This is a genomic window from Streptomyces shaanxiensis, from assembly GCF_039537145.1.
Lineage (GTDB): Bacteria > Actinomycetota > Actinomycetes > Streptomycetales > Streptomycetaceae > Streptomyces > Streptomyces shaanxiensis.
In genome coordinates this window covers 334,528-381,175 of record NZ_BAAAZY010000001.1, presented here as the reverse complement: position 1 = coordinate 381,175, position 46,648 = coordinate 334,528, and the positions used below count along the sequence as shown (strand labels likewise).

39 protein-coding genes and 1 pseudogene (1 of these 40 cut by a window edge) are annotated in these 46,648 nt (G+C 71.0%); 19 read left to right on the top strand and 21 right to left on the bottom strand.

The window, feature by feature from the left end:
• Nucleotides 1–67 precede the first annotated feature (67 nt).
• Nucleotides 68–2,302 (bottom strand): helix-hairpin-helix domain-containing protein, encoded by a 2,235-nt coding sequence (locus ABD932_RS01720; RefSeq protein ID WP_345008257.1) that lies wholly within the window; start codon nucleotides 2,300–2,302, stop codon nucleotides 68–70.
• A complete protein-coding gene (locus ABD932_RS01715; protein WP_345008256.1) occupies nucleotides 2,299–3,282 on the bottom strand; it encodes an aldo/keto reductase in 984 nt (327 codons plus the stop codon). The genes ABD932_RS01720 and ABD932_RS01715 overlap by 4 nt, the downstream gene beginning before the upstream one ends.
• 186 nt (nucleotides 3,283–3,468) lie before the next feature.
• Between ABD932_RS01715 and ABD932_RS01710 the strand changes: the two genes are divergently transcribed.
• Both ABD932_RS01710 and ABD932_RS01705 read left to right on the top strand, forming a co-directional pair.
• Nucleotides 3,469–4,524 (top strand): LLM class F420-dependent oxidoreductase, encoded by a 1,056-nt coding sequence (locus ABD932_RS01710; protein ID WP_345008255.1) that lies wholly within the window; start codon nucleotides 3,469–3,471, stop codon nucleotides 4,522–4,524.
• A 255-nt stretch (nucleotides 4,525–4,779) separates the two neighbouring features.
• Entirely contained in the window at nucleotides 4,780–5,568 is a 789-nt protein-coding gene (locus ABD932_RS01705) for a ferritin-like domain-containing protein (RefSeq protein WP_345008254.1), read from the top strand.
• 37 nt (nucleotides 5,569–5,605) lie between these two features.
• Here the strand turns inward: ABD932_RS01705 and corA are convergent, their stop codons facing one another.
• Nucleotides 5,606–6,604 (bottom strand): magnesium/cobalt transporter CorA, encoded by a 999-nt coding sequence (gene corA / locus ABD932_RS01700; protein WP_345008253.1) that lies wholly within the window; start codon nucleotides 6,602–6,604, stop codon nucleotides 5,606–5,608.
• Between the two features lie 62 nt (nucleotides 6,605–6,666).
• Here corA and ABD932_RS01695 point away from each other — a divergent pair, with 62 nt between their 5' ends.
• The 4 genes from ABD932_RS01695 (at nucleotide 6,667) to mshC (ending at nucleotide 10,172) form a co-directional block, all read left to right on the top strand.
• Nucleotides 6,667–7,353: a histidine phosphatase family protein gene (locus ABD932_RS01695; protein ID WP_345008252.1), complete on the top strand. Its 687-nt coding sequence runs from the start codon at nucleotides 6,667–6,669 to the stop codon at nucleotides 7,351–7,353.
• A gap of 104 nt (nucleotides 7,354–7,457) precedes the next feature.
• Nucleotides 7,458–8,048: a DUF3090 domain-containing protein gene (locus ABD932_RS01690; RefSeq protein WP_126390499.1), complete on the top strand. Its 591-nt coding sequence runs from the start codon at nucleotides 7,458–7,460 to the stop codon at nucleotides 8,046–8,048.
• Nucleotides 8,012–8,830 carry an SCO1664 family protein gene (locus ABD932_RS01685; protein WP_345008251.1) on the top strand — a complete coding sequence of 273 codons (819 nt, stop codon included), beginning with the start codon at nucleotides 8,012–8,014 and terminating at the stop codon, nucleotides 8,828–8,830. Before ABD932_RS01690 ends, ABD932_RS01685 begins: the two co-directional genes overlap by 37 nt.
• A 112-nt stretch (nucleotides 8,831–8,942) precedes the next feature.
• Nucleotides 8,943–10,172, top strand: a complete 1,230-nt coding sequence (gene mshC, locus ABD932_RS01680) for a cysteine--1-D-myo-inosityl 2-amino-2-deoxy-alpha-D-glucopyranoside ligase (RefSeq protein WP_345008250.1) — start codon at nucleotides 8,943–8,945, stop codon at nucleotides 10,170–10,172.
• Nucleotides 10,173–10,310: 138 nt separating this feature from the next.
• On the opposite strand, the gene ABD932_RS01675 is transcribed toward mshC, so the two are convergent.
• Nucleotides 10,311–10,586 (bottom strand): hypothetical protein, encoded by a 276-nt coding sequence (locus tag ABD932_RS01675; RefSeq protein ID WP_345008249.1) that lies wholly within the window; start codon nucleotides 10,584–10,586, stop codon nucleotides 10,311–10,313.
• Here ABD932_RS01675 and ABD932_RS01670 point away from each other — a divergent pair.
• The gene (locus ABD932_RS01670) at nucleotides 10,542–10,985 is read left to right on the top strand and encodes a hypothetical protein (protein ID WP_345008248.1); all 444 of its coding nucleotides are present in this window, start codon (nucleotides 10,542–10,544) and stop codon (nucleotides 10,983–10,985) included. The genes ABD932_RS01675 and ABD932_RS01670 overlap by 45 nt on opposite strands.
• Before the next feature lie 14 nt (nucleotides 10,986–10,999).
• Here the strand turns inward: ABD932_RS01670 and ABD932_RS01665 are convergent, their stop codons facing one another.
• Nucleotides 11,000–12,721, bottom strand: a complete 1,722-nt coding sequence (locus tag ABD932_RS01665; protein WP_345008247.1) for a S8 family peptidase — start codon at nucleotides 12,719–12,721, stop codon at nucleotides 11,000–11,002.
• Between the two features lie 311 nt (nucleotides 12,722–13,032).
• Here ABD932_RS01665 and ABD932_RS01660 point away from each other — a divergent pair, with 311 nt between their 5' ends.
• Nucleotides 13,033–14,007 carry an SMP-30/gluconolactonase/LRE family protein gene (locus ABD932_RS01660; protein ID WP_345008246.1) on the top strand — a complete coding sequence of 325 codons (975 nt, stop codon included), beginning with the start codon at nucleotides 13,033–13,035 and terminating at the stop codon, nucleotides 14,005–14,007.
• Nucleotides 14,008–14,114: 107 nt separating this feature from the next.
• Here ABD932_RS01660 and ABD932_RS01655 read toward each other — a convergent pair whose 3' ends face one another.
• The 8 genes from ABD932_RS01655 to ABD932_RS01620 form a co-directional block, all read right to left on the bottom strand.
• Nucleotides 14,115–15,053, bottom strand: a complete 939-nt coding sequence (locus ABD932_RS01655; protein ID WP_345008245.1) for a PAC2 family protein — start codon at nucleotides 15,051–15,053, stop codon at nucleotides 14,115–14,117.
• Between the two features lie 154 nt (nucleotides 15,054–15,207).
• Nucleotides 15,208–15,879, bottom strand: a complete 672-nt coding sequence (locus ABD932_RS01650; protein ID WP_345008244.1) for a FadR/GntR family transcriptional regulator — start codon at nucleotides 15,877–15,879, stop codon at nucleotides 15,208–15,210.
• 93 nt (nucleotides 15,880–15,972) lie between these two features.
• A complete protein-coding gene (locus tag ABD932_RS01645; protein ID WP_345008243.1) occupies nucleotides 15,973–17,268 on the bottom strand; it encodes an amidohydrolase in 1,296 nt (431 codons plus the stop codon).
• A complete protein-coding gene (locus ABD932_RS01640; protein ID WP_345008242.1) occupies nucleotides 17,265–18,017 on the bottom strand; it encodes a nucleoside phosphorylase in 753 nt (250 codons plus the stop codon). The genes ABD932_RS01645 and ABD932_RS01640 overlap by 4 nt, the downstream gene beginning before the upstream one ends.
• The gene (locus ABD932_RS01635) at nucleotides 18,014–18,883 is read right to left on the bottom strand and encodes an ABC transporter permease (RefSeq protein WP_345008241.1); all 870 of its coding nucleotides are present in this window, start codon (nucleotides 18,881–18,883) and stop codon (nucleotides 18,014–18,016) included. Before ABD932_RS01635 ends, ABD932_RS01640 begins: the two co-directional genes overlap by 4 nt.
• The gene (locus tag ABD932_RS01630) at nucleotides 18,883–19,938 is read right to left on the bottom strand and encodes an ABC transporter permease (RefSeq protein WP_345008240.1); all 1,056 of its coding nucleotides are present in this window, start codon (nucleotides 19,936–19,938) and stop codon (nucleotides 18,883–18,885) included. The genes ABD932_RS01635 and ABD932_RS01630 overlap by 1 nt, the downstream gene beginning before the upstream one ends.
• 1 nt (nucleotide 19,939) lies before the next feature.
• Nucleotides 19,940–21,508 carry an ABC transporter ATP-binding protein gene (locus ABD932_RS01625; protein WP_345008239.1) on the bottom strand — a complete coding sequence of 523 codons (1,569 nt, stop codon included), beginning with the start codon at nucleotides 21,506–21,508 and terminating at the stop codon, nucleotides 19,940–19,942.
• Complete coding sequence (locus ABD932_RS01620) at nucleotides 21,489–22,541, bottom strand: BMP family ABC transporter substrate-binding protein (protein WP_345008238.1); 1,053 nt, start codon at nucleotides 22,539–22,541, stop codon at nucleotides 21,489–21,491. The genes ABD932_RS01625 and ABD932_RS01620 overlap by 20 nt, the downstream gene beginning before the upstream one ends.
• Nucleotides 22,542–22,868: 327 nt before the next feature.
• Between ABD932_RS01620 and mtnA the strand changes: the two genes are divergently transcribed.
• The 3 genes from mtnA to ABD932_RS01605 all read left to right on the top strand — a co-directional run bounded on the left by mtnA (nucleotide 22,869) and on the right by ABD932_RS01605 (nucleotide 25,291).
• Complete coding sequence (mtnA, locus tag ABD932_RS01615; protein ID WP_345008237.1) at nucleotides 22,869–23,900, top strand: S-methyl-5-thioribose-1-phosphate isomerase; 1,032 nt, start codon at nucleotides 22,869–22,871, stop codon at nucleotides 23,898–23,900.
• Nucleotides 23,901–23,983: 83 nt separating this feature from the next.
• Nucleotides 23,984–24,316 (top strand): ArsR/SmtB family transcription factor, encoded by a 333-nt coding sequence (locus tag ABD932_RS01610; protein ID WP_345008236.1) that lies wholly within the window; start codon nucleotides 23,984–23,986, stop codon nucleotides 24,314–24,316.
• Nucleotides 24,317–24,403: 87 nt separating this feature from the next.
• A complete protein-coding gene (locus ABD932_RS01605) occupies nucleotides 24,404–25,291 on the top strand; it encodes a TIGR03620 family F420-dependent LLM class oxidoreductase (RefSeq protein WP_345008235.1) in 888 nt (295 codons plus the stop codon).
• Between the two features lie 127 nt (nucleotides 25,292–25,418).
• Here the strand turns inward: ABD932_RS01605 and mtnB are convergent, their stop codons facing one another.
• The 3 genes from mtnB to ABD932_RS01590 are packed head-to-tail and all read right to left on the bottom strand — an operon-like array spanning nucleotide 25,419 to nucleotide 27,366.
• Nucleotides 25,419–26,039 (bottom strand): methylthioribulose 1-phosphate dehydratase, encoded by a 621-nt coding sequence (gene mtnB / locus ABD932_RS01600; RefSeq protein WP_345008234.1) that lies wholly within the window; start codon nucleotides 26,037–26,039, stop codon nucleotides 25,419–25,421.
• Nucleotides 26,036–26,770, bottom strand: a complete 735-nt coding sequence (gene mtnC / locus ABD932_RS01595; RefSeq protein ID WP_345008233.1) for an acireductone synthase — start codon at nucleotides 26,768–26,770, stop codon at nucleotides 26,036–26,038. The genes mtnB and mtnC overlap by 4 nt, the downstream gene beginning before the upstream one ends.
• Nucleotides 26,767–27,366 carry a 1,2-dihydroxy-3-keto-5-methylthiopentene dioxygenase gene (locus ABD932_RS01590; RefSeq protein ID WP_345008232.1) on the bottom strand — a complete coding sequence of 200 codons (600 nt, stop codon included), beginning with the start codon at nucleotides 27,364–27,366 and terminating at the stop codon, nucleotides 26,767–26,769. Before ABD932_RS01590 ends, mtnC begins: the two co-directional genes overlap by 4 nt.
• Before the next feature lie 577 nt (nucleotides 27,367–27,943).
• Between ABD932_RS01590 and ABD932_RS01585 the strand changes: the two genes are divergently transcribed.
• From ABD932_RS01585 to mtnK, 4 genes are read left to right on the top strand one after another with little or no spacing between them, the layout of a single operon-like run.
• A complete protein-coding gene (locus tag ABD932_RS01585; protein WP_345008231.1) occupies nucleotides 27,944–29,041 on the top strand; it encodes a substrate-binding domain-containing protein in 1,098 nt (365 codons plus the stop codon).
• Entirely contained in the window at nucleotides 29,028–30,587 is a 1,560-nt protein-coding gene (locus tag ABD932_RS01580; protein ID WP_345008230.1) for a sugar ABC transporter ATP-binding protein, read from the top strand. The genes ABD932_RS01585 and ABD932_RS01580 overlap by 14 nt, the downstream gene beginning before the upstream one ends.
• A gap of 38 nt (nucleotides 30,588–30,625) precedes the next feature.
• A complete protein-coding gene (locus ABD932_RS01575; protein WP_345008229.1) occupies nucleotides 30,626–31,672 on the top strand; it encodes an ABC transporter permease in 1,047 nt (348 codons plus the stop codon).
• A 22-nt stretch (nucleotides 31,673–31,694) separates the two neighbouring features.
• Nucleotides 31,695–32,867, top strand: a complete 1,173-nt coding sequence (mtnK, locus tag ABD932_RS01570) for an S-methyl-5-thioribose kinase (RefSeq protein ID WP_345008228.1) — start codon at nucleotides 31,695–31,697, stop codon at nucleotides 32,865–32,867.
• On the opposite strand, the pseudogene ABD932_RS01565 reads toward mtnK, so the two are convergent.
• The 5 genes and pseudogenes from ABD932_RS01565 to ABD932_RS01545 form a co-directional block, all read right to left on the bottom strand.
• A pseudogene (locus tag ABD932_RS01565) lies at nucleotides 32,856–33,180 on the bottom strand (SMI1/KNR4 family protein). The gene mtnK and the pseudogene ABD932_RS01565 overlap by 12 nt on opposite strands.
• A gap of 200 nt (nucleotides 33,181–33,380) precedes the next feature.
• Nucleotides 33,381–34,997, bottom strand: a complete 1,617-nt coding sequence (locus tag ABD932_RS01560; RefSeq protein ID WP_345008227.1) for a glycerol-3-phosphate dehydrogenase/oxidase — start codon at nucleotides 34,995–34,997, stop codon at nucleotides 33,381–33,383.
• A gap of 49 nt (nucleotides 34,998–35,046) precedes the next feature.
• Nucleotides 35,047–36,588 carry a glycerol kinase GlpK gene (glpK, locus tag ABD932_RS01555; protein WP_345008226.1) on the bottom strand — a complete coding sequence of 514 codons (1,542 nt, stop codon included), beginning with the start codon at nucleotides 36,586–36,588 and terminating at the stop codon, nucleotides 35,047–35,049.
• A 97-nt stretch (nucleotides 36,589–36,685) separates the two neighbouring features.
• Nucleotides 36,686–37,480, bottom strand: coding sequence for an MIP/aquaporin family protein (locus tag ABD932_RS01550; protein WP_345008225.1), 795 nt, complete (start codon nucleotides 37,478–37,480; stop codon nucleotides 36,686–36,688).
• Nucleotides 37,481–37,856: 376 nt separating this feature from the next.
• Nucleotides 37,857–38,621 carry an IclR family transcriptional regulator gene (locus ABD932_RS01545; RefSeq protein WP_345008224.1) on the bottom strand — a complete coding sequence of 255 codons (765 nt, stop codon included), beginning with the start codon at nucleotides 38,619–38,621 and terminating at the stop codon, nucleotides 37,857–37,859.
• 317 nt (nucleotides 38,622–38,938) lie between these two features.
• On the opposite strand from ABD932_RS01545, the gene metH reads away from it, so the two are divergent.
• The 4 genes from metH to ABD932_RS01525 all read left to right on the top strand — a co-directional run.
• Complete coding sequence (gene metH, locus ABD932_RS01540; protein ID WP_345008223.1) at nucleotides 38,939–42,454, top strand: methionine synthase; 3,516 nt, start codon at nucleotides 38,939–38,941, stop codon at nucleotides 42,452–42,454.
• Between the two features lie 193 nt (nucleotides 42,455–42,647).
• Entirely contained in the window at nucleotides 42,648–43,343 is a 696-nt protein-coding gene (locus ABD932_RS01535) for an HAD family hydrolase (RefSeq protein ID WP_345008222.1), read from the top strand.
• A gap of 424 nt (nucleotides 43,344–43,767) precedes the next feature.
• Nucleotides 43,768–45,369 (top strand): ABC transporter substrate-binding protein, encoded by a 1,602-nt coding sequence (locus ABD932_RS01530; protein ID WP_345008221.1) that lies wholly within the window; start codon nucleotides 43,768–43,770, stop codon nucleotides 45,367–45,369.
• Between the two features lie 99 nt (nucleotides 45,370–45,468).
• Nucleotides 45,469–46,648, top strand: partial view of an ABC transporter substrate-binding protein gene (locus tag ABD932_RS01525; RefSeq protein ID WP_345008220.1) — the 5' portion only. It continues 401 nt past the right edge of the window; only the first 1,180 of its 1,581 coding nucleotides appear in the window; it begins with the start codon at nucleotides 45,469–45,471; its stop codon lies beyond the right edge, outside the window.

The following is a 46,648-nucleotide window of genomic DNA, read 5'->3' as shown; positions in this document are numbered from 1 at the left end:
CGCCGCCGACGTGCTGCCCCGCGCCCCTTTGGGGTCGGCTGTCCTGCTGCTTCCTGGAGCGGATCGGTTAGTCCGCCGTCGGCACCTGTGGCCTGAGCAGGGCCGGGAGGCGGGTCGTCCGCGGCTTCGCCGGGATTTCTGCGACGGCTCGGGGAAGGGCCTGTTCCGCGCCGTGGACCACCGAGAGGTGGCGGTCGGCGCGGCTGAAGGCCGTGTAGACCCAGGGGCGGGTGAGGGTCTGGGCCGCGTCGCCGGGGAGGACGACGACCGCCGCGGGCCAGCGGGCGCCCACCGCCTGGTGTGCGGTCAGGGCCCAGCCGTGGCGTACGGACTGCTCCACCCGTTCCTTCGGTACGACCACGGACTCGCCCGCGCAGGACAGGTGCAGTCCCTCGGCGTCGGCCTTCACCACATGGCCCGGCACCATGCGGCCCGGTGCGGGGGAGTAGGCGACGCGGTCACCGGGGTCGAAGCCGCCGAAGCGGCCGGGGCCGGGGTTGAGCCGCTCCTTGAGGGCGGCGTTGAGGGCGCGGGTGCCGGCCGCACCGCCGTGGCCCGGCGTGATCACCTGCGTCTGCTCGGCGGGGACACCGATCGCACGCGGCACCGAGTCGGCGACGAGCTGCACGGTGCGGTGCACGGCCTCGCCGGCGTCCCGCACGGGCACGATCACGACCTCCTTGCCGGGGGCCTCGACCTGGTTCAGCTCGCCGATGCCGATACCGGACACCAGCTCGCCCAGCGGGCCGGGATCCGGCCGCCGCGAGGCGATCTGCGGGCAGATCCGTGCAGCCAGCAGATCGGCGAACACCCGCCCGGGCCCCGCCGACCACAGCACCGCCGGATCCCCGGCCAGCACCAGCCGCGCCCCGTCGGGCAGCGACTCCGTGAGCAGCGCCGCCGCCTCGACGTCCAGCTGCGGCGCGTCGAGCACGACGAGCAGATCGAGATCGAGCGCACCGTCCACGTCCCGCCCGGGCCCTTCCGCACCGGAGAGCAGACCGGCCACGGTGACGACGCCGGGCACCTCGGGCCGGTCGCCCTCGCCCAGCAGTGCCGAGAAGCGCCCCCGCCCCTGAGGGCTGTGGGTGGCCGCCCAGGCCCGCAGGCCGAGAGTCCGAGCCGCGTGCAGCAGCGCCGCCGGTTCGGCCAGCGACGCCTCGCCGCCGGTGTGCAGGACCAGGCCGTGTGCCGCGACCGCGCGGATCAGCTCGGCGGCGGAACCCGCGGCGGTCGCCGCACGCTCCCACTCCTCGGCCGAACCGTCCTGCTTCGGCGCCGAGTTGACCAGACGGGCCAGTCCGTCGGCGAGGCTCTCCTCCGCGAGGGCGTACCGCTCCAGGCCGACGAGCACGCGGACGGGCCGCTCCTCGCCCTCCACCTCCTCGTCGTCCCGCCGGGCCGGGGCGCCGGGCTCGTCCAGGGCGTCCTGGAAGACCAGGGCCTCGCCCTCGGCCAGGGTGTTCTGTACGGCCGTATCGGCGTCCGGCACGCCCCGCTGGGCCAGTGCCGCGGTGAGCGTCGGCAGTTCCAGGGCCGTGTGCCCGGCCAGGGCCGCCTGCTCCAGGAGCCAGACGGTGACCGCCCGGCCGCGCCGCTCGTCGTCCGGTGCGCACTCCGCGCCGAGCAGGGCCCGCGCGAACCCGTCGGCCTGCTCCGGCCGTACACCCCCGATACGCAGCAACTGCCAAGGGTCTGCCCGCAGTTGGTCGTCGGCGCCCTCACCGAGCGTCGCGGCGGCCTGCGGGGCGAGGGTCTCCGGTGCGCCGCCGTCGGTCAGCACCCGGCGTACGGAGTCGACGGTCTGCGGTGCGGGGGCGGCGGGCGCGTCGGCCGTCACCGCGGGCTGGGGCCGACGTACCGGCTCCGGGGCGGGGCCGCGCGGTGGCTCCGGCTCGCTGAAGACAGTGGCCGCGGGCTTCGCGCCGCCCTCCACGGCCCGTACGGCAGCGAGCAGGTCGGCGGCCTTTCCGCTGAGCTTGGTCCCGCTCTCGATGGGCCCGTTCCGCTCGGCCTTGCGCCGCTCGATGCGCTCCCGCTCCACCCGCTGAGCGGCCAGCTCGGCCTCGGCCTCGGACTTCTGGGACGCGGCGTCGCCGGTGCCGTCATCGGCCGCGGAGGTCGCGGCCGCGATCTCGCTGTCACCGGCGGGCGACTCGGCCGCAGGGGCCGTGCTCTCGTCGTCCCCGGCCTGGCCGGCCCCGCCCTCGTCGTACGACCGTGCAGCCCCGTCCGACGGCGCCCCGCTCTCCGGCGTCCCCGGCTCGGTTTCCTCCGTGGTCTCGGGCGGCTCCGTGGTCACAGCGTGCTCCAGTCGTGATCGGGATAGCGGTGCACGGGCGCTGACACGTCGTCGAGCGCCCGGCAGATCTCGTCAGGAAGACTAAGGGCCTCCACTGACAATGCCGCCGTGAGCTGCTGTGCGTTGCGCGCGCCTATCACCGGTGCGGCCACGCCGGGCCGGTCACGGACCCAGGCGAGAGCGACCTGGAGCGGGGTCACGGCCAGCCCATCGGCCGCCGTCTGCACGGCGTCCACGATGCGGCTCGCCGTGTCGTCCAGATACGGGGCGACGAAGGGCGCGAGGTGTTCCGAGGCGCCGCGTGAGTCCGGCGGCGTCGTACCCCGGTACTTGCCCGTCAGCACGCCCCGGCCGAGCGGCGAGGAGGGCAGCAGGCCTATGCCCAGGTCCAGGGCGGCCGGCAGCACCTCCCGCTCGACGCCGCGCTGGAGCAGCGAGTACTCCAGCTGGGTGCTGGCCAGCCGGGTCCGCGTGCCCGGGGCCGCCAGCTGCCACGTCGCCGCCTTGGCGAGCTGCCAGCCGCAGAAGTTGGAGACGCCGGCGTAGCGGGCACGGCCGCTGCTCACCGCCAGGTCGAGGGCCTGGAGGGTCTCCTCCAGTGGGGTGTACGGGTCGTAGGCGTGGACGTGCCAGACGTCGACGTAGTCCGTGCCGAGCCGGGCCAGCGAGGCGTCCAGCGCGGAGAGCAGATGGCCGCGCGAGCCGTCGAAGCGGCGGTCCGGGTCGGGCACGCTGCCCGCCTTCGTCGAGATGACCAGGTCCCGGCGCGGGACCAGGCCTTCTATGAGCCGGCCGAGCAGATACTCGGCCTCCCCGTCGCCGTACACGTCGGCCGTGTCGACGAGGCTGCCGCCCGCCTCCCAGAACGTCTTCAAGAGGTCCGCGGCGTCGTGCTCGTCGGTGTCCCTGCCCCACGTGAGGGTGCCGAGCCCGATCCGGGACACACGAAGGCCGGTGCGGCCGAGATGCCTCTGCTCCATGAACGCCGAGATTACTGGCCAGAACCTGCCATGTGGGGGCCTGTGGATGACCAGTTTGCAGGACGGATACCGGCGGCACCGACGGCCGGCCGGGCGATGCCCGCCACATCGACCTCCCCGTGGGCGGCCCCCCGCGCTATGGTCGGGCCCACAAGGGACGTTACTGATCGGTAAGGGGAATCCGCCATGCAGCTCGGGATCAACCTCGGCTACTGGGGCGCCGGAATGGACGCGGACAATCTCGCCGTCGCGAAGGAGGCCGACCGGCTGGGATACGCCGTGTGCTGGGCCGCCGAGGCGTACGGCTCGGACGCGGCCACCGTGCTCTCCTGGGTCGCCGCCCAGACCGAGCGCATCGATGTGGGCTCCGCCATCTTCCAGATCCCGGCCCGCCAGCCGGCGATGACCGCGATGACCGCCGCCACCCTGGACTCGCTCTCCGGTGGCCGCTTCCGCCTCGGCCTCGGCGTCTCCGGGCCGCAGGTCTCCGAGGGCTGGTACGGCGTCAAGTTCGACAAGCCGCTGGCACGCACGCGTGAGTACGTCGAGATCGTGCGCAAGGCGATGACGCGCGAGCGGCTGTCGTACGAAGGACAGCACTGGACGCTGCCGCTGCCCGGCGGCCCCGGCAAGCCGATCAAGCTGACCGTGCACCCGCAGCGCGAGCACATCCCGCTGTACATCGCCGCCATCGGCCCGAAGAACCTCGAGCAGACCGGCGAGATCGCCGACGGCGCCCTTGTGATCTTCCCCTCCGCCGAGCACCTGGAGGAGACCACGATCCGCCACCTGCGCGCGGGGCGCGAGAAGGCCGGCAAGACCCTCGACGGTTTCGACGTCTGCCCGACGCTCCCGCTGGCCGTCGGCGAGGACAAGGACGTGACCACGCTCGCCGACACCTTCCGCCCCTACACCGCGCTGTACGTCGGCGGCATGGGCAGCGCCAAGCAGAACTTCTACAACCAGCTCGCGCAGCGCATGGGATTCGAGGCGGCGGCCGCCGAGGTCCAGGAGAAGTACCTGTCCGGCGACAAGGAGGGCGCCGCGGCCGCCGTCCCGCACGAGCTGATCGACAAGACGACGCTGCTGGGTTCCGTGGACCGCATCGCGGACCGGATGAAGGAGTACGCGGCGGCCGGAGTCACCACCCTCAGCCTCGCTCCCGCCGGCTTCACGCTCGACGAGCGGCTCGCCTCGCTCCGCGCCGGCACCGAGGCCCTGGAGCGTGCCGGACTGGCGTGACGCGGGAGGGGGATTTTCTGCGGCCGTGGTGGGGGCTCGGGGGTCTTCCCCGCCACGGCCGTCACGCTGAACAACGCGCGCGTGCCCCGTGCGGTTACGCCCCTGTCGTGACCTCGATGGTCATTCTTTTGGCGGAGTTGCCCGTCATTACTGTTGCAGCACCACTCTCAGCGCATTTGACTCGTTCTTTGCGGAATCCCGCGGAGTCCCGTGAAGTGCTGCGGAGTCCTGCGTCCTGCAGAGAGGTGCCCAACGATGCTTTCGGCCAAGAGTCTGTTCCAGGAGATCCTCGACAACGACGAGTCCTTCCGCCTGTTCTGTTCGATCGCCGCCAGCGGCGAGTCCCAGGGCGGCTGGGAGAACGCCCGCATCGCCGCGCTCGTCCCGGAGAGCGAACGCTCACTCGCGCCCAAGATCACCCGGCACGGGGCGGACGAGGACAAGCACGGTCGGATCTTCAACGCCCTGCTGAAGAAACGCGGCCTCGAACCCGTCCCCGTCCCGCCCGAGACCGACTACACGATGCTCCTGGAGCAGCACGGCATCGGCCTCGCGCACGACAAGCTCAAGAGCGACGAACAGCTCACCGTCCAGGACATCGTCACCTACCTGTCGCACAGCAGGGTCACCGAACAGCGCGCCTCGGAGCAGATGGACCTGCTGCGCAAGCACTTCGCCGACCACCCCGACCTCGGCCGCGCCGTCAAGATGATCTCCAACGACGAGGACAACCACCTCGCCTACTGCCACGAGGAACTCCTGCGCTTCGCGGCCCAGGGGCACGGCCGGGCCATCCAGCGGACGCTGCGCGAGTGCGCCCTCGCCGAGATCCGGATCTACCGGGACGTGAGCCTCGCGGTCATGGGCCACATGGGCCGCATCCTCGGCTGGCCCCGGCCGAAGGCGGCCGTTCTCGCCGCGGGCATCCACGCCGTGTACGCCTGGGAGCGCTTCGCGGGCTGGCGGCGCATGGTGTCCCTGAAGATGCCGGAACGCCGCGACGCCCTGGGCGGACCCGCCACCTCGGCACCCGAGTTCGCCTGACGACACCTGCGACGGGCCCCTGCGACACCACGGGCCCCTACAACCAACCCCGGCTCTTGAACAGCCGGTACAGCAGCACCTCGACGGCGGCCATGCCCGCGATCAGCAGCGGATACGACCAGGTCCAGCGCAGCTCCGGCATGTGCTCGAAGTTCATCCCGTAGATCCCCGCGATCATCGTGGGGATCGCGGCCATGGCCGCCCACGCCGAGATCTTCCGAACGTCGTCGTTCTGCCGCACGCTCATCTGCGCCAGATGCGCCGCGAGGATGTCGGAGACCAGCCGGTCCAGGCCCTCCACCGCCTCGTTCACGCGCGTGAGGTGGTCGCTCACGTCCCGGAAGAACGGCTGCGCCTTCTCGTGCACGAAGGGCACGCGCGCACCGAACAGGCCCGTGCCCGCGAGCCGGGTCAGCGGCTGCGCCAGCGGCCCGGTGGACCTGCGGAACTCCAGGATCTGCCGCTTGAAGGCGTAGATGCGGGACGCCGTGTGCCGGGAGCTGCCGCCGGCCGGCGAGAACACGTCCGCCTCCAGCTCCTCCAGGTCGGTGCCCAACTCGTCGGCCACGTCCACGTAGTGGTCGACCACGGCGTCGGCGATCGTGTACAGCACCGCCGTAGGGCCGTGCCGGAGCATCTCGGGCTCGTGCTCCAGCCGGCGCCGCACCGCCCCGAGCGGCGCTTCCTCGCCGTGCCGGACGGTCACCACGAACGAGTCGCCGATGAAGACCATGACCTCGCCGGAGGAGACGATGTCGCTCTTCGGCTCGTAGCCGACCGGCTTGAGGACCATGAAGAGCGAGTCGTCGTACACCTCCAGCTTGGGCCGCTGGTGCGCCTTCAGGGCGTCCTCCACGGCCAGCGGGTGCAGCCCGAACTCCTCGGTGACCCGGTCGAACTCCTTCTCCGTGGGCTCGTACAGGCCGATCCAGACGAACGCGTCGTCCTGCAGACGGCACAGATCGAGGGCGTCGGAGAAGTCGTCCGGCCCTTCCGTCCGGCGCCCGTCGCGATAGATGGCGCAGTCGACGATCACGGAGCGTATTCTCCCGCCGCCCGGCCCCGAGCGCACCCCCTCGTACGCCTACGCTGGGCCGCATGCCCACGCTGATCCTGGTCCGGCACGGACGTTCCACCGCCAACACCGAGGGACTGCTCGCCGGGTGGACCCCCGGTGTCGCCCTCGACGAGCGCGGGGCCGCACAGGCCGCCGCACTGCCCGGCCGGCTCGCCGAGCTGCCGATCTCCGAGGTCGTCGCGAGCCCCTTGCAGCGCTGCCAGGAGACGATCCGGCCCCTGCTGGACGCCCGCCCCGGACTCACCGCGCACACCGACGAACGGATCGGGGAGTGCCACTACGGCGACTGGTCCGGCCGCAAGCTCGCCGAGCTCAAGGACGAGCCGCTGATGGAGGTGGTCCAGGCGCATCCGTCGGCGGCCGCGTTCCCCGGCGGGGAGTCGATGCGGGCGATGCAGACCCGGGCCGCCGAGGCCGTACGCGAGTGGAACGCGCGCGTGGAGCGCGATCACGGCGCCGACGCCGTGTACCTCATGTGCTCGCACGGCGACATCATCAAGTCCCTCGTCGCGGACGCACTCGGTCTTCATCTCGACCTCTTCCAGAGGATTTCCGTCGAACCGTGTTCCATCACCGTGATCCGCTACACACGCCTGAGGCCGTTCCTCGTACGCCTCGGTGACACCGGGGACTTCGCGTCGCTCGCCCCGCGCGAGGAGCCGCCGGCCGGCGACGCGACGGTCGGTGGCGGCGCGGGCGCACCGTGATCGTCGGGCGCAGTAGGGTGAAGCAGCGGTCGGAGTAGCGCCGTACCCAGCATTTCGCCGTACCCACGATTTCGCCGTACTCACGATTCCAATGGAGACAGGACGTGTCCCGTCAGGTGTTCCTCTACGACCCCCCGGACCGTTTCGTGGCCGGTACGGTCGGGCTGCCCGGACGCCGTACGTTCTTCCTCCAGGCCACCGCAGGCGCCCGGGTGACCAGCGTGGCCCTGGAGAAGACCCAGGTCGCCGCCCTTGCCGAGCGCATGGACGAGCTGCTCGACGAAGTCGTCCGGCGCAGCGGCGGCAGTGCCGCCGTCCCCGCCATGGCGCCCAGCGAGATTTCCGACACCGGCCCGCTGGACACCCCCATCGAGGAGGAGTTCCGCGTCGGCACCATGGCGCTCGCCTGGGACGGCGAGGAGCAGCGCATGATCGTCGAGGCGCAGGCCCTCGTGGAACTCGACGCGGACTCCGAGGAGGACCTCGCCGAGGCCGAGGAGCGGCTGCTCCAGGACGAGGAGAACGGCCCCCCGATGCTGCGGGTCCGGCTCACCGGCGCGCAGGCGCGGGCCTTCGCCAAGCGCGCCCTCGATGTCGTCAACGCCGGGCGGCCGCCGTGTCCGCTGTGCAGCCTCCCGCTCGACCCGGAAGGACATGTATGTCCGCGCCAGAACGGATACCGCCGCGGAGCGTGACCTCGGTGCAGCTGCTCGCCGAGGGCGAGCTGACCGTGCGCGGGCGCATCCGCGAGGCGTCCAACGCGGCGCTGTTCTGCACGGTCGTGTACGACGGCCGGGAGGCGTCCTGCGTGTACAAGCCGGTCGCCGGTGAGCGGCCGCTGTGGGACTTTCCCGACGGGACGCTCGCACAGCGCGAGGTCGCCGCGTACGAGGTCTCCGAGGCGACCGGCTGGGGGCTCGTCCCGCCGACCGTGCTGCGGGACGGGCCGTACGGCGAGGGCATGGTCCAGCTGTGGATCGAGGCGACGCCCGAGGCCGAACTGCTCGCCCTGGTGGACGGTGAGGAACCCGGTCCCGGCTGGAAGGCGATCGGTCTCGCCGAGGTCGGCGAGGGGAAGACCGCCCTGCTCGTGCACGCCGACGACGAGCGGCTGCGGCGGCTCGCCGTCCTGGACGCCGTGATCAACAACGCCGACCGCAAGGGCGGCCACCTGCTGCCCACCGAGGCCGGCCGGCTGTTCGGCATCGACCACGGCGTCACGTTCAACGTCGAGAACAAGCTCCGGACGCTGCTGTGGGGCTGGGCCGGAGAGCCGCTCACGGCGGAGGCGGTCGAGGCGCTCGGCACCCTGCGGGAGGGGCTGAAGGAGGGCGGTGAGCTCGCCGTACGCCTGGCCGGGCTGATCACCGCCGCGGAGGTGGCGGCCACACGCGCGCGTGTCGAGGCACTGCTTGCGTCCGGGAAGCATCCGGAACCGAGCGGGGAGTGGCCCGCCATCCCCTGGCCGCCCGTCTAGCGGCGCGCTCCCGTCGGGAAGCACAATGGCCGGTGACGCGCAAGAACGCCTTACCGGCCATCCGACCCGCTCCGGTTCGTGTACGGAACATCCGTCCGGTTACGCTCATGACATGTATGCCTGGCCCGCTTCTGAGGTCCCCGCCCTGCCTGGTCAGGGCCGCGACCTGAGGATCCACGACACCGCGACCGGCGGTCTGGTAACCCTCGACCCCGGTCCCGTCGCCCGTATCTACGTCTGCGGCATCACGCCGTACGACGCGACCCACATGGGTCACGCGGCGACCTACAACGCGTTCGACCTGGTTCAGCGCGTGTGGCTCGACACGAAGCGGCAGGTTCACTACGTCCAGAACGTGACCGACGTCGACGATCCCCTGCTGGAGCGGGCCGAGCGCGACGACATCGACTGGGTCGCCCTCGCCGAGAAGGAGACCGCGCTCTTCCGCGAGGACATGACCGCCCTGCGGATGCTTCCGCCGCAGCACTACATCGGTGCGGTGGAGGCCATACCCGGGATCGTGCCGCTCGTCGAGCGCATCCGGGACGCCGGCGCCGCGTACGAGCTCGAAGGGGACATCTACTTCTCCGTCGAGTCCGACCCGAACTTCGGCAAGGTCTCCGGCCTCGACGCCGCCGCCATGCGGCTGCTGTCCGCCGAGCGCGGCGGCGACCCCGACCGGCCCGGCAAGAAGAACCCGCTCGACCCGATGCTCTGGATGGCCGCCCGGCCCGGGGAGCCCAGCTGGGACGGCGGCTCGCTCGGGCGGGGCCGGCCCGGCTGGCACATCGAGTGCGTCGCCATCGCCCTCGACCACCTCGGCATGGGCTTCGACGTCCAGGGCGGCGGCTCCGACCTCGCCTTCCCGCACCACGAGATGGGCGCCTCGCACGCCCAGGTGCTGACCGGCGAGTTCCCCATGGCCAAGGCCTACGTCCACGCCGGAATGGTCGCCCTGCACGGCGAGAAGATGTCCAAGTCCAAGGGCAACCTGGTCTTCGTGTCCCAGCTGCGTCGCGACGGTGTCGACCCGGTCGCCATCCGGCTTGCCCTCCTCGCCCACCACTACCGGGCCGACTGGGAGTGGACCGACCAGGTGCTCGAGGACGCCGTCGCCCGCCTCGGCCGCTGGCGTGCCGGGGTGTCCCGGCCCGACGGGCCGTCCGCGGAGGCGCTCGTCGAGGAGATCCGCGAGGCCCTCGCGCACGACCTGGACGCCCCGGCCGCGCTCGCCGCGGTCGACCGCTGGGTCGCCGCCCAGGAGGAGCGGGGCGGAACCGACACGGGTGCCCCGGGTGTCGTGTCGCGGGCGGTGGACGCGCTGCTGGGCGTGGCCCTGTAGGGATCCGGGACCGAGAGAGGGGCGCTTCCTCCCCGCGGGTGGAAGCGCCCCTTTGGATCATGTGCTGTGTTTCATGTGCCGTGCTTCATGTGCGGTGCTTCATGTGCGGTGCTTCGTGTCCGGTGCTGCACGTGCCGGTCAGATCTTGCGGATGTAGATGCTCCGCAGGACCAGCGGCTGGCCGGAGTCCCACACGCCGATGACCTGGTGGCCGAACGCGAAGGCCTCCTGGACCTGGTCGTGGGTCTGCGCGTTGGGGTTGTTGAAGACCCGGAACACGTTGTTGATGCGCAGGTAGATCTGCGACGGCTGCCCCGGCAGCGGCTGGACGATGTCGATATAGCCGTTCGCGACACCGGACTGCGTGGCGTGCTGGACGGCGGACTGGACCGCGGCCTGCGTGAGCTGCTGCATCAGCTGCAGCACCTGCTGCTCGGCCTGCTGCTCGGACTGCTGTTGCTGCTGGTCGACCTGCTGCGGTTGCCCGTAGCCCTGCTGCTGGCCGAGCCCCTGGAGTCCCTGGACCCCCTGCTGGCCGAGCTGCTGCAGCAGCTGCTGGAACGGCTGCTGCTGGCCGAGCTGCTGGAGCTGCTCCAGGGAGCCGCCCATGCCGTACGGCTGCTGCTGGCCGTGGCCCTGCTGTTGGCCGTAGCCCTGCTGCTGCCCGAACGGCTGCTGCTGCCCGAACGGCTGTTGCTGCTGCCCGAACGGCTGCTGCTGGTACGGCGACGTGCTCGGGAGCTGCTGGCCCTGCTGTTGTCCCATGTGACTCATCTGCGGGGTGGTGCTCATGCGGGTGTCACCTTCCCTTGATGTGATGGGCTGCGTCAGCCGGTGATGACCAGGCCGACGATCTCGTCGTCCGAGAACCACACTCGGACATCGGGCCGTCCCCCCGCGAAGGCGGTATGGACCGCCTGGCGGATCTCGGGGGACGGATGATTGAGGTTCCGCCAGTCGCCGGCCACGAACAGCCGGAGCCTGGGCGGAAGTTCACGCGGATACGGCAGCAACTCGTCCCAGTACCGCTCGGCCTTGCCCGAGCCGACCGCCTGCGGCATCAGATAGGTGACCGCCGCCTTGATGTCGGGCCGGTTGCCGATCCGCTGGGAGGCGGGCCGGGCCGGCGCGTCCTGCTGCGGGGAACCCGTCGCCCGCAGCACCGCACGCGCACGCTCGGCGGACATCGGCTGCTGACCGGCCGCCTTGAGCATGCCCTGCAGCGCTGCCAGCGCGCCGACGACTACCGGGGAGGCGGAGGACGTCCCCGAGAACGTGTCGGTGTACCAGGCGATCTCCTCGGGCCCGCCCTGCAGGTCGCCGGGCTTGTCCCAGAAGCCGCCCGTCGTCGTCACCTCGCGCCCCCAGCCCTGCGCGTCCACCCGGGCGCCGTAGTTGGAGAACGCGAGCCGTGAGCGGTCGGGCCCGTGGTCGCGGCCGTGCGTGCCGGGCGGCGGGGCGCCCGCGCCGACCAGCACGGCGTCGGAGGACGGGTTGGACGGGTTGAACGGGTTACGCCACGACTCGGGGAACCCGTCCGGGCGGCGCTCGTAGACGGCGTCGTCGAGCGACTCGGCGCCGTTGCCCGCGGCCGCCACCACGAGGATGCCCTTGGCGGTGGCGTAGCGGACGGCGGCCAGGTCGTCCGGCCACCATTCGAGCGGGATGTAGCCGCGCTGGTCGTCGCGCTCGGCGTACTCGAACCGGGGTCCCGGGCGGTGGAGTTCGATCAGCACGATGTCGCCGGGGCTCAGCCGGTCCGCCGCCGCGTGGATCGCGGCCGCCGTGCCGATGCCCTGGAAGGAGGCGGCCGCGGTCACCGTCTCCGGCACGATGCCGGTGATGCCGTACTCGTTGCGGTCGCCGCCGATCACGCCGATCACGGCGGTGCCGTGGTTGCGCCAGGCGAGGTCGCTCAGCGGGCTGCCGACGACGACGCCGGCCAGCTTGGCGGCCAGGTCCTCGTGGCCCAGCTGCCAGGACCCCTCCACGTCGATCACGGTCACGCCCTGACCGGCGCCGCCGGGCCGCTGCCAGGCCCAGTGGGCGTCGACGCCCTCGGGCGCGGGCCGCAGATAGCCCTGCCGGCCGCTGTAGTCGGGCGTGACGGGCGCGCCCTCCTTCAGACGCCCGTCCTCCCCGATCTGTCCGATCGAGGCGGGCACCGCGCCCGGCTTCACATACGCCGTGTCGATCCCCGGCAGCGCGGCGATGCGTGCCCTGAGCTCCTCGGCACGGCGTTCCCCGCCGCGCACCCGATAGAAGAGCGCGAGGTCGGGCACGTCGTCCGTGCCGGCGGCCTGCTGGAGTCGCTCCTCGCTGCCGAACAGCGGCTCCAGCGCGAGTTGTTCGTCACTGAGGAACATGTTGAGGGCCGAGACGTCGGAGCCCGCCACCGACCGCACGCCCTCGGTCTGGGCGCGCAGCCGAGCCTCGGGACGGGCGACGACGATCAGTTCCCGCTCGGCTCCTCGATAGGTGAATCCCGCTCCGTCGGGCCCCGGCCCGGACGCTCCCGGGCCCTGCGCCGACTGTGCCTGGTCGGTCATCGTCTGCCGCTCCCTTCGGTCCTGCGGGTACCAAGTGCGGGTGGTGCGGCGCGCCTTCCGTGGGACAACCAAGCACGCGCGGCCCGGTCCGTCCAGGCTTATTTCGCCAAGTCGGTTTTAGGTAAGTTGAATTGGGTACCGTGTGCAATCCGTCCTGAAACAGATGTCACGCCACAATCGGGCCAGATCCTGTCCAGTCGCTGTCGAGAGGCTGTCTCTTGCTGCGGAGACGGGCGGCGTGTGATGGGGTGGAGGAGACAGTTGACCGTTGGACCAGCTGACGGCCGGTCCCCGTTCGCGGAAGGACGCACGTGGCCCCCGAACACCGCTCCTTCGCACCTCACCTCACCCGCCGGAGACTTCTCGCGGCCGGTGCCGCCACCGCCGGTGCCGTGCTCGGCGGGTCCGCCGGCACCTCCGCCGCGGCGGCCGAAAAGACCCGGCCCACCGTGCTCCACCTCCCGAACGGCTTCCGCCCGGAGGGCATCACCATCGGCGGCGGACCGTACGCCTACCTCGGCTCGCTCGGCGACGGCTCGATCTACCGCGCCGACCTGCGCACCGGCGAGGGCTCGATCATCTCGACCGGCCCGGGCACGCCCTCGGTCGGCCTCAAACTCGACCACCGGGGACGCCTGTTCGTCGCCGGACGCGGCCAGGGCGCCCGCGTCGTGGACGCCCGCACCGGCGAGGTCCTCGCCTCGTACGTCCTCACCACGGCGACCCCGACCTTCGCCAACGACGTGTTCCTGACCCCGCGCGCGGCCTGGTTCACCGACTCCTTCCAGCCCGCGCTCTACGCCCTGCCCCTCGGCCGGCACGGCGAACTGCCGGACGCGGACGAGGTCGTGAAGGTCACCCTGAGCGGCGACTGGAGCCAGGTCGCCGGCGAGGTCGTCAACGCCAACGGCATCACGGCCACCCCCGACGGCTCGGCGCTCCTCGTCGTGCAGTCCGGGGTCGGCGGCCTGCACCGCGTGAACCCGCGCACCGGTGTCACACAGCTCGTCGACCTCGGCGACGCGGCCCCGCTCACCAACGGCGACGGCCTGCTGCTGAGCGGGCGGACGCTGTACGTCGTCCAGAACCGGCAGAACGCGATCGACGTGTTCAAGCTCGCCGCGGACGGCCGCAGCGGCGTCTTCCAGCGCCGAATCACCGACCCGCTCTTCGACGTGCCGACCACCGTGGCCGCGTACCAGGGCCGGCTCTACCTGCCCAACGCGCGCTTCACGACGACGCCGACGCCGCAGACGACGTACGACGTGATCTCGGTGCCCGCCTGAAACCCGGGTGACGCATGGGACAGCAGAGGGCGGTGCGCTGTGCTGCGCACCGCCCTCTGCCCGCCCTCAGAGCCGGCGACCCGTTAGAGCCTCCGGCCCTCAGGGCCTCAGTCCTCCGACGAGTCCTCGTCGTCGTCCTTCTCGTCCCTGCCGCCCGGCTTCGGCGGCATCGGCGGACGCGTACGGTCGCCGGCCGACGGGCCGCCGCCGTCCCGGCGCCGCAGATACCGCTCGAACTCGCGGGCGATCGCCTCACCCGACGCCTCCGGCAGCTCCGCGGTGTCCCGGGCCTCCTCCAGCGTCTGCACGTACTCCGCGACCTCGCTGTCCTCGGCGGCCAGCTGGTCCACGCCGACCTGCCAGGCGCGCGCGTCCTCGGGCAGCTCGCCCAGCGGGATGCGCACGTCGATCAGGTCCTCCAGGCGGTTGAGCAGGGCCAGCGTCGCCTTCGGGTTGGGCGGCTGCGAGACGTAGTGCGGTACTGCCGCCCACAGCGACACCGCCGGGACGCCGGCGTGCGTGCACGCCTCCTGGAGGACGCCGACGATGCCCGTGGGGCCCTCGTACTTGGTCTCCTCCAGGTCCATACGCCGGGCCAGGTCCGTGTCGGACGTGGTCCCGCTGATCGGGACCGGACGCGTGTGCGGGGTGTCACCGAGCAGGGCGCCCAGGATGACCACCAGCTCCACGCCGAGTTCGTGCGCGAAGCCGAGCAGCTCGTTGCAGAACGAGCGCCACCGCATGGACGGTTCGATACCTCGGACGAGTACGAGATCGCGCGGCTTCTCACCGCCGACGCGGACGACGGACAACCTTGTCGTCGGCCACGTGATCTTGCGCACTCCGTCGTCCATCCACACCGTGGGGCGGTTCACCTGGAAGTCGTAGTAGTCCTCGGCGTCCAGCGCCGCGAACACCTCGCCCTTCCACTCCCTGTCCAGATGCGCGACCGCGGTGGAGGCGGCGTCGCCGGCATCGTTCCAGCCCTCGAACGCGGCCACCATGACCGGGTCGATCAGCTCGGGAACCCCCTCGAGCTCGATCACCCAGTGCCTCCTTCCGACGTGCCCTCGCTTGACCACCCAACCTTACGGCGTGCGGCGGGGGCGCCCGCAGCCCCCTTGCACGGGGGAGTGAACGGATCACTGCCCCGATCGCCACCCCGGAACACCCCACAGTCATCCGAGCTGTATCGGGGACTCACAGCGTCGACCGCAACCACTGCTCCACGCTCGCGATATGCACCGTCGCCCAGGACCGCGCCGCCTCCCCGTCCCGGTCCCGCAGCGCCGCCAGGATCGCCCGGTGCTCGTGCAGGGTCCGGCTGACCGCGTCCTCCTGGGTCAGCCCCCGCCAGATGCGCGCCCGTGTCGTCGGACCCGAGAGCCCGTCGAGGAGCGAGCACAGCACCGAGTTCCCGGAGCTCTGCACGATGCCCCGGTGGAACTCCAGGTCGCAGGCGACGAGTTCCTCCACCGACGGATCGGTGCCGAGCTTGTCCAACTGGTTCGCCAGCGCGTCCAGTTGCTGCTCGCTGATCCGCGCCGCGGCCATCGCCGTGGCGGCCGGCTCCAGGATCCGGCGGACGGCGAGGAACTCCAGCACCGTGTCGTCGCGGTGGAAGTCGACGACGAAGCTCAGCGCCTCCAGCAGCAGCTGCGGGTCGAGGCTCGTGACGTAGGTGCCGTCGCCCTGCCGTACGTCCAGGATCCGGATCAGTGACAGGGCCCGCACGGCCTCCCGCAGGGAGTTGCGGGACAGCCCCAGCTCGGCGGCGAGCTCGCTCTCCTTGGGGAGCCGGTCGCCGGGGCGCAGCGCGCCGGAGACGATCATGTCCTTGATCTTCTCGATCGCCTCGTCGGTGACAGCCATGGCCCGCCTCCCTGTCGTTCACGATGTCACGCACGGTGCCCGTAAGACGTCGCGCAAGACATCCGATCTCTCAGCCGCCATTATGGGGCCTGTTCAGAGCAGTGCCTCCAGGTCGGCGATCACCGCCGCCTCGTCGAGCGTGGTCAGCGCCCGGTCCCGCATCAGCACCCGCCCCTCGACCACCGTGTCCCGCACGTCCGCCGAGTGCGCCGCGTAGGCGAGCGTGGACCACGGGTCGTGCAGCGGGCGCAGGTGCGGCGCGTTCAGGTCGAGCACGATCAGGTCGGCTCGTTTGCCCGCCTCCAGCGAGCCCAGCTGCTCCCCGAGCCCCAGCGCCCGCGCGCCCTCGACGGTCGCCATGCGTACGGCCCGCTCGGCGCCGACCGCCGTCGGGTCGCCGCCAGCCTTGTGCACCAGCGCCGCCTGCCGCACCGCCCCCAGCACGTCCAGGGTGTTGGAGCTGACGGCCCCGTCCGTGCCGAGTCCGACGGTCACCCCGGCGCTCAGCAGCCGCGGCACCGGCGCGATGCCGCAGCCCAGCTTCAGGTTCGACACCGGGCAGTGGGCGACGGACGTGCCCGTGCGGGCGAGTGCCGCGATCTCCGGGCCGGTGAGCTCCACGGCGTGCGCGAGCAGCAGGTCCGGGCCGAGCAGCCCGAGCGAGTCGAGCAGCTCCACCGGGCGCTTGCCGGTCCGCACCTCGACCGTGGCGACCTCGGTCGCGTTCTCGGCGGCGTGGATGTGCAGCAGCGCCCCGAACTCCCGGGCCAGGGCGGCGATCTCGGTGAGCTGCTCGGGGGAGAGGGTGTAGGCGGAGTGCGCGAAGACGACGGGGCGGCGGCCGTGGCGGGCCGGGCCGTGGGCCTCCAGGTCCCGGCGGGCCCACGCCATCCGGTCCTCGTAGGCGAGCCGGTCCGGCGGCTCGGGCACGTCCATGAAGGTCGGCCCGGTCAGCAGCCGCCAGCCCGTCTCGCGGGCCGCCCGCTCGGCCGCCTCGTGGAACCAGTACATGTCCAGCGCCGAGGTCACCCCGGCCCGTACGCTCTCGGCCACCGCCAGCCGCACCGCCGCCGCCACGTTCTTCGGCGTCAGCAGCTCGGCCTCCCAGCGCAGCACCCGCTCCAGGAAGCCCTGGAGGGTCACGTCGTCGGCGCGGCCGCGCAGCAGCGTCATCGCCAGGTGGGTGTGGGTGTTGATCAGGCCGGGGAGGACCAGGCAGCCCGCCGCGTCGATGGACTCCCGCGCCGTGAACCGCGTACACAGCTCCTCGGCGGAACCGACGGCGACGATCTCGCCCTCGTGGACCGCGACCGCCCCGTCCCGTACGACGGTTCCGGCCTCGTCCACCGTCAGGACGTCACCGCCGTGCACCAACAGGTCGATGCTCACAGCTCGTTCCCCTCGGCCAGCAGCCGCAGCGCCTCCAGCGACACGACGGCGCCCCGCTCGACACCCGCCGCGACGACCTCACGGTGCGGGTCGTAGACGCTGGTGCCCGCCGCGTCCACCAGCTCGTCCGCGTTCGCCCCGTCGATGACGAGCACCCCGCCGGCGACGAGGCCGCGCAGCGAGGCCGTGACCAGCAGCGCCGACAGCTCCATCTCGATCGCCGCGAGCCCGGCGCCGTCGTAGGAGAAGAGCGGGATGAGCCCCGGCTGGAACGCCGCGCGGGTCCACACGATCCCCCGGTGGTGCGGGGCTCCCGCCTCACGCGCCGCCCGCTGGAGCGCGAACACCGCCTCGGGCGCCGCGACCGCCGGGTACTCCGGCGGCAGCAATTGCTGCGTCACCCCGTCGTCGCGTACGGCCGCCTCGGCGATGACGAGATCGCCGTCGCCGATGCCCGGCTTCATCGCGCCCGCCGTACCGAAGCGCACAATGGCGCGGACTCCTGCGTCCGCCAGCTCCTGGAACAGCAGGATCGCGCCCGGCCCGCCGACCCCGTGCGAGGCGACGGTGACCGGCACGCCCTTCCAACTCCCGCTGAAGACACGGTATTCGCGGTGGTACGACACCTCTTCGGAGCCGTCGAGCAGCGCGGCGACGGCCGCCGCGCGGGCCGGGTCGCCGACGACGATCGCGTGCGGCGGAAGTCCGGTGCGGGGTATGCGGGTGACGGGCAGCAGGTCCTGGGTCATGAGGCGGCTCCGGAGGGACGCGGACGGGTGCGGCGACGGCGTGCCGTCGTGAGGAAGAGGGCGCCGAGCGTGACGACGTACGGCGCGGCGTCGGTCGCCTGCTGCGGCAGGCCGAGGCCCTGGAGCCGGAAGCCGGCCGCCTCGGCGAGGCCGAACAGCAGGGCGGCGAGCAGCACGCCGAGCGGCAGGGCTCTGCCGAGCATGACCGCGACGACCGCGATCCAGCCCCGGCCCGCCGTCATGTTCTCGGAGAACAACGTGACGTTGCCGAGGGCGAGTTGGGCCCCGGCGAGCCCGCACAGGACGCCGGAGACGAGGATGGCGCCGTACTTGTACTTGGCCGGGCTCACGCCCAGCGTCGCCGCCGCGTCCGGCGCCTCGCCGACCCCGCGCAGCCTGAGCCCCCACACATGCCGCGACAGCAGCAGCGCCGCCACCCCGACCGTCACCCACGCCAGATACGCGAGCGGCGTGAATCCGCCGACCAGCGGCAGCCCGGCCAGTGCCGGGTCGTCGAAGGTGCCCTGGACGCCGAAGACCGTACGCAGGAGGAAGCTGGTGAGGCCGACGGCCAGCAGGTTCATGGCGATGCCCAGCACCACCGCGTCCCCGCGCAGCGTCACGGCGCCCACCGCCAGGATCAGCGAGTACCCGGCCGCCGCGAGGGCCGCGGCCAGCACGCCGAGCCACGGGCTGCCGGTGAACCAGCTGGTCGCCACAGCCGTGAAGCAGCCCATCAGCATCATGCCTTCGAGGCCGATGTTGAACACGCCCGCCCGCTCGCAGAGAGCGCCGCCCAGCGCGGCCAGGAGGATCGGGGTCAGCGCGCGCAGCGCCGACATCAGGAGATCGGAGTCGAAGAACATCACACCGCCTCCTCATGACGGTTGAAACGGCGGGTGAACCAGCTGCCGGGGAAGCGCAGCCGAGCCGCCAGGAACACGATCACGATCGCCTGCAGTACCTGCGTCAGCTCACGCGGCACCTCGGTCGTCCGCTCCATCGCCAGGCCGCCGACCTGCAGGACCGCGAAGAAGAACGAGGCGATCAACGTGCCGAGCGGAGCCGCGGCCGCCAGGAGCGCGGCCGTCAGACCCGTCCAGGTGTAGCCGGGCGCGGTCAGCGAGCCGTCCACGAAGCGGTACGGGAAACTCAACACCCCGATCGCGCCCACCAGTCCGGCGAGCGCGCCCGAGACGGACATCAACTTCAGGGTCAGGGTCCGGCGTTCGACGCCCGCGTAGGCGGAGAAGCGCGCGTTGAGACCCGTCATCCGTATCTCGTACCCGATCGCGGTGCGCCGATCCGTGAACCAGTACGCGGCCGCCGCGAGCACGACGAGCACGAGACCGACGGTCACCGTGGACTCCCCGAAGGCGGGCAGGGCCACGCCGTCCGGCAGCGCGCGGGTCTGCGGGAGGCTGGAGCCGGGCTCCTTGAGCGGGTAGCGGGCCAGGTAGGAGGCGAGCGAGACCGCCGGGTAGCTCAGCAGCAGGCTGCTGACCAGGAGCGGGACACCGAGGTGGTTCTCGCACAGGGCGGCCAGCACGGCGTACGCGGCGCCCGCCGCCATGCCCGCGAGCAGCGCCAGTACGACGGTGAGCGGGGCGGGCAGCGGCGAGTACAGGCCGGTCACGGCCGCGGTGATGCCGCCGAGCACCAACTGGCCGTCCCCGCCGAGGTTGATGAGCCCGGCGCGCAGCGGAATCGCCAGCGCCAGGGCCATGCCCAGCACGCTGGTGGCGGTGGTCAGCGTGGAGCCGATGCCGTCGGCGCCGAGCGCGCCGGTCAGGACCGCCTCGTAGGCCGCGATCGGGTCCGCGCCGGTGCCGACGAGGAAGAGCGCGCCGATGACCACGCCCGCGAGCACGGAGAAGGTGATGGGGGAGCGCAGGGCTCCTGATATTCGGTCAAGTCTCATGTCAGTCAGCGGCCTTCACTTGCGCCCGGGTGTCGCCGCCCGCCATCGCGAGCCCCAGCGTCCGTTCGTCCGCCTCGTCCTTGGTGTACGAAGCCGCGACCCGGCCCTCGTACATCACCAGCACCCGGTCCGCGAGCCCCCGGATCTCGCTCAGCTCCGCCGAGACGAGCAGAACGGCGTGACCGGCGTCGCGGTAGGCGATCAGCTGGTCGTGGATGTTCTGGATGGCGCCGATGTCGACACCGCGGGTGGGCTGCTCGACGAGCAGCAGCGGTGCGTCATGGGCGAGTTCGCGGCCGATCAGCAGCTTCTGCAGATTGCCGCCGGACAGCGCGGAGGCGGGCACCTCAGGGGTCGACGTCTTGATGCCGAACCGCTCGACCAGCCTCTTCGCGTGCGCCCGGACGGCCGTCGGCGGCAGCAGGCCACGGGAGGACAGGGACGTACGGTGGTGGCCCATCGCGAGGTTGTCCGCGACCGAGGCCGCCGGCGCCGTACCGACCGCGTGCCGGTCCTCGGGGACGTACGCCAGCCCCTTGGCGCGGCGCTCGGTGGCCGAGGCGTGGGTGATGTCCCCGCCCCGGAGCCTGACTCGCCCGGCGCTGGTCTGCCGCAGCCCCGCCAGCGCCTCGACCAACTCGCTCTGCCCGTTGCCCGCGACGCCCGCGATGCCGACGATCTCCCCGGCGCGCACGGTCAGGTCGACGTCGCGCACGGCGTCGGTCGACAGGCCGGCCACCTCCAGGACGGGCTCGCCCGGAGTGCCCGGCGCGTGGATGCGGTCCAGCTCGACCGCGCGGCCGGTCATCGCCGCGGCGATCTCGTCGGCGGACGTCTCCGCGGTGACCAGGCGCGCGACCACCCGGCCGTCCCGCAGCACGGTCACCCGGTCGCTGCCTTCGAGGACCTCGCGCAGCTTGTGCGTGACAAGGATCACCGTACGGCCCTCGGCGGCCAGCGACTTGAGCACCACGAACAGGGCGTCCGCCTCGGCCGGCGTGAGCACGGCGGTCGGCTCGTCGAGGATGAGGGTACGGGCGCCGCGGTGCAGCAGCTTGAGGATCTCCACGCGCTGGCGCAGGCCCACCGGCAGATCCCCGACCCGCGCGTCCGGGTCCACGGCCAGCCCGTGCTCCTCGGCGAGTTCACGCACCCGGCGGCGGGCGGCGGCCCGGTCCACCAGGCCGAAGCGGCGCGGCTCGGCGGCGTACACGACGTTCTCGGCGACGCTGAGGGAGTCGAACAGCTTGAAACTCTGGTGGACCATGCCGAGCCCGGCGGCCATGGCCTCGGAGGGGCTGGCGAAGCCGGATTCGACCGCGTGCCCGTCGATCCGGACCGAACCGGCGTCGGCGCGCTCCATGCCGTACAGCACCGACATCAGCGTGGACTTGCCCGCGCCGTTCTCGCCCATCAGCGCGTGGATCTCACCGCGGCGGACGGTCAGGTCGACGGCGTCGTTGGCGAGCGTGCCGGGGAACCGCTTGGTGATGCCCCGGAGTTCGACCGCGACGCCGTCGGAGCCCTCGACGATCCCGACGCCCTCGACGTCAGCTCGCGGCGGGGTCATCGACCGTCAGCTTCCCGGCCACGATCTGGTCGCGCAGCGCCTCCACCTTCTTCAGGACGTCCTTGTGCTCGGCGATCACGCACTTCGACGAGTCCACGCCGTCCTCCAGGCCCGTGAGGCTGATGCCGCCCTCCTTCAGGCCGTACGAGACGGTCGTGCCCGTCCTGCCGCCCAGGACCGCGTCGATGCCCTTCTCCACGGCGACGTCCGTGCGCTTGATCACGTTGTCGACGACCGTGCCGGGCGCCGAGACGCACTGGTTGACGTCGACGCCGTAGGCGAACGCGCCCTTGGCCTTCGCCGCCTCGAAGACGCCGTAGTTGCCGGCAGCCGCGGCCGCCATGATCTGGTCGTAGCCCTTGGCGAGCAGGGAGTTCGCCTGCTCCTTGGCGCGGGCCGAGTCGTCGAACGGGGACTGGCCGCCGACGAAGCGCGTGGAGGTCTCCGTCTTGGCGGCGACCTCCTTGGCGCCGGCCGCGAACGGGTCGCTGTAGCGCCGGAACTGGGGCGTGTCGAGGACGTCGACCGCGCCGACCTTGCCGGACTTGCTGAGCAGACCCGCCTCGGCGCCCGCGAGGTAGACGCCCTCGTGCTCACGGAAGACCGCGCAGCTGACGTTCTTGAAGGTCTTGCCGGTGCAGGCGTCGACGATCAGGAACTGCTGCTTCGGGTTCTTCTCGGCCTGCTGGGCGACGATGTCGGCGAACTCGAAGCCGACCAGCACGATGACGTCCGGCTTTGCGTCCACCGCGGCCTGGACGTTCTGCTGCTGGGACGCCGTGTCCGTGGACTCGTAGACCTTCTGCGACCCGTCGTGCTGCTTCGCCGCGTCCTTGATGCCACTGACCGAGAGCTTCAGGAACTCGTTCTGCCCGACGGCGTCGGGGGTGACGAGCGTGAAGGACTTGCCGCTGCCGCCGCTCGCACTGTCGGCGGTGTCGTTCTTCGCGGCGGCGTTGCAGGCGGTGGCCGCGGTGACCACGAGTGCGGTGGTGGCGGCGACTTGGAGGGTACGGCGGGATCTGCGAGACATCGGGGGACCTTCCGGGATGCGGCAAGGAGCACTCGACGGTGAGCGCGTGAGGTGAGGGTGGGCGACGGGGGGGGACCGGGGCCGAGGTGGGGGCGGCTCGGCGGTTCCGGGAGCGACTCAGCGTCGACAGCCGTCGCCGGCGCACCGGCCGAAGTCAAGGAAGCGGCGCTTGGTGAGCAGCACTCGTCCTCCCTCGTCTCGACCGGCGGGCTGCGGGTGGGTGGACTGTACACCCGACATTCGGACATGCGCCCGGCTGTCTCGAACTGTGGTTCTTCAAGGTCATGTACCGTGGCGAGACCCACAGGAGCAGCAGGAGTGTCCTTTATGTCCCAGGAGTTGCGTGCCGTCCACTGGACCGGATCCAGCCTCGCGCTGATCGACCAGACCCTGCTCCCGCACCGCACCGAGACGATGGACGTCCGCGATGTGGACACCCTGGTCGACGCGATCCAGCGCCTCGTCGTGCGCGGCGCGCCCGCGATCGGCGCGGCGGGTGCGTACGGCGTCGCGCTCGCGTTGCTCCAGGGCGAGCGCGAGGGCTGGTCGGCCGACGAGGTCTGCGCGGCCGTCGCCCGGGTCCGCGAGGCCCGGCCCACCGCGGTCAACCTCATGGTGTGCGTGGACCGCGTGATGACCCGCTTCGACGAGGGCCTCGACGCGGTCCTCGACGAGGCCGCCGCCGTACAGCGCGAGGACATCGAGGCGAACCGGGCCATGGGCGCGTACGGCGCCGACTGGCTGGTCGAACGCGTCGGCGTCGAGCGGCCGTTGCGCATCCTCACCCACTGCAACACCGGCGCGCTCGCCACCGCCGGATGGGGCACGGCGCTCGGCGTCATCCGGGAACTGCACGCGCGCGGACGCCTGGAGGTCGTGTACGCCGACGAGACGCGCCCGCTGCTCCAGGGCTCGCGTCTGACCGCCTGGGAGCTGGTCCAGGAAGGCATCCCGCACTACGTCCAGGCCGACGGTGCCGCGGCCGGCACCATCCTGCGCGGCGAGGTCGACGCGGCGATCGTCGGCGCCGACCGCATCGCCGCCAACGGCGACACCGCGAACAAGGTCGGCACCGTGGGTGTCGCCCTGGCCTGCGCGGACGCCGGGATCCCGTTCCTGGTGGCGGCGCCCACGACGACCGTCGACCTGGCCACGAAGAACGGCGAGGACATCCACATCGAACTCCGGGGCGAGGACGAGGTCCTGGAGTGGAGCGGCGTCCGCACCGCCCCGGCCGGATCGCGCGGCCACAACCCGGCGTTCGACGTCACGCCGGGGCGTCTGGTGACGGGCCTCGTCACCGAGCGCGGGGTGCTCCAGGTGTCGGCGGGCGAGCTGCCGGGGGAGCGGCTGCGCTGAAGGGCCCGCGGCCGGAGCACGGGCGGCCGCAGCACGGGCGGCCGGAGTGCCCCGGCCGCGGCGCCGACCTATACTCCGGACCCATGGCCGACGCTGCGACCTCCCCGGATGCGGACCTGGTCGGCGCCCTGAAGGCGCTGGCCAACCCGGTGCGGCTGCAGCTGCTGCGGTGGCTGCGCGAGCCCGAGCGGCACTTCGCGCAGTACGAGGCGATCGCGGACCCGGCCGAGGTGGGGGTCTGCGTGAGCCACATCCAGGCCAAGGCCGGACTGGCCCAGTCGACGGTGTCGGCGTACATGGCCGAACTGCAGCGGGCCGGGCTGGTGCGGGCGACGCGGGTGGGCAAGTGGACCCACTACAAGCGGGACGAGGAGCGCATCGCCGAGCTGGTGGACCAACTCGGGCGGACGCTCTAGCGGTTGGAGCGGATGTGTGTGCCAGGGGCGTCCTGTTGCACTTCATATCGAGAATCTGCGATATTTCGATGCATGGAGAATCTGGGCATGCGGAAACTGGGGACCTTCGGCATCTACACCTTCGACTTCGAGCACCAGCCCGCCACGCGGGTACGTGACTCCGTACAGGAACTGGAACAGCGGGGATGGCGGGCGGTGTGGTTCCCCGAGGTGGGCGGGCGTGAAGCGCTCACCCAGGCCGGCTATCTGCTCTCCTGCACCGAGCGACTGCACGTGGTCAACGGCATCGCCCAGATCTGGCAGCGCGAGGCGGGCGCGACCCACGCCGGGAGCGCTCTGCTGGCCGACGCCTACCCGGGACGGCATGTCCTGGGCCTGGGATTCGGCGGCGTACGCCGACCGGGCGTCAAACCCCTCGCCGCCATGGCCGGGTACCTCGACGAACTGGACACGCTGACGAAGGAGTCACCCAACCCCGCGCCGCGGACGCCGGTCCGCCGCGTCCTGGCCGCGTACGGCCCCAAGATGCTCGCCCTCGCCCGGGACCGCTCCGACGGCGCCCACACCTACCACGTCAACACGGCCCACACCGCCCGGGCGAGGGAGATCCTCGGCCCTGACGCGTTCCTCGGCGTCGAGCACGCGGTGCTCTTCGAGCCGGACCCCGCCAAGGCCCGCGCGACGGCCCGCGAGCACCTGCAGCCGTACCTCAACACGCCGTACAACATCGCCAAGTTCCGCCGCCTCGGCTACACGGACGACGAGATCGCGCACGGCGGCAGCGACCGTCTCGTGGACGACCTCGTGTTCTGGGGTGACGTGGACACGGTGGTCGAGCGGCTCCGCGCCCACGTCCGGGCGGGCGCCGACCATGTCGCCGTACAGGTCATCGGCACGCAGCCGGGCAGCTCCGCGATGCCGCACTGGCGGTGGCTGGGGGAGGCGCTGCTCGGGCGCGACGACGCGGACGCGTAGAGCAAGACCGGCTGCGGTTCGGCCGCGCCCCGTAGGGGCGCGGGGCTGTGTCGATATGCGGCTCCGCCGCGCGGGCGCGACCAGCCACGATGGCGCCGCAGCCGATCGACGGCATATCGCGGCACTTCTAGCGGAGCGCTTGGCGCTGAGCCAGCTCCAACTCCAGCAGCCACTCCACCACTTCGGTGTGGTGCCGGGCCTGGCGAGGGTCGTCACCCCAGACGTACAGGCCGTGTCCGGCCACGACCACGGCGGGCATACGCGGGTCGCGCGCGGCCTCCAGGCGGTCGCCGAGGACCTTCATGTCCTGGCTGTTGGCGATGACCGGCAGGGTCACCTCGACGTCGTGGGCGGGCTGGCCGACGCCCTTGAGCATCTCCAGGTCCTTGAAGACGATGCCGCCGGGCTCGCGGCGCCCCATGGCCACGGAGGCGACCGTGTGGACGTGGACCACGGCGCCGGCCCCGGTCAGCGCGGCCACGCGCGCGTGCAGTTCGGCCTCGGCGGACGGCTTGCCGCCGTGCACCGCGGCGCCCTGCCCGTCGACCAGCACCACGTCCGCGGGCGTCAGTTCGCCCTTGTCGTGGCCGCTGGCCGTCACCGCGAGCCGCAGCGGGTCGCGGGTCAGCACCACGGACAGGTTGCCGGAGGTGCCCCGCATCCAGCCGAAGGAGGCGAACCGGGCGGACTCGGCGGCCAGGACCGCGCCCGCCTCATCGAGGTCGAGTTGGCTTATGTCGGCGGTCACGTGCTGCTCCCGGAAGTGGTGATGGTGATCTCGTCGAACGTCCCCGCCTGCGCGTGGTCGCCGACGCCCTGCTCGTAGTACGGCTCCCCGGGCCGTCGGATCCCGACCGCGTGCCAGCCGACCGCGCGGGCCGCGTCCAGCTCGCCGGGGCGGTCGGAGAGGAAGAGGAGACGGGCGGGCTCGACGCCGGTCGCGTCGGCGATACGGCGGTAGGACTCCGGCTCCTGCTTGGGGCCCGCGTTCTCGGTGTCGTACAGACCGGAGACGAGCGACGTCAGGTCGCCCTCCGGGCTGTTGGTGAACCACGCCCGCTGGGCGGCCACCGAACCGGACGAGTAGACGTACAGCCGTAGGCCTGCAGCGTGCCAGGCGCGCAGCTCCGGTACGACGTCGTCGTAGAAGTGCGAGACGAGGTCGCCGCGGGCGAAGCCCTCGGACCAGATGATGCCCTGGAGGGTTTTCAACGGGGTGGCCTTGCGGTCCTCGTCCAGCCAGGCGTTGAGGGTCTTCTCGACCGCGTCCGCGTCTGCCTCCGGCTCGCCGGTCAGCTCCCGCACCTGCGCGACCGCCCGCGCCACCTCCGGGTCGCCGCCGCGCTGGGCGAGCAGCGCGCCGAACCGCGAGCGCGAGTACGGGTACAGCACGTCGACGACGAACCCGGTGGCGCTCGTGGTGCCCTCGATGTCGAGCACCACGGCGTCCACGTCGTACGTCAGGCCGGCGAGGCTCACGCGGCGCCCCGGTCGGCCTCGTAGCCGGCCGCGATCGTGTCGTAGTCCGGGAAGCGGCCGGCGATGGTGGAACCGGTGAAGTTGCCGATCCAGCCGTCCTCCTCGTGGAAGAAGCGGATCGCGGTGAAGGACGGCTTCGTGCCCATGTCGAACCAGTGCGTCGTGCCGCGCGGCACGCCCAGCAGGTCGCCCTTCTCGCAGAAGACGGCGTGCACCTCGCCGTTCACGTGGAGGTAGAAGATGCCGGAGCCGGAGACGAAGAAGCGGACCTCGTCATCGTCGTCGTGCGTGTGCTCCTGGAGGAACTTCTCGCGCGCGGCCTTCGCCTTCACGGGGAACTCCGGGTCGTCGCTGGGGTGCAGGCCCAGGACGTCGACGGTGGTGAAGCCCTCCTCGGCGTTGAGCCGGTCGATCTCCGGGCCGTACGCGGCGAACACGGTGTCGCTGTCGGCGTCGAACGGCACGTCCTCGCGGATCGGCCACTGCTCGTAGCGCACGCCCAGCGGCTTGAGGGCCTCGGCGATCTCGACGGGGTCGGAGGTGCGGCGGGTCACGGTCTCCGGTCCGGACTCGGGCCAGGTCGTCAGCAGGGTCATGGGGCAACTCCTGGATCTGGAAGGGGGGTTCGGGTACCGAGACAAGCACCCGGAGGGGGCAGTGAGGAAGGGCGCAGCGGCGAGAGCTGGTCGGCGCCGGTCAGCCGCGACACAGCGCGCCCGGACAGCAGCGCATGGCGGGCATGCACATCGCTGTCGCGCGGGGTGTCGTCATCAGGGCCTCACTGTGCCGGTTCGGGTGCCGGTCCCGTGATCGTAACTCCGCCGAGACTCGGTCGCGGCGTCAACAGGGTGTGACGTAGTCGTTGTCTCACGTGGTGAGAAACCGCTTCCATTGCTTTGACGGGTGGCTGAAATCGTTCCCATGATCTCCGTATGAAGACGCTGCTGCTCGTGCGGCGGCTGTACGTGGACTTGCTCCGGTCGACCACAGCCAGCTGTCGCTGACCTCATCCGGAGCTCCCACGCGCCCGCACTTCGCGGGCCGCCCACGACCGGCCGTGCATCCGTACGGACCGCGCCGGGCCGCCGGGCCACGTACCGGCCGGCGGCTGTCGGTGTCCCCAGCTCCGGGCCGAGCAACTCCCCACCCCTTCCTCGCACCTGGAGCCGCTTCATGTCCCGTGTCCGCCTGCCCCTCGCCGCGCTCTCCCTCGCCTCCGTCTCCGCCCTCCTCCTCGCGGGCTGCTCACAGTCCACGGACGCCTCCAAGGACTCCGGCAACACCGCCGCCTCCGCCTCGGCCGCCACCGGCGAGAAGCCCGCCCCGTTCAGCAAGGGCGCCGTCAAGGTGGCCCTGGTCCGGCAGAGCGGCGCCGGCGACTACTTCGAGCAGTGGGGCAACGGCGCCAAGGCGCAGGCCAAGGCCCTCGGTATCGACCTGACCGTGTACGACGCCCAGGCCGACAACGCCAAGCAGGCCACCGACCTGTCCTCGGCCATCAACTCCGGTGCGCAGGCCATCATCATCGACCACGGGTTTCCGGCCACCATCCAGCCGGAGATCGACAAGGCCGTGAAGAAGGGCGTCAAGGTCGTCGTCTACGACGTCGAGACCTCCACCAAGGGCGTCGTCTCCACCAAGCAGGACGACGCGAGCATGGCGCAGGCCGTCCTCGACGTGATGGCGAAGGAGGTCGGCAAGGACGCCAAGGTCGGCTACGTCAACGTCGCCGGATACGCCGCCCTCGACAAGCGCGACAGCGTCTGGAAGTCCACGGTCGACGCACAGGGCTGGAAGCAGGAGTTCAAGGTCGGCAAGGTGACCGACTCCACCGCGACGGACAACGTGCCGCTGGTCTCCGCCGCCCTCACCCAGCACTCCGACGTCGCGGGCGTCTTCGCGCCCTACGACGAGCTCGCCAAGGGCACCGTCCTCGCCGTCCAGAACAAGAAGCTCCAGGACAAGGTGAAGGTGTTCGGCGCCGACGTCTCCAACGCCGACATCCAGAACATGACCGCCACCGACAGCCCCTGGGTCGCCACCGCCGGCACCGACCCGTCCGCCGTCGGCGCCGCGGTCGTCCGCACGACCGCCCTGGAGCTGGCAGGGCAACTGAACAAGACCTCCGTGGAGTTCCCGGCCGTCGCCATCACCCAGGACTTCCTGCGCGAGAAGAAGATCGAGAACATGGACCAGCTGCGCGAGGCGCTGCCCGCGCTGAACCTGGCCAAGGTCAGCACCGCCGACTGGATCTCGAATGTCGCCCACTGACGCCAGTGACGCCCAGGCGGCTGTCAGCCTGCGGGACGTCGGCAAGTCCTTCGGCGGCAAGACCGTCCTCGCCTCCGTCTCCCTCGACATCGCCCCGGGCAGCGTGGTCGCGCTGCTCGGCGCGAACGGGGCCGGCAAGTCCACGCTGATCAAGATCCTGTCGGGCGTGCACACCGACCACAGCGGGGAGGTGCGGGTCGCCGGGGAGCTCGCAGCTCTGCAGTCCCCGCTCGCCGCCCGCCAGTTGGGTATCCAGACGGTGCACCAGCGCATCGGCGAGGGCATCGTCCCCGGCCTCACGGTCGCCGAGAACCTCGTCTTCGAGGAACTGGCACAGCAACGCGGCAACCCGTTCCTGGGCGGACGCCGATTGCTCACCCGGGCCCGCGAGATCCAGGCCGCCCTCGGCCTCGACTGGAGCGACACCGTGCTGCGCGGCGACGTCACCGAACTCGGCGTCTCCGACCGCCAGTTGCTCATCCTCGCCCGCGCCCTGGCCACCCGCCCCCGGCTGCTGATCCTCGACGAACCGACCTCGGCGCTGTCGGCGGCCGAGGCGGAGCGGCTCTTCGCGCTCGTCGAGAGAATGCGCGACGACGGCATCGCGGTGCTCTACGTCTCCCACCGCCTCGGCGAGATCGACGCCCTCGCCGATCGGCTGGTCGTCCTGCGGGACGGGCGTCTCACCGAGGACCAGGCCAAGCCGTTCGACTGGGACGCCGCCCTGCGCGCCATGCTCGCCCAGGCCCAGGAGGCCACGACGGCACGCCCGGTCCGGGAGGGCGAACGGGGTGGCGTGGGGACGGTCGGGCACGTGGGGGACGCGGCCCTGTCGCTTCGCGGCGTACGGCTCTTCGAGGGCCGGGCACCCCTGGACCTCGACCTTCATGCCGGCGAAGTCACCGGCGTCGTCGGCCTGCTGGGCGCGGGCAAGACCGAGCTGGCCCGAGGCATGTTCGGGGCCGAGCCGTTCGCGTCCGGCACGGTGGAGCTGGCCGGCAAGCCGTACGCGCCCCGCCGCCCCGCCGACGCCATCCGCGCCGGCGTCCACCTCGTCCCCGAGGACCGGCACGCCGACGCCCTCGTCCCCGGCTGGTCGCTGGCCCAGAACATCTCGCTGCCGTTCCTGAAGTCGCTGTCCCGGCTCGGGCTCGTCAACACGGCGAAGGAGAACGCCCTCGGCCGCGACACCATCGGGGCCCTCGGTGTCGTCGCCCGCGACGAGCACAGCACCGTCGAGGAACTGTCCGGCGGCAACCAGCAGAAGGTCGTCGTCGGCCGCTGGCTCGCCGAGACCCCGCGCGTCCTCATTCTCGACGAGCCCTTCCGGGGCGTCGACATCGGTGCCCGCCGCGACATCGGGCGCCGCGCCCGGGCGCTGGCCGCCGAGGGGGCCGCCGTCCTCGTCCTGTCCGCCGACGTCGACGAGGTGCTGGAGGTCGCCGACCGGGTCGTCGTGCTGGCCGCCGGTGAGGTCCACCTCGACGCGTACGGCGAAGACGCGGAACGCGACCGCGTCATCCAGACCATCTCGGCGTCCGTCTGACGCCGGCCCCGCCCCCAGGAAGTCCAGGGAAGCACCCCATGACCACCACCCAGAGCACCGAGGTCCCCACCAAGGCGGCGATCCCGCCCGCGACCTCCACCGCCGTGCGCGTCCAGAACGCCGTCATCAAGTACGGGTTCATCTTCGTCACGGTCGCGCTCTTCGCGTACTTCGCGCTGAGCGAGGGCTCCTTCCGCGAGTCGGCGACCCTCCTCGACACGCTCCGATACGTCTCGGTCGCCGCGATCCTCGGCCTCGGCGTCACCCTCACCATGGCCGTCGGCGGAATGGACATGTCCGTCGGAGCGGTGGCCGGCCTCGGCGTCTCGGTCGCCGCGCACACCATGGTCGTCCTCAACCAGATCGGCACGGTCGCGATCGTCGCGGTGCTCGCGGCGGGCGCGCTGGCGGGCCTGCTCAACGCCCTGCTCATCGTGGTCCTGAAGATCCCCGACATGCTGGCCACCCTCGGCACGATGTTCGTCATCCAGGGCACCAAACTCATCCTGGTCGACGGCCAGTCCATCACCCCGGGCATGACGCTGTCCGACGGCACCACCGCACCCGGCAAGTTCACCGACGGCTTCCTGAAGATCGACCGCGGGACGGTCCTCGGCATCCCCATCTCCGTGCTGATCTTCGGCGCGCTGACGATCGCCGCCTGGGTCTTCCTCGCCCGCACCCGCTGGGGCCGCGTCCTGTACGCCATCGGCGCCAACCCCGAGGCCGCCCGCCTGGCCGGCATCCGCGTCGGCGCGTACCGGGCACTCGCCTACGTCCTCTCCGGCGTCCTCGCCTCGATCGGCGGCCTGATCCTGGCGTCCCGCATCGGCCAGGGCGATGTGTCCGCCGGCACCTCGCAGCTGCTGGAGGCGGTCGCGGTGGCCCTCGTCGGCACCTCGGTCCTGGGCCGCGGCCGCCCGAACGTGTGGGGCACGGCCCTCGGCGCCGTGCTGATCGGCATCATCACCACCGGCCTGACCATCAAGGGACTGCCGTACTACACCCAGGACGTCGTCGAGGGCGCGGTCCTCATCCTCGCGCTCGTCTTCAGCTTCACCCTGTCCAAGCGCCGCACCGCCTGAGGAAGTTCGAGGAGTTCGTACGATGGGCTACCGCATCCTGGAGACCGACGACATCCCGGCGTACCTGCGCGAGCGCGGCCACTGGGACGACGCGGCCGATCCGCGGGTCCGCGAGGTCTCGGACGGCAACATGAACCGGGTCTTCCTCGCGACGAGCACGGACGGCACGCGCAGCCTCGCCGTGAAGCAGGCCCTGCCCTGGGTCCGGGTCGCCGGGCCCTCCTGGCCGATGAACCCCGACCGCGCCGACGCCGAGGCCCGTGCGTACGAGCAGGTCGCCAAGGTCGCCCCGGACAAGATCCCGGCGGTCCACGGCTACGACCCCGAGAACTACGCCCTCGTCATGGAGGACATGTCCGACCTGGAGGTGCTGCGGACGCTGCTGAACGAGGGCGCGCCCTACGGCCCGCACACCTCGGCGAGGATCGGCGAGTTCGTGGCCCAGTTCTCCTTCGCCACCAGCGACTTCGGCATGGCGTCGGCCGACCGCAAGGCCCTGATCGCGGCCTCGGTCAGCCCCGAGCTCTGCAAGATCACCGAGGATGTGGTCCTCTCCGAGCCCTACATCGAGCACGAGCACAACCACTGGCACGAGGGCCTGGACGACCTGGCCGCGCAGTTCCGCGCCGACGCGGGCCTGCGCACCGAGGTGGCCGACCTCCGCCACACCTTCATGACCGGCGCCCAGGCCCTCCTCCACGGCGACCTGCACACCGGCAGCATCATGGTCGGCGAACGCGAGGGCGCCCCCGTGGTCCGGGTGTTCGACCCGGAGTTCTCCTTCGTGGGCCCGATCGGCTACGACCTCGGCCTGTACTGGGCCAACGCGCTGGTGTCGGAGGAGCGGGCTCGTGCGCTCGGCACGCTGTCCGACCACGAGGACCAACTCCGGCTCTCCTGGGAAGCCTTCGAGACGGAGTTCCGCCGCCTGTGGCCGACCCGCGTCGACCCGTTCTTCGACGACGCCTACCTCGACCGCTTCCTGTGCCGGGTATGGACGGAGTCTCTGGGCTACGCCGGCACCGAGATCATCCGCCGCATCATCGGCTTCGCCCACCTGACCGACCTGACGACCCTGGCGGACCCGATACCGGCGTCCCGGCGGGCGCTCCTGCTGGGACGCGAACTGATCCTGCGCCGAGCGGAGTTGACGTCACCGAACGCCGTACGCGAGGCCGTTGCGTCACTCACCTGACCCGGCGTCGAACCACTCCTTGCCGGCTGCCCAGTGCTGCACCCAGCCGGCGAAGCCGGGCTCGGAGGTCGTGAAACCGAACTCCGAGCCGAGGGGCATGGCGCCCACGTCGGTGATTCTCCGGCGGCCCTTGGAGCGACCCGTCCGACACCTCCGCCACGAACGAACGGTACGGCTCCGGCAGCACCACCCCGTGCTCCGCCTCGAAGGCACGCACCGCCTCCCAGCCGAGCGCGGACTCGCCGCCGTCGTCCACGGCGAACGCCTCGCGCAGCGCGGCGAGTTCCTCAGGGGCGGCCCGATCGATGTTCATGTCGCCATGGAAGCACCCGCCACGGACAACGAGGCATACGAAAGGGGCGGCTCCGTCGGCGTGGAGCCGCCCCTTCCGGTGGTGGCCGGCCCCGGTGCGGATGGGGCCGCCCTCGTGCGGTCCGGCTCGGTCAGGGGAGTGGCCGGACCCTGCGCCGCGGGAGGCTCATCCGGCGAAAACCTCCCTCGGCGCGTTCGAGGTCACTTCTTGTCGAGCAGGTCCTGGACCTTCGCCCGGACGTCGTCCGAGGCCAGACCCCGGATCGTCAGCGTCGTACGACGGCGCAGCACGTCGTCCGGCGTCTCGGCCCACTCGTTGTCCCGGGCGTAGACGACCTGGGCCCAGATCTCCGGGGCGTCCGGGTGGACGCGCTCGCCCAGCTCCGGGTTCTCGTTGGCGATGCGGGCGATGTCGAAGGCCAGGGAGCCGTAGTGGGTCGCCAGGTGCTTCGCCGTGTCCGCCGCCATGCGCGGGCCCGGCGCCGGGCGGTCGGTCAGCAGACGGTGGGCGACCGCGCGCGGGTTGGCGATACCCGGCAGCGGCAGCTTCTTCGGCAGCGAGGCGATCGGCTCGAAGTCGTCGCCCAGCGGGGCGCCCGGCAGGGACTCCAGCTTCTGCATGATCGTGCGGCCGATGTGGCGGAACGTCGTCCACTTGCCGCCCGCCACGGACAGCATGCCGCCCGTGCCCTCGGTCACGACCGTCTCGCGCTTGGCCTTCGCCGTGTCACCGGGCCCGCCCGGCAGCACCCGCAGACCCGCGAAGGCGTACGTGATGAGGTCCCGGCCGAGCTGCTGGTCCCGGATCGAGAACGCGGCCTCGTCCAGGATCTGGGATATGTCCTTGTCGTTGACCGCGACATCCGCCGGGTCGCCCTCGAACTCCTCGTCCGTGGTGCCCAGCAGCAGCATGTCCTCCCAGGGCAGGGCGAACGTGATGCGGTACTTGTCGATCGGGGTCGCGAGCGCCGCCTTCCAGGGCGCGGTCCGCTTCAGGACCAGGTGCGCGCCCTTCGACAGCCGGATCGACGGGGCCGCGTTCGGGTCCTCCATCTTGCGCAGGTGGTCGACCCACGGGCCGGTCGCGTTCAGCACGAGACGGGCGTTCACCCCGAACTCGTCGCCGGACAGCCGGTCCTTGAGGTCCGCTCCGGTCACCCGGCCCTTGGTGAAGCGCAGGCCGCTGACCTCGGCGTGGTTGAGCACGACCGCGCCCGCCTCGACGGCCGCGCGGACCGTCATCAGCGCCATGCGCGCGTCGTTCATCTGGTCGTCGCCGTACACGGCCACGGCCTTGAGGTTCTCGGTGCGCAGCTCGGGCACGTCCTGCGCCGCCTTGGCGGGGGACAGGAGGTGGCCGACGCCGTCACCGAACGCGGAGAGCGCGGAGTAGGCGAAGACGCCCGCCCCGAGCTTCGCGGCGCCGTGCGGCCCGCCCTTGTACACAGGGAGGTAGAAGGTGAGCGGGTTCGCCAGGTGGGGGGCCACCTGGCGGGAGACCGCACGGCGCTCGAAGTGGTTCTCCGCCACCAGCTTCACCGCGCCGGTCTGCAGGTAGCGCAGACCGCCGTGGAGCAGCTTGGAGGAGGCGGAGGAGGTGGCGCCGGCGAAGTCGCCGGCGTCGACCAGAGCCACCCTGAGGCCGGACTGCGCGGCGTGCCAGGCGGTGGAGATGCCCAGGATGCCGCCGCCGATCACGAGAAGGTCGTACGACGCCTTGGAAAGCTGCTCCCGGGTCTCGGCGCGGCTCGGGTTGGAGCCGGAGGCCGGGCGCGTACCGAGGGCAGGCACGGACTGCAGGGTGGTCTGACTGGTCATTTCGGGTTCTTACTCCTCATCAGAGTTCGAGAGCTGGCGAGAGTCGCTCTCAGCTCTCGTCGTCCTCGATCCAGCCCATGGTCCGCTCGACGGCCTTGAGCCAGTTCTTGTACTCACGGTCGCGGGTCTCCGCGTCCATGTGGGGGGTCCACTCGGCGGCCCGGCGCCAGTTGGAGCGCAGTTCGTCGGTACCGGACCAGAAGCCGACGGCGAGACCGGCGGCGTAGGCGGCGCCGAGGCAAGTGGTCTCGGCGACCATCGGGCGCACCACAGGTGCGTCCAGGACGTCCGAGAGGGTCTGCATCAGCAGGTTGTTGGAGGTCATGCCGCCGTCGACCTTCAGAGCCACCAACTCGTCGCCGGAGTCCTTGACCATGGCGTCGGCGATCTCCCGCGTCTGCCACGCGGTCGCCTCCAGGACGGCACGCGCGAGGTGCGCCTTGGTGACGTACCGGGTCAGGCCGGCGATCACACCGCGGGCGTCGGAGCGCCAGTGCGGGGCGAACAGGCCGGAGAAGGCCGGTACGAAGTAGGCGCCGCCGTTGTCCTCGACCGAGAGCGCGAGCGTCTCGATCTCGGCGGCGGTGGAGATCAGGCCCATCTGGTCGCGCATCCACTGCACCAGCGAGCCGGTGACGGCGATCGAGCCCTCCAGGGCGTACACCGTCGGCTGGTCGCCGATCTTGTAGCCGACCGTGGTCAGCAGGCCCGCGTACGAGTTGATGATCTTGTCACCGGTGTTCATCACCATGAAGGTGCCGGTGCCGTACGTCGACTTGACCTCGCCCTCGGAGAAACAGGTCTGGCCGAACAGGGCCGCCTGCTGGTCGCCGAGCGCTGAGGCGACCGGGATGCCGCCGAGCAGGTCGCCCAGCTTGCCGCCGGTCACCTCGCCGTAGACCTCGGCGGAGGAGCGGATCTCGGGCAGGATCTGCAGCGGCACGCCGATCGACTCGGCGATCTTGTCGTCCCACGCCATGGTGTGCAGGTTCATCAGCATGGTGCGGGACGCGTTGGTGACGTCGGTGACGTGCTTGCCGCCGTTGGCACCACCGGTCAGGTTCCAGATGACCCAGGTGTCCATGGTGCCGAAGAGGATGTCGCCCGCCTCGGCGCGCTCCTTGAGGCCCTCGACGTTGTCCAGCAGCCAGCGGGCCTTGGGACCGGCGAAGTAGGAGGCCAGGGGCAGACCGGTCTCGCGGCGGAAGCGGTCCTGCCCGACGTTGCGGCCGAGCTCCTTGCAGAGGGCGTCGGTGCGGGTGTCCTGCCAGACGATGGCGTTGTGGACGGGCTCACCGGTGTTCTTGTCCCACAGCACGGTGGTCTCGCGCTGGTTGGTGATGCCGATGGCCTTGATGTCGTCGCGGGTGATGCCGGCCTTGGCGATGGCTCCGGCGACGACCTCCTGGACGTTGGTCCAGATCTCGGTGGCGTTGTGCTCGACCCAGCCCGGCTTCGGGAAGATCTGCTCGTGCTCCTTCTGGTCGACGGAGACGATGCGTCCGTCGCGGTCGAAGACGATGCAGCGGGAAGAGGTCGTGCCCTGGTCGATGGCTGCGATGAAGGGGCCGGCGGTGTGCGCGTCGGTCACTGTGTGCTCCTGGAAGTTCCGTGGTTATGGGGCTTTACGTACGGCGCGTGCTGAGAGTTTCGGTGCTTCTCACTCGAACGGGTGAAGCTCGGTACTCCTAAGCAAATGCGACGTTGTAGATGCCTGCGGCGATCGCCGCGCCGATCAGCGGACCGACCACCGGGATCCAGGCGTAGCCCCAGTCGGAGCCGCCCTTGTTGGGCAGGGGCAGAAGGGCGTGCACGATACGCGGACCGAGGTCACGGGCCGGGTTGATCGCGTAGCCGGTCGGGCCGCCGAGGGACAGACCGATCGAGACGACGACGAGCGCGACGATCAGCGCACCGATCGGGCCGAGGCCGTCGCCGTTGTTGTTGAGGCCCTGCGTGAGGATGGCGAGGACCAGCACGACGGTGCCGATGATCTCCGTGAGCAGGTTCTGCACCACGTTCCGGATCTCAGGACCGGTGGAGAAGATGCCCAGGACCGGGCCGGCGCCCTTCTCCTGGGCCTCGACGGCCTTGGCCGCCGTGGCCTGCGCACCCGGACCGCCGACGATCTCCTTGTCGGTGAGGTGCGCGTGGAACTGGCCGTAGTAGGCGACCCAGACCAGTGCCGCACCGATCGCCGCGCCGAGGAACTGTCCGGCGAGGTACGTCGGAACGTTGCTCCAGTCGTTGTCCTTGATCGCGATGGCGACCGTCACGGCCGGGTTCAGGTGGGCGCCGGACAGCGGCGCCGAGGTGTAGACCGCCGTGAGCACTGCGAAGCCCCACCCGAAGGTGATGGCGAGCCAGCCGGCGTTGCGGGCCTTGGAGGCCTTCAGCGTGACGGCCGCGCAGACGCCGCCGCCGAGCAGGATGAGTATGGCGGTACCGATGGTCTCGCCGATGAAGATGTCGGAGCTGGACACCCGCGACTCCTTTGTCCTTCGTCCAGGGAAGCCGAACCCCGGGTCCCTCCGGTGGTTCGCGTGCCCTCGGGGGTGAGAGCGATGGCGGTCCTTGGCGTTGTCACACTCTAGCGCGTATTGCCGGTAGGTGTTCGACAATGCCGACCGATGGACGGGAGTCTTGCCCCGGCGTCAGGCGCCCGTCAAGAGCCCTGTTATCGAATGCTCGATCGTTATGGGTTGTGTTGATTTATCGACTCTGAGGGGTCGGATGCGTACTGCCGCGTAGGGAGCACGGTGTGTGTTCCTCCGGCGGTTTGTGCCGCTATGTCAGGACATCGCAAGGGCCGGAACGTCCTACGACGCCCCGGCTGTCATTGCTTGTCCGTACGGCTCCTCAGAAGCGCCCGGCGCCCAGATCGCGCGACACCGCGCGGGCGCAGTCCCGTACCGCCGCGATCAGCTCCTGACGCAGCTCGCCGTCCCGGCCCAGCCGCTCCACGGCGCCGGTGATCCCCACCGCGCCCACCGGCATACGGCGCCGGTCGTGGATGGGGGCGGCGACCGAGGCGACGCCCTCCCAGGTCTCCTCGACGTCGGCCGCGTAGCCACGCGCGCGTGTCATGTCGAGGATGTGCTCGAAGCCGTCCAGGTCGCACACCGTGCGGTCCGTGAAGGCCTTGCGGTCGGCCTCGAGCGCCTCGCTGTGCGCGACCGGGTCGTACGCCGACAGGACCTTGCCCAGGGCCGTGGAGTGCAGCGGCTGCATGGCTCCTATCTCCAGCACCTGCCGGCTGTCGTCGGGGCGGAAGACGTGGTGCACGATCAGCACGCCCTGCTGATGCAGCACGCCCAGATAGACGCTCTCCCCGCTGGAGCGGGCCAGGTCGTCCGTCCACACCAGGGCGCGCGCCCGCAGCTCGTGCACGTCCAGATAGGTGGTGCCCAGGCGCAGCAGCTCGGCGCCCAGCTGGTAGCGCCCGGAGGCGTCGTCCTGCTCGACGAAGCCCTCCTGCTGGAGGGTGCGCAGAATGCCGTGGGCGGTGCCCTTGGCGAGGCCCAGCGACGAGGCGATGTCCGACAGGCCGAGGCGCCGCTCGCCGCCCGCGAGGAGCCGCAGCATCGCGGCCGCCCGTTCGAGCGACTGGATGTTCCGTGCCATCGCCGTACTGCCTCCGTCCCCTTCGACCGTCGACCCGCGACGTCGCTGCCGCCGTTCGGCAATGTCGAACACTACCGGTCGATGCCGACCTCCCGCTAATGGTCGGGCGGCATCCGTCCGCTCGTGTTGCGTCACTCGTGTCCGGCGACTGTGTCACTCGTATCCGGCGACCGGCCCGCCGGTCATCCCCGTCCCGCCCCGTGGACGCCCTGACCATCCGGCCATGGTCCCGGCTACCCTGGCGGCGTGCGCCCACTGTGGAAGCTTTCACTTCAGGGCGCAAAGCCGACAGCCGTCGCACTCCAGGGAGCCCCTTCATGGCCTCGTTGCCACCGACCCCTTCCGCCGACAGCCGGACCCGTGTGTCCGCCCTCCGCGAGGCGCTCGCCACCCGAGTGGTGGTCGCCGACGGAGCGATGGGCACCATGTTGCAGGCCCAGGACCCCACCCTCGAGGACTTCGAGAACCTCGAAGGGTGCAACGAGATCCTGAACCTGACCCGACCGGACATCGTCCGCTCCGTCCACGACGCGTACTTCGCGGTGGGCGTCGACTGCGTCGAGACGAACACCTTCGGCTCCAACCACACGGCCGCGGCGGAGTACGACATCGCCGACCGTGTGCACGAGCTGTCCGAGGCGGGTGCCCGCATCGCCCGCGAGGTGGCCGACGAGTACGCCGCCCGTGACGGTCGCCCGCGCTGGGTCCTCGGCTCGGTCGGCCCCGGCACCAAACTGCCCACCCTCGGCCACGTCGGCTACGCCACCATCCGCGACGGCTACCAGGCCAACGCCGAGGGACTGCTCGCCGGCGGCTCCGACGCCCTGATCGTAGAGACCACCCAGGACCTCCTGCAGACCAAGGCCTCCGTCCTGGGCGCCCGGCGCGCCATGGAGGCGACCGGCACCGAGGTGCCGCTGCTGGTCTCCATGGCCTTCGAGACGACCGGCACGATGCTGCTCGGCTCCGAGATCGGCGCCGCCCTGACGGCCCTGGAGCCGCTCGGCATCGACATGATCGGCCTGAACTGCTCCACCGGCCCCGCCGAGATGAGCGAGCACCTGCGCTACCTCACCCGGCACTCCCGCATCCCGCTGCTGTGCATGCCGAACGCGGGCCTGCCCATCCTCACCAAGGACGGCGCCCACTTCCCGCTCGGCCCCGAGGGCCTGGCCGACGCCCAGGAGAACTTCGTCCTGGACTACGGCCTCTCCCTCATCGGCGGCTGCTGCGGCACCACCCCCGAGCACCTGCGCCAGGTCGTCGACCGCGTCCGCGACCTCACGCCCTCCGAGCGCGACCCCCGCCCCGAGCCCGGCGCAGCCTCCCTCTACCAGACGGTCCCGTTCCGCCAGGACACCGCGTACATGGCGATCGGCGAGCGGACGAACGCCAACGGCTCGAAGAAGTTCCGCGAGGCCATGCTGGAGGCCCGCTGGGACGACTGCGTGGAGATGGCCCGTGAGCAGATCCGCGAGGGCGCCCACATGCTCGACCTCTGCGTGGACTATGTCGGCCGCGACGGCGTCGCCGACATGGAGGAGCTCGCCGGCCGCTTCGCCACCGCCTCCACCCTGCCGATCGTGCTGGACTCCACCGAGGTCGACGTCATCCAGGCCGGCCTGGAGAAGCTCGGCGGCCGCGCGGTCATCAACTCCGTCAACTACGAGGACGGCGACGGCCCCGAGTCCCGGTTCGCGAAGGTCACCAAGCTCGCCCAGGAGCACGGCGCCGCACTGATCGCGCTGACCATCGACGAGGAGGGCCAGGCCCGCACGCCCGAGAAGAAGGTCGAGATCGCCGAGCGGCTGATCGAGGACCTGACGACGAACTGGGGCATCCACGAGTCGGACATCCTCATCGACACCCTGACCTTCACCATCTGCACGGGCCAGGAGGAGTCCCGCGGCGACGGCATCGCCACCATCGAGGCCATCCGCGAACTCAAGCGCCGCCGCCCGGACGTGCAGACCACCCTCGGCCTGTCGAACATCTCCTTCGGCCTCAACCCGGCCGCCCGCATCCTGCTCAACTCCGTCTTCCTCGACGAGTGCGTCAAGGCGGGCCTGGACTCGGCGATCGTGCACGCCTCGAAGATCCTGCCGATCGCCCGCTTCGACGAGGAGCAGGTCACCACCGCCCTCGACCTCATCTACGACCGCCGCGCCGAGGGCTACGACCCGCTGCAGAAGCTGATGGCCCTGTTCGAGGGCGCCACGGCGAAGTCCCTCAAGGCCGGCAAGGCCGAGGAACTCGCCGCCCTCCCGCTGGAGGAGCGCCTCAAGCGCCGCATCATCGACGGCGAGAAGAACGGCCTGGAGGCCGACCTCGACGACGCCCTGCAGACCCGCGCCGCCCTCGACATCGTCAACGAGACCCTGCTGGACGGCATGAAGGTCGTCGGCGAGCTGTTCGGCTCCGGCCAGATGCAGCTGCCGTTCGTCCTGCAGTCCGCCGAGGTGATGAAGTCCGCCGTCGCCTACCTCGAACCGCACATGGAGAAGTCCGACGCCGACGGCAAGGGCACCATCGTGCTGGCGACGGTGCGCGGCGACGTGCACGACATCGGCAAGAACCTGGTGGACATCATCCTGTCCAACAACGGCTACAACGTGGTCAACCTGGGCATCAAGCAGCCCGTCTCCGCGATCCTGGACGCCGCCGAGGAGCACCGGGCCGACGTCATCGGCATGTCCGGGCTGCTGGTCAAGTCCACGGTGATCATGAAGGAGAACCTGGAGGAGCTCAACCAGCGCGGCCTGGCGGCGAACTACCCCGTCATCCTCGGCGGCGCCGCCCTCACGCGCGCGTACGTCGAGCAGGACCTGCACGAGCTGTACGAGGGCGAAGTCCGCTACGCCCGGGACGCGTTCGAGGGCCTGCGCCTGATGGACGCCCTGATCGGCGTCAAGCGGGGCGTGCCCGGCGCGAAGCTGCCCGAGCTCAAGCAGCGCCGGGTGCGGGCGACTTCCGGCGTCGTGGTGGAGGAGCGCCCGGAGGAGGGCCACGTCCGCTCCGACGTCGCCACCGACAACCCGGTCCCCGAGCCGCCGTTCTGGGGCACCCGCGTCATCAAGGGCATCCAGCTCAAGGAGTACGCGTCCTGGCTCGACGAGGGCGCCCTCTTCAAGGGCCAGTGGGGCCTGAAGGAGGCCCGCACCGGCGACGGTCCGTCGTACCAGGAACTCGTCGAGACCGAGGGCCGCCCGCGGCTGCGCGGACTGCTCGACAAGCTCCAGACGGAGAACCTGCTGGAAGCGGCCGTGGTCTACGGCTACTTCCCGTGCGTCTCCAAGGACGACGACCTGATCCTCCTGGACGAGCACGGCAACGAACGCACCCGCTTCACCTTCCCGCGCCAGCGCCGCGGCCGCCGCCTGTGCCTCGCGGACTTCTTCCGCCCGCAGGAGTCCGGCGAGACGGACGTCGTGGGCCTCCAGGTGGTCACCGTGGGCTCGCGGATCGGCGAGGAGACGGCGCGGATGTTCGAGGCGAACGCCTACCGCGACTACCTCGAACTGCACGGCCTGTCCGTGCAGCTGGCCGAGGCGCTCGCCGAGTACTGGCACGCGCGCGTGCGCTCCGAGCTGGGCTTCGCCGGTGACGACCCGGCCGACATCGAGGACATGTTCGCGCTGAAGTACCGGGGTGCCCGCTTCTCGCTGGGCTACGGCGCCTGCCCGAACCTGGAGGACCGGTCCAAGATCGCCGACCTGCTCCAGCCGGAGCGCATCGGCGTCCAGCTGTCCGAGGAGTTCCAGCTGCACCCCGAGCAGTCCACGGACGCGATCGTCATCCACCACCCGGAGGCGAAGTACTTCAACGCGCGCTGACGAACCGCCCCGGGGCAGGGGCGCGCGCCGCATCGGCGCACGTCAGGGCGTCCCCCGTGGTATTCGAGATGTGCCCCGGGCCACGCCGATTAAACGAGGCGCTTCGGCCGGGACGGACGTACACTGGTCGGTCCACTGCAGGCCGGTTCCCCAGCGGGAACCGGCCTGATCGCCCCTTCAAGGAGGTACGTGGATGACCAGCACGGTCCCCGCGCCAGCAACCCGTACGGCCGATGGGTCGGCCCTTCAGGCCGTCCTCCTCGACATGGACGGCACCCTGGTGGACACCGAGGGCTTCTGGTGGGACGTCGAGGTCGAGATCTTCGCCGGCCTCGGCCACACCCTCGACGAGACCTGGCGCCATGTCGTGGTCGGCGGCCCCATGACCCGCAGCGCCGGGTTCCTGATCGAGGCCACCGGCGCCGACATCACCCTCGCCGAGCTCACAGTGCTCCTGAACCAGGGCTTCGAGGACCGCATCGACCGCACCCTGCCGCTGATGCCCGGCGCCGCCCGGCTGCTGGCCGAGCTGGCCGAGTACGAGATCCCCACCGCCCTGGTCTCCGCCTCGCACCGGCGCATCATCGACCGCGTCCTCACCTCGCTCGGCCCCCAGCACTTCGCGCTGACCGTCGCCGGCGACGAGGTGCCGCGCACCAAGCCGCACCCGGACCCGTACCTGTACGCCGCCGCCGGACTCGGCGCCGACCCGGCCCGCTGCGCGGTCGTCGAGGACACGGCGACCGGCGTCGCCGCGGCCGAGGCCGCCGGCTGCCATGTGGTGGCCGTGCCGTCCGTGGTACCGATCAGCCCGGCCGCCCGGCGCACCGTGGTGACGTCGCTGGAAGAGGTCGATCTGGCATTTCTGCGCGGCCTGATGGCGGCGTGACAACGGAAATGCACACGCTGTTCACGCAGCGTGAAACATCGATAGCGGGGGAATTCCGCAAGGGAATTCGAACCTGCTGGATGGCTGAATTCCGGCCCACCCCAAGACTGTTCAGTTTGTGACGTTCACCACTCCAAGAGGGCTCTTCGGGTGCCCCGCACCCCACCGCTCGCCCCCCACGGAGGGCTGCGAACGCGCCCTTGTGTCCCGATTGATGGACCGGTGCACGAATCCTTCCCCGGTGAGCTTTCCGTTGCGTCCACACCCCGTTCCACTCCGTGACGGACCCTTAACTCCGGTGGCTGCGAACCGCCCTGCTGGTGCGGACTAATCTCGTCGGCGAGAACATCGCACTCACCCCGTGATCCGCAGCGACACCCCTGCATGCCGGTTACACGGAGTCGACAGCTGGAGAAACCCGAGCATGAACCGCAAGACTTTGGTGCTGCCGGCCGTCATCGGCCTGCTCGCGCCGGTTCTCGCCGCCTGCGGCGGAACCGACAGCGGCGACAGCGGCGACGCGATCGTCGTCGGCACCACGGACGCGTTCACTGCCTCGAAGGACGCTCCCGCCCCGCTCGACCCGGCCTACGCCTACGACGTCGGCACCTGGAACATCCTGCGCCAGACCGTGCAGACCCTGATGGTCCAGCCGCGCGGCGAGGGCACCCCGGTGCCCGAGGCCGCCGAGAGCTGCGGCTTCACCGACAGCGGCAACGAACGCTACGCCTGCACCCTGCGCGAGGGCCTGACGTTCTCCAACGGCGACCCCGTCACCGCCGAGGACGTGAAGTACTCCATCGACCGGGCCCGCTCCCTCAAGGCCGACAGTGGTGTCTTCGCCCTGCTGTCCACCATCGACACCGTCGAGACCCAGGGCGACCGCGAGGTCATCTTCCACCTCAGGACCGCCGACTCCACCTTCCCGTTCAAGCTGTCCACCCCGGTCGCCGGCATCGTCGACCCGGACATCTACGCCAAGAACAAGCTGCGGGACGGCTTCGAGGTCGACGGCTCCGGCCCGTACACCCTGCAGGCCGAGGTCAAGAACGACGAGCTGGTCTCCGCCGTGTTCACCAAGAACCCCGACTACAAGGGGAGCCTGACGGTGAACAACGACAAGGTCGAACTGCGCAACTTCACCGACGCCGCCGCGATGGGCAGCGCCCTCAGCAAGGGCGACATCGACCTGATGACCCGCACCATGTCGCCGGAACAGATCCAGAAGCTGTCGGCCGACTCCGACGACACCGTCGACCTCGTCGACCTGTCCGGCCTGGAGATCCGCTACCTGGCCTTCAACACCGACGACCCCTCCGTACGCAGCAAGGCCGTCCGCCAGGCGATGGCCCAGGTCATCGACCGCGGCGAACTCGTCTCCAAGGTCTACGGCTCCCAGGCCGAACCGCTGTACTCGCTGGTCCCCGCCAGCATCACGGGCCACTCCAACGCGTTCTTCAACAAGTACGGCGACCCGAGCGTCGGCAAGGCCAAGTCCCTGCTGGAGAAGGCCGGCATCACCACGCCGGTGAAGCTGACGCTGCACTACACCACCGACCACTACGGCCCGGCCACGAAGAAGGAGTTCGAGCTGCTGCAGAAGCAGCTCAACGACAGCGGCCTGTTCGACGTCGCCATCGAGGGCACCCCCTGGGCGACGTTCCGCCCCGCCGAGCAGAAGGGCGCGTACGAGGTCTACGGCATGGGCTGGTTCCCGGACTTCCCGGACGCCGACAACTACCTCGCGCCGTTCCTCGACAAGGACAACTTCCTCGGCTCGCCGTACGCCAACAGCACCATCCGCAACACCCTCATCCCGGAGTCCCGCCGCGCCGCCGACCGGCTGTCCGCGGTCGGCAGCCTGACGGACATCCAGGACATCGTCGCGGGCGACGTGCCCGTGATCCCGCTGTGGCAGGGCAAGCAGTACGTCGCCGCGGGCGACGACGTCACGGGTACGGCGTACGCGCTCAACTCGTCCTCCACGCTTCAACTGTGGGAGCTCGGCCGTGGCGTGAGCGGCTGACGTCTCTCCGTGCCCGGCGCCTGGACCAGGGCGCCGGGTCAGGCCCGGGATCCGGGACGCGGCCCGGGCTTCACACAACCGACGACAAGGCACTCGTACGTGAACATGCGCAACCAGTGGCCAGTCCTGCCCGTCGTGGCAGGGCTGGCCTCCGGCCTGCTGACCGGCTGCGGAACCGAGACGGGCGACACCGGGGGGACCGGCACTTCAGTGGTCATGGGGATGTCGGACGACGTCCTGGCCACCGACCCCGCCTCCGGCTACGACCCCGGCTCCTGGCTGTTGTTCAACAACGTCTTCCAGTCGCTGCTCAGCTTCCCCAAGGGCGCCACCGAACCGCAGCCCGAGGCCGCCGAGCAGTGCACCTTCTCCGACACCAGGGCCACGGTCTACAAGTGCACCCTCAAGGACGGCCTGACGTTCAGCAACGGTGACGAACTGACCTCGGCGGACGTCAAGTTCTCCTTCGACCGCATGCTGAAGATCAACGATCCCGACGGCCCCGCGGTCATGTTCCCCACGCTCGACAAGGTGGAGACGCCGGACGACAAGACGGTCGTCTTCCGGCTCAACACCCCCGACGCCACCTTCCCGAGCAAGATAGCCTCCGGCGCCGGCTCCATCGTCGACGAGGACGAGTACGACGCAAAGGGCCTGCGCAAGGACGGCGCGGCCGTCGGCTCCGGCCCGTACAAGCTGGACAAGTTCGACGACGACGAGGCCGTCTTCTCCGTCAACGAGAACTACAAGGGCACCGCCGAGGTGCAGAACGACGGCGTGACCCTGAAGTTCTTCCACGGCGACCAGGACGCCCTGAAGAAGGCGCTGCTCGAGAACCAGGTCGACATCGCCTACCGAGGCCTCACCGCCGGTGACATCGCCGGCATCGAGAAGTCGGGCGACGACTCCGGTGTCGAGGTCCTCGAGGGCAGCAGCGCCGAGGTCCAGCACCTGGTCTTCAACATGGACGACCCGGTCGCCGGCAAGCTCGGCGTCCGCAAGGCCATGGCCTACCTCATCGACCGCGACGCCCTCATCAAGGACGTCTACCAGGGCACGGCGACCCCGCTGTACTCGATCATCCCGGCCGGTATCGGCGGCCACAACACGGCCTACTTCGACACCTACGGCGCCCGCCCCTCCAAGGCCAAGGCCGCCGCCGCGCTGCAGGACGAGGGCATCAGCGGCAAGGTGAAGCTGACCCTGTGGTCCACCCCGTCGCGCTACGGCCCCGCCACCGACGACGAGTTGAGGGCGATCGCCCAGCAGCTCAACGACA

What these genes read in the sequence shown, in the direction of transcription:
- ABD932_RS01560 (WP_345008227.1), bottom strand. Translation starts at nt 34,997, where the DNA reads ATGACCAGTCAGACCACCCTGCAGTCCGTGCCTGCCCTCGGTACGCGC.
- ABD932_RS01650 (WP_345008244.1), bottom strand. Translation starts at nt 15,879, where the DNA reads ATGGCTGTCACCGACGAGGCGATCGAGAAGATCAAGGACATGATCGTC.
- ABD932_RS01685 (WP_345008251.1), top strand. Translation starts at nt 8,012, where the DNA reads ATGTCCGCGCCAGAACGGATACCGCCGCGGAGCGTGACCTCGGTGCAG.
- ABD932_RS01530 (WP_345008221.1), top strand. Translation starts at nt 43,768, where the DNA reads ATGAACCGCAAGACTTTGGTGCTGCCGGCCGTCATCGGCCTGCTCGCG.
- ABD932_RS01590 (WP_345008232.1), bottom strand. Translation starts at nt 27,366, where the DNA reads ATGACCCTGCTGACGACCTGGCCCGAGTCCGGACCGGAGACCGTGACC.
- ABD932_RS01620 (WP_345008238.1), bottom strand. Translation starts at nt 22,541, where the DNA reads ATGTCTCGCAGATCCCGCCGTACCCTCCAAGTCGCCGCCACCACCGCA.
- ABD932_RS01695 (WP_345008252.1), top strand. Translation starts at nt 6,667, where the DNA reads ATGCCCACGCTGATCCTGGTCCGGCACGGACGTTCCACCGCCAACACC.
- ABD932_RS01625 (WP_345008239.1), bottom strand. Translation starts at nt 21,508, where the DNA reads ATGACCCCGCCGCGAGCTGACGTCGAGGGCGTCGGGATCGTCGAGGGC.
- ABD932_RS01610 (WP_345008236.1), top strand. Translation starts at nt 23,984, where the DNA reads ATGGCCGACGCTGCGACCTCCCCGGATGCGGACCTGGTCGGCGCCCTG.
- ABD932_RS01545 (WP_345008224.1), bottom strand. Translation starts at nt 38,621, where the DNA reads ATGGCACGGAACATCCAGTCGCTCGAACGGGCGGCCGCGATGCTGCGG.
- ABD932_RS01635 (WP_345008241.1), bottom strand. Translation starts at nt 18,883, where the DNA reads ATGTTCTTCGACTCCGATCTCCTGATGTCGGCGCTGCGCGCGCTGACC.
- ABD932_RS01715 (WP_345008256.1), bottom strand. Translation starts at nt 3,282, where the DNA reads ATGGAGCAGAGGCATCTCGGCCGCACCGGCCTTCGTGTGTCCCGGATC.
- mshC (WP_345008250.1), top strand. Translation starts at nt 8,943, where the DNA reads ATGTATGCCTGGCCCGCTTCTGAGGTCCCCGCCCTGCCTGGTCAGGGC.
- ABD932_RS01580 (WP_345008230.1), top strand. Translation starts at nt 29,028, where the DNA reads ATGTCGCCCACTGACGCCAGTGACGCCCAGGCGGCTGTCAGCCTGCGG.
- ABD932_RS01675 (WP_345008249.1), bottom strand. Translation starts at nt 10,586, where the DNA reads ATGCAGCAGCTCACGCAGGCCGCGGTCCAGTCCGCCGTCCAGCACGCC.
- mtnK (WP_345008228.1), top strand. Translation starts at nt 31,695, where the DNA reads ATGGGCTACCGCATCCTGGAGACCGACGACATCCCGGCGTACCTGCGC.
- ABD932_RS01710 (WP_345008255.1), top strand. Translation starts at nt 3,469, where the DNA reads ATGCAGCTCGGGATCAACCTCGGCTACTGGGGCGCCGGAATGGACGCG.
- ABD932_RS01665 (WP_345008247.1), bottom strand. Translation starts at nt 12,721, where the DNA reads ATGACCGACCAGGCACAGTCGGCGCAGGGCCCGGGAGCGTCCGGGCCG.
- ABD932_RS01575 (WP_345008229.1), top strand. Translation starts at nt 30,626, where the DNA reads ATGACCACCACCCAGAGCACCGAGGTCCCCACCAAGGCGGCGATCCCG.
- ABD932_RS01640 (WP_345008242.1), bottom strand. Translation starts at nt 18,017, where the DNA reads ATGACCCAGGACCTGCTGCCCGTCACCCGCATACCCCGCACCGGACTT.
- mtnA (WP_345008237.1), top strand. Translation starts at nt 22,869, where the DNA reads ATGTCCCAGGAGTTGCGTGCCGTCCACTGGACCGGATCCAGCCTCGCG.
- ABD932_RS01585 (WP_345008231.1), top strand. Translation starts at nt 27,944, where the DNA reads ATGTCCCGTGTCCGCCTGCCCCTCGCCGCGCTCTCCCTCGCCTCCGTC.
- metH (WP_345008223.1), top strand. Translation starts at nt 38,939, where the DNA reads ATGGCCTCGTTGCCACCGACCCCTTCCGCCGACAGCCGGACCCGTGTG.
- ABD932_RS01605 (WP_345008235.1), top strand. Translation starts at nt 24,404, where the DNA reads ATGCGGAAACTGGGGACCTTCGGCATCTACACCTTCGACTTCGAGCAC.
- ABD932_RS01535 (WP_345008222.1), top strand. Translation starts at nt 42,648, where the DNA reads ATGACCAGCACGGTCCCCGCGCCAGCAACCCGTACGGCCGATGGGTCG.
- ABD932_RS01705 (WP_345008254.1), top strand. Translation starts at nt 4,780, where the DNA reads ATGCTTTCGGCCAAGAGTCTGTTCCAGGAGATCCTCGACAACGACGAG.
- ABD932_RS01630 (WP_345008240.1), bottom strand. Translation starts at nt 19,938, where the DNA reads ATGAGACTTGACCGAATATCAGGAGCCCTGCGCTCCCCCATCACCTTC.